This is a genomic window from Pseudomonas sp. YNh (genome assembly GCF_037993085.1).
Classification (GTDB): Bacteria; Pseudomonadota; Gammaproteobacteria; order Pseudomonadales; family Pseudomonadaceae; genus Aquipseudomonas; species Aquipseudomonas putida.
In genome coordinates this window covers 56085-111806 of the sequence record NZ_JBBMRJ010000013.1, presented here as the reverse complement: position 1 = coordinate 111806, position 55722 = coordinate 56085, and the positions used below count along the sequence as shown (strand labels likewise).

Here is a 55722-nt window from a genome sequence, read left to right as displayed (position 1 = left end):
GTTCGGTTACCCGCGAAGCCGAGCTGGGCGATGACTTCGACCCGAGCGAGCTGGACCTGGACAACGCCGTCCAGCGCGTGTTGAACCATCCGGCGGTGGCCAGCAAGAGCTTCCTGATCACCATCGGCGACCGCACCATCACCGGCCTGGTTGCCCGCGACCAGATGGTCGGCCCGTGGCAGGTACCGGTCGCCGACTGCGCCGTCACCGCCACCAGCTTCGACGTCTACACCGGTGAAGCCATGGCCATGGGCGAGCGCACCCCGCTGGCGCTGCTGGATGCCCCGGCGTCCGGCCGCATGGCCATCGGTGAAACCCTGACCAACCTGGCGGCCTCGCGCATCGACAAGCTGTCCGACATCAAACTGTCGGCCAACTGGATGTCCGCTGCCGGCCACCCGGGTGAAGATGCCCGCCTGTACGACACCGTCAAGGCTGTCGGCATGGAGCTGTGCCCGGAGCTGGGCATTACCATTCCGGTCGGCAAAGACTCGATGTCGATGAAGACCAAGTGGAGCGATGAGGGCGGCGAGAAGAGCGTCACCTCGCCAATGTCGCTGATCATCACCGGCTTTGCCCCGGTCACCGACATCCGCAAGACCTTGACCCCTGAGCTGCGCATGGACAAGGGCGAAACCGACCTGATCCTGATCGACCTGGGCCGTGGCAAAAACCGCATGGGCGCCTCGATCCTGGCCCAGACCTACGGCAAGATCGCTGCCCAGGCACCGGACGTCGACGACGCCGAAGACCTCAAGGCCTTCTTCGCCGTGATCCAGGGCCTGAACGCCGACGGCCACCTGCTGGCCTACCACGACCGCTCCGACGGCGGCCTGGTCACCACCGTGCTGGAAATGGCCTTCGCCGGCCACTGCGGCCTCGACCTGCAACTCGACCCACTGACCGACAACCGCAAGGACGTCCCGGCCATCCTCTTCAACGAAGAGCTGGGTGCGGTCATCCAGGTTCGCCAGGATGCCACCCCGGACGTGCTGGCACAGTTCAGCGCCGCTGGCCTGGGCGAAGAGTGCGTCGCAGTGATCGGCAAGCCGGTCAACAACGCCGAAGTGTCCATCAGCCTGAACGGCGAAGTGCTGTTCGACGACGACCGTCGCATGCTGCAGCGCCAGTGGGCCGAGACCAGCTACCAGATCCAGCGCCTGCGCGACAACGCTGATTGTGCCGACCAGGAATTCGACCTGCTGCTCGAGGAAGACAACCCGGGCCTGTCGGTCAAGCTGGGCTTCGACGTCAACGACGACATCGCCGCGCCGTACATCAAGAAGGGCGTGCGCCCGCAAGTGGCCATCCTGCGTGAGCAGGGCGTCAACGGCCAGGTCGAGATGGCAGCCGCCTTCGACCGCGCCGGTTTCGCCGCCATCGACGTGCACATGAGCGACATCCTCGCGGGCCGAGTCGACTTCGAGGCCTTCAAGGGCCTGGTCGCCTGCGGTGGCTTCTCCTACGGTGACGTGCTGGGTGCCGGTGAAGGCTGGGCCAAGTCGGCGCTGTTCAACGCCCGTGCCCGTGACGCCTTCCAGGCCTTCTTCGAGCGTACCGACAGCTTCGCCCTGGGCGTGTGCAACGGTTGCCAGATGATGTCCAACCTGCACGAGCTGATCCCGGGCACCGAGTACTGGCCGCACTTCGTGCGTAACCGCTCGGAGCAGTTCGAGGCACGCGTGGCCATGGTCGAGGTGCAGAAGTCCAACTCGATCTTCCTGCAGGGCATGGCCGGTTCGCGCATGCCAATCGCCATCGCCCACGGTGAAGGCCATGCCGAGTTCGCCAACGAAGCGGCACTGCTGGAAGCCGACCTGTCCGGTTGCGTGGCCCTGCGCTACGTCGACAACCACGGCAAGGTCACCGAAGCCTACCCGGCCAACCCGAACGGCTCGCCGCGTGGTATCACCGGCCTGACCAGCCGCGACGGCCGTGTGACCATCATGATGCCGCACCCGGAGCGTGTGTTCCGCGCCGTGCAGAACTCCTGGCGCCCGGATGAGTGGCAGGAAGATGCCGCGCTGATGCGTATGTTCCGCAACGCGCGGGTGTGGGTGAACTAAGGCGTGTACAAGCTCGCCTTCTTCGTCCCCGCCAGCCACGTCGAAGTGGTCAAGGCCGCTGTGTTCGCTGCGGGTGGCGGGCGCATCGGTGACTATGACCACTGTGCCTGGCAAACCCTGGGCCAGGGCCAGTTCCGCCCGTTGGACGGCAGCCAGCCGTACCTCGGGCAAACCGGCCAGGTCGAGGTGGTGGAGGAGTGGAAGGTGGAGCTGGTGGTGGCTGACGACCTGATTACCCAGGTCGTCGCAGCGCTCAGGCAAAGCCACCCGTACGAGACGCCAGCCTATGAGGTCTGGCGGCTCGCCGAGTTCTAGACCGCATCAAGGCCATCGCCGGCAAGCCAGCTCCCACAGGGATAACACCCATATCAGACACTGTGATATCCCTGTGGGAGCTGGCTTGCCGGCGATAGGGCACTGTCAGCCAGCCACAATCTCCTTGCCTTGCTCAGGCTGCTTCAACATTCCACAAGCCAGCAACCCCACCTCGAACAGCACCCACATCGGCACCGCCAGCATCGTCTGCGAAAACACATCCGGCGGCGTCAGGATCATCCCCACCACAAAGCACCCGACGATCACGTAGGGCCTGCTGCGCCTCAGTGTGGCTACATCTGCCAACCCCACCCAGACCACGATGAACGTCGCCACCGGGATCTCGAACGCCAGCCCGAACGCCAGGAACAGCGCCAGGATGAAGTCCAGGTACTGGCTGATATCGGTCATCATCGCCACGCCGTCCGGCGTTACGCTGGCAAAAAAGCCGAACATCATCGGGAACACCAGAAAGAACGCGAACGCCATGCCGGCATAGAACAACACGATGCTCGACACCAGCAGCGGCAAGGCCATGCGCCGCTCTCGGCGGTACAGCCCCGGCGCCAGAAAACCCCAGGCCTGGTGCAGCAGTAGCGGCATGGCCACGAACAGTGCGCACATTGCGGTCAGCTTGAAGGGTGTCAAGAACGGCGAGGTGACGCTGGTGGCGATCATGCTTGCGCCTTCCGGCAAAAAGCGCCGCAGCGGCTCGGATATGAGCGTGTACAGCTTCTGGGCGAAAGGGAACAGGCCGGCGAACACCACTGCTACCAGCGCCAGGCAACGCACCAGGCGTTTGCGCAGGTCGCGCAGGTGTTCGGTCAGCGGCATGCCGGCCGCCGGGTCCATGGCAATACTCATGAGGCGTTTTCCTTGGGCAGCGTGACGGTGGCCGCGTCATTGGCCGGCTCCGTGTTCAGGCTGATGCCTTGGCGGATCTCCTGTTCCAGGCGCTGCAAGGGGGCGCTGTCGAGGTCGGGCAACTCGATCTCGCGCTCTACCTGCGTGCGCAAGGCATGCATGGCCCGGCGCGCCTGGCCCAGGCCGCGGCCAAGGGTGCGCGCTGCCACCGGCAGGCGCTCCGGGCCCAACACCAGCAGCGCGACGACGCCAACCAGCAGCAGCTCGCTGAAGCCTACCTCGAACATCAGGCCTGACGGTCCGCTTGAGGCTGCTGCGTGGCCTGGCCGGTCAGTGGGGCCTGTTGCTGAACCTGCGCCTGGCCAGGTGCGTTGGCGTCAGCGTCGCCGCCCATGGACTTGCGAAAACCCTGGATCGCCTCGCCCACATCGCTACCAAGGCCCTTGAGGCGCTTGGTACCAAACAGCAGAAATACGATCAGCAGTACGATCACCAGTTGCCAGATTCCAATGCCACCCATTGCGACCACTCCTGTAAGGTCATGAAAAGGAACGGCAATCCTGCCTCGTGTAGATGACGTGCACATGACGAGCGGGCATTGCCATCTACCTGCAACACGCCGCGTGTTCACTGGCGTCTTTCTTCCACGAGCGAGGCACGCACGGATGGGTGGCAGGCAACAGCAGGGTGCGGCCCTGCTGATGGTGATGGTGGTGTTGGCAATGCTGGCGGCGGGCATGGCCTGGCTGGTGGAAGATGGCCGGCGCCAGGTGGATGAAGTGCGCCTGCTGCACCAGCGGGTGCAGGCGCGGGCCATGGAGCAGGCTGGCCTGGCCTATGCCGGGCAGGCCCTGCGCGACCCCGCCTGGCGGCTTAGCCCGCTGTTTTGGCAGGCCTTGCGTGGGCAGCCGCTGAACTACGATTTTGGCGCCGGTCACGCGCAACTGCGGGTGCGCGACCAGCACACCTGCTTCAACGTCAATGCACTGCTGGGCGCCGATGGCGAGCGTGCCGAACGCCAGTTGCGCTACCTGCTGGGCGACGACATGGCTGCCGAGCGCCTGGTCGATGCGCTGGCCGACTGGCTCGACGCCGACAGCGACACCCGCCTGCAGGGCGCCGAAAGCGCCCAGTACCTGCGCCAACAGCCGCCGCGCCTGGCGGCCAACCAGCCGATGCTCGACACCAGCGAGCTGAACCTGCTGCTGGAGCCGGACGCCGCTCGCCAGGCTCGTTACCCGATGCTCTGCGCCTTGCCCCAGGTCACCGGCTGGCGCCTGAACGCCAATGCGCTTGGGCTGGAGCATCTTCCGTTACTGGAGGCGCTGTACGAAGGGCGCTATTCGCGGTCGTTGCTCAGCCGCATCATCAGCGGGCGGCCGGCGTCGGGGTACGTGGATGCGGCCGCGTTGCGCCAGGCGCTGGGGGCGGTGGATGACGAAACGTTCGAACGGCTGAGCGAAGGGTTGCTGCTGAACAGCGGGTATTTCCTGTTGCAGTTGTCGTTCGAGGAAGAGGGGCGGGCGATACGCAGCGAATTCCAGGTGGAAGCGCTGGGGGTGGTGCAATGGCATGCCCGGGTGCCGGCGCAGCAAGTGCGGGTGCGTAGCCGGGAGCCCATGGCCTGGTAGGGCTTGAGATTGTCGGGGCTGCTGTGCAGCCCTTTCGCCGGCAAGCCAGCTCCCACAGGAAACCACGATATTCAGAGGCTGTGTATCCGCTGGCTCCCGCAGGAAACCAAGGCATTCATGGCCTGTGATATCCCTGTGGGAGCTGGCTTGCCGGCGAAAGGGCCGCAAAGCGGCCCCCGGAAACAGCTCGATCAGGCAGTCCCGATTTCCCCGCCATCATTGCGTTGAATCACCACCGTCGAAGCCCGCGGCCTTACCTTGGCCCCAGCTGGAGTAGCATCGGTCGCCTTGTCGGTATACGGCCAGTTCCCGGGGTGCTGAATGTTGACGAACAAGGTCTTGTTGTCCGGGGTAAAGGCAATCCCGGTCACTTCGCACTCATTCGGCCCAACAAAGAAGCGGCGCAGGTCCACTTGGTTCTGTGCGTTCACCGGCACTTGCTTTCCGGTAGCGTCCACAAGGTCGGTAGGGATCACTGCCAGCAACTGGTCGTTGGTGTAATCGGTGAGGGTACTCTCGCCGTTGTCGGTCTCGAACCACAGCACGCCACGGCTATCGAAGCTCATGCCGTCGGGGCTTGCGAACTGGTTCAGTTCGGTCAGGCCGGAACGGTTGATGTCGGCAGTACCGGCGGCGTTTGCGCCGAACACGAAGATGTCCCAGTTGAAGCTCAACTGGTCGTCGCTGTCGTGCCAGCGAATGATGTGGCCGTGGCGGTTCGGGCCGCGCGGGTTGGCCGCGTCGACCTTTTCCGGGGTGCGCGCGCTGTTGTTGGTCAGGGTCAGGTACACGTCGCCGTTCAGCGGGTTGACCGTCGTCCATTCCGGGCGGTCCATCGGCGTTGCGCCCACGGCATCGCCAGCCCCACGGGTGTTGAGGATGATGCCTGGCAGGTCACCATACAGCGCACCCAGGGTGCTGCCAGCTGTGGTGGCGGTGGCCATGTCCAGCAGCAGCCATACGCCGGTGCCATCGGCATTGAAGCGCGCCACATAGAGCTTGCCCTGGTCCAGGTACTTGGCGCCGGTGGCCAGGCGGTCGGCCGGGTTGGCATCGGCGGCATCCCACACAGCGGTGGACACCCACTTGTACAGGTACTCGTTGTTCGAGTCGTCACCCATGTACCACACCAGCGGCTTGCCGGGGACTGGCAGGCCTGGGGCGCAGCCCTCGTGGCGGAAGCGGCCCAGCGCGGTGCGCTTGGTGGCCAGGGTGCTGCTGTTGTACGGGTCGATCTCGACGATGTAACCGTAGGTGCTGGCTTCGTTGCGGTAGTCGTCGGTCGCGCTGGCGCCCTTGATGGTGACGTCGAAACGGGCGAACTCGTCGGCCACTTCGGTGCTGTCACCGGCAGCGCTTTCCCACTTGTACTGGCCGCTGGAGGTGCCCACGCCAATACGGCGCTGGTCTTCGGGGCGGGTGCCCTTGTTGACGAAGATGCCCGGCCAGTTCTCTTCACAGGTCAGGTAGGTGCCCCACGGGGTGTAACCGTTGCCGCAGTTGTTGTTGGTGCCACGGCAGTGGGTACCGGCGGTGGAGTATTTGGTCTTGACGTGGTCGGTGCCGCGCAGCGGGCCGGTGATTTCCATGCGCGACGCTGTGGTGAAGCGGCGGTTCAGCGGGTCGTTGTCGACCACCTGCCAGCGGCCGCTGACTTTCTTCAGGCGCACCACGCCAGCCCCGTGGGCGTTGATTTCCTTGCGCACTTCCTCGACCGGGCGCTTGCCGTTGACATCGGTGGTCGGGCCGGCCGGGTGCAGGGCGGCGGTGTCGATGTATTCGAAGTTGATCGCCAGCAGGCCGTCTTCCGAACTGCCGTTGATAGGGAAGAAGTGCATGCCGTCATGGTGCATGCCCATGGCGTTGGCCTGGTCGGTCGAGGTGTTGCTGCCGTCGGACTTCCATGGGTTGGCGTTGCTGTTCAGCGGCGTGCCCCACGGCGCCAGCACGTAGGCGCTGTAACCGGCGGCAACGACACAGGCGTCGGTGCGCGAGCCCGGGATGGACTGGAAGCCCAGTGCCAGTTTTGGCACCTCCGGCTCAGTCACAGGCGGTTCGGTCACCGGTGGCTCGGTGACCGGATCATCGTGATCGGAACCACCACCGTCGAAGCAGCCTGTCAGGCCGGTACCGGCAATCATGGCGATGGCGGCGCCCAGGCTGCCGCGCATCACGCTGCGGCGGCTGAGGTAGGCGTCCATGACGTTGGCCATCGGCATGTTGGCGCTGTGGTTCCGGTCCAGGTTGTCGCCGGTATCTCGACTCATCAGGGTGTCCTTGTAATGGCTGAGTTAGAGGAACCCGCGACTTTAGTGAGGAAATATGATGATTGATTGGCAGAAATGTTAAGGGGTTTTTAAAACGACTCGCTCTTAGAAGGTCCTCTGACAGATCAATTTGGAATGTCTGTCGGATTTCTGCCATCAAACTGTAATGCCAACGCCGCAACATCCGGGGCCCTGAATGAATGTGGAAAAGGACGGCGGGTGCGATGGCGAGCAGTGTGCACAGGCGCGAAGTGATCGGCTGGATGGGTGTCGGGGCATTGGCACCGCTGCTCGGCGCCTGTTCTGCCTTCCCTGGGCAGCAGGGCGGCAACGCCCGGCTCGACCTGTTGTACGTGGCCGATACGCTCGATGCCCGCCAACCCGGCCAGGCCGTGGTGCCAGCGACCCGCCTGGGGCCGGTCAGCCACTTGGGCCGCGCGCCGTGGATGACCGGCAGCAGCGCCAGCCTTGCCTACCCGCAACTGGCACCGCTGCTCGATGCCAGGCAGCCGCCGCGCAGCTGGGCGGCTATGCGGTGCTGGCGGCGCTGCTGGAGCAACTGCGCGGCGAGGCCGGCGCAGGCAATAGCCTGACCCTGGAGAATGGCCAAGGCTGGAACGGCAGTGGCCTGGCCTACCTGACCCAAGGCGAAAGCGGGGTGCAGGGCAGTCAACTGCTGGGCACCGAAGCGCGGGTCAGCAGTGACGAACGTGTGCTGTGGCCACAACGCAGTACCGGGCTGTATCGCCAGGCTGGCGCCGTTACCCTCGGCGCAGGCCTGGCGGACGCGCAACGCAAAGCCCTGGGCCTTGAAGCCTTGCACGTCTTCGAGCGCGGCGGCGCACGGATTGCCGTGGTCGGCGTGACCGACCCCTATGCCCAGGACCAGAAAGCTTCCCTCAAACTGTGGTACCAGTCGCTGCAGCCGGTGTTCGAGCAGGCCCGGCGCGAGGCCGACCTGGTGGTGGCCATGGCCGATGTCGGCACCGGCCCCGGGCTGTGGCTTGCCGAGAGGGTTCCGCAAATCGATGTGCTGTTGTGCGCCCGTGGCCAGGACCTGTGGCCGGCGCCCGTCGAGGTAACCCAGGCCAGTGGTCGGCTTGTGCCGGTGCTGTTTGCCGGTTGCCGGGGCAGCGGTGCCTTCCGCCTGCGCTGCCAGCGCGTGGCCGGGCTGTGGCAGTTCGACGGGCGTTTCTTCCCGGCCTTTGCACAGCAACTGGCGCCAGCCGCGCAGCTGCGTGTCGGGGCATTGCAGGCACAGCTGCACCAGCAACGTGCCGGCCACGCGGCGTGGCTCGACCAGCCGCTGGCCCGCGCGCCACAGGCCTTGTGGCGCCGTGATACCCGTGGCGGCAGCTGGGACCGCCTGCTGCATCAGGCCTTGGCCGATGACAACGGCATGCCCGTGCTGTTGCCGGGCCTGCGTTACGACTACCCGCTGCCCACAGGTGCTTCGATCACACGTGAACACCTGATCAGCCTCACCGGTGGCTACCCGGCACCGGTGGTCGAAGCGCCGGCCCGGCAGGTGGAACAAGTGCTGGAGAACGCTGCAGAGCAGCTGTTCGGCGATCCGCTGCTGCTGGACAACAGCCAGGACCTGCCGCGCTGGCAGGGCCAGGCCTGGGGTGTCAGCTACAGTCCGCAAGGCAAGCGCATCACTGGGCTGGAGCCGATGCAGGGCCTGTGCCGCACCTTCGGCCTGCAGTTTGAAAGCCAGGCTGGCGAACCCCTGTGGCAACGGGTCGAAGCCTGGCTCGCCCGCCAACCTGGCGACTGGCAACTGGCGCCGCTGCAACTGCCCGAAGTGCGTTACGTGCAGGGGCACCCGGGGTGGCACCCACGGCAGTTGGCCTCGTGACACTCGCCTCGCGCTTGTTCACCGGCGCTGGCCTGACGCTGGCCGGCTGGCTGGCCGCCCAGTGCGTGCTGCAACTGAGCCGCCAGCCGCAACCGGCCATGGTGCCGGCGACGGTCGCCAACCCGCTGCCGGGGCTGATGGTCGGCCACTGGCAAGCGCCCATCGACGACGGTGCCATCGCCATTACCCGCCTGCCATTGCACTACCTCGGCGGCCTCAGGGCGCAGCCGCTGTCTTCCAGTGTGGTGGTGCTGCGCTACGGCGAGCAGGTGCGCACCCTGGCCCGCGGTCAGCGCCTGGCGCCGGGGATCGTGCTGCAGGACATCGACACCGATGGCCTGATTTTCAACAACCAGGGGCGGCGTGAACGCCTGCCCTGGCCGCCACGCCCCGCCGTGACCGGCTTCAAGCGGCAAGGATGAACGATGCCTGTTAGATACTGCGTGGCCGCCGTGCTGAGCCTGGCCCTGGCCATAGGCCTACCTGAGGCCCGCGCCGAAGAGCCGGTGTTCGATGAAAATGGTACGCCGATGTACGAGGTGAACTTCGTCGACACCGAACTGGGCGAGTTCATCGACAGCGTGTCGCGCATCACCGGCACCACCTTCATCGTCGACCCCCGGGTCAAGGGCAAGGTCACCGTGCGCACCGTCGACCTGCACGACGCCGATGCCATCTACGACATCTTCCTGGCGCAGTTGCGCGCCCAGGGTTACGCCACTGTCGACCTGCCCAATGGCAGCGTGAAGATCGTCCCCGACCAGGCCGCGCGCCTGGAGCCGGTGCCGGTCGAGGCGGGTGGGCAGCAGGGCGAAGGCAGTGACAGCGTGGCGACGCGGGTATTCAACGTGCGCAACGCCGCCAGCGAGCAGGTGCTGGGCATCCTCAAACCGCTGATCGACCCACGGGTCGGGGTAATCACACCGTACCCGGCGGCGCACCAGTTGGTAGTGACCGACTGGCGCAGCAACCTGGACCGAATCGCCAGCCTGCTGCGCCAGCTCGACCGCCCCCAGGAAGCACCTGGCAACGGCAGTACCCAGGTCATCTACCTTCGGCACGCCAATGCAGGTGAAGTGGTCAAGGTGCTGCGCGGGCTGAGCCAGGAAGGCATGGCGCCGGCTGAAGGCACGGGCGAAGGCGAGGGCAAGGACAGGCCGGTAATGGCCGCCGCCGGTGGCCCGGGCATTCGCCTGGAGTACGAAGAAGGCACCAACGCCGTGGTCATGGTCGGCCCCGACAGCGAGCTGGCCGCCTACCGCGCCATCGTCGAACAGCTGGACATCCGTCGTGCCCAGGTGGTGGTGGAAGCCATCATCGCCGAGGTGTCCGACAGCAGCGCCCAGGAGCTGGGTGTGCAATGGCTGTTTGCCGACGAAAAATTCGGCGCCGGCATCGTCAATTTTGGCAGCAACGGGGTGAACATCGCCAATATCGCCGGGGCTGCTGCCAGTGGTGACAACGAGGCGCTTGGCGACCTGTTGTCCGCGACCACCGGCGCCACGGCGGGCATCGGCCATTTCGGCGGCGGGTTCAACTTTGCCATGCTGGTCAATGCACTGAAGGGCAAGAGCGGCTTCAACTTGCTGTCCACGCCCACCCTGTTGACCCTGGATAACGCCGAAGCGTCGATCCTGGTCGGCCAGGAAGTGCCCTTCGTTACCGGCTCGGTCACGCAAAACAATGCCAACCCGTACCAGACCATCGAGCGCAAAGAGGTCGGGGTGAAGCTGCGTATCAAGCCGCAGATCAACATCGACAACAGCGTGCGCCTGGACATTGTCCAGGAGGTGTCGTCGATTGCCGAGTCCAGCGCGGCCAGCGACGTGATCACCAACAAGCGCGAGATCAAGACCAAGGTCATGGTCGAAGACAATGGCCTGGTCATTCTCGGCGGCCTGATCAGCGACGAGTTGAGCACCAGCAACCAGCGCGTGCCGCTGCTCGGTGATATCCCTTACCTGGGCCGGCTGTTCCGCTCCGATGCCACCAGGAACACCAAGCAGAACCTGATGGTGTTCATCCGCCCGCGCATCCTGCGGGACGGGCCGAGCCTGGCCGGGCTCAGCGAAGACAAATACCGCACCCTGCAGCAGACCACACCGCTGCAACTGCCGGACCTTGCAGAGGGCACGCCGTTGTTGCAGGTGTTCCCCTCCAGCCGCGCACGCCTCGAAGGCGGTGCCTGGTGATGTTGCCGTATCGCCAGGCACGCCAGAGCGGGGTGGCCATGACCACGACGGAACAGGGCTGGCAGCTGTGGCTGCGGCCCGACGCCGACAGTGCCCAGCTGCAGGAACTGCTGCGGGTACATGGCCAGCCCTGCATGCTCGAATACCTGGAGCCTGCCGTGTTCGACGAGCGCCTCGGCCAGCTGTACCAGGCCGGCGATGGCGCCAATCAAGCGCTGATCGAAGGCATCGGCGACCAGGTCGACCTGGACAGCCTGATGAGCGAGATGCCGCAGGTCGAAGACCTGCTGGAAAGCGATGACGAAGCCCCGGTAATTCGCCTGATCAACGGCCTGTTCGGCCAGGCGCTGCGCCTGCGCGCCTCGGACATCCATATCGAAACCTTCGAGCAAAGCCTGGTGGTGCGCCTGCGCGTCGATGGCCACCTGCGCGAAGTGCTACGCCCGCCGCGTGCGCTGTCGGCCATGCTGGTGTCCCGGATCAAGGTCATGGCACGGCTGGATATTGCCGAGAAGCGCCAGCCCCAGGACGGCCGTATTACCCTGCGCGCGGCAGGGCGCGAGGTGGATGTGCGGGTTTCGACCCTGCCCGGCATCCATGGCGAGCGCGTGGTCATGCGTGTGCTCGACAAGCAGGCCAGCTTGCTCGCGCTGGGCAACCTGGGCATGCCGCCCGCGGTGTTGCAGGGCCTGCGCAGTTGCCTGGCGCGGCCCAACGGTATCGTGCTGTCCACCGGCCCGACCGGTTCGGGCAAGACCACCACCCTGTACGCCAGCCTCAACAGCCTCAACGATGGCAGCCGCAACATTCTCACCGTCGAGGATCCGGTGGAATACGCCATCGCCGGCATCGGCCAGACCGCCATCAACCCGCGTGCGGGGCTGACGTTCGCCAGTGGCTTGCGCGCCATCCTGCGTCAGGACCCGGACGTGATCATGCTCGGCGAAATCCGTGACCAGGAAACCGCGCAGATAGCCGTGCAGGCCAGCCTGACCGGCCACCTGGTGCTGTCCACCCTGCACACCAACAGTGCCGTGGGTGCGGTGACCCGCCTGCGCGACATGGGTATCGAGCCGTTCCTGATTGCCTCGTGCCTGCGCGGTGTGCTGGCCCAGCGGCTGGTGCGGCGTTTGTGCAGTTGCGCCGTGGCGCACCCGCTGCAAGCTGCCGAGCGTGACCTGTGGCCAGAACTGACGTCGCTGGGCAGCAGCTACCACGCGGTGGGCTGCGAGCAGTGCCAGGGCAGCGGCTATGTCGGGCGCCTGGGCCTGTACGAATTCATCGAACTGGATGCCGGGCTGATCGGCCTGCTGTATGACGGCGCCAGTGAACTGGCCATGCAGGAGTACCTGGCCGGGCGCCGGCAGAGCCTGGTCGCAATGGCCAGCGACTGCCTGGCCCGTGGCGAGACCAGCCTGGCCGAAGTACTGCGTGTGGTGCAGGGCTAAACCATGCCGACCTATCGCTACTTGGCCGTCGACCTCGCCGGCAAGACCCGCAAGGCCAGCGTGCAGGCTGACAGTGAACGCCATGCGCGTCAGTTGCTGCGCGATCAGGGGCTTTTTGCCCGCCAGTTGCAGCGCCAGGACAGCAGTAATCGGCAACCCCGGCGCCAGCGTTTGAGCCGTGCCCAGCTGTGTGAACTGACCCGTCAGCTGGCCACATTGACCGGTGCCGGCATCCCCTTGGTCGATGCCTTGGGCACCCTTGAGCGTCAGTTGCGTCAACCTGCCCTGCACAGTGTGATGGTGGCCCTGCGTGGCTCCCTTGCCGAAGGCCTGGGCCTGGCCCGCAGCCTGGCGCGCCAGGGGGCGCCATTCACTGGCTTGTACTGCGCGCTGGTCGAGGCCGGCGAACGCTCCGGGCGCCTGGCACAGGTGCTGACCCGGCTGGCCGATCACCTTGAACAGGTGCAACGGCAACAGCACAAGGCGCGTACTGCGCTGATCTATCCCACCGTACTGATGGGCGTATCGCTTGCCGTGATCGTAGGCCTGATGACTTTTGTCGTGCCCAAGCTCACCGAACAGTTTGCCCACGCGGGGCAAAGCCTGCCGCTGATCACCGCGTTGCTGATCGGCCTGAGCGAGGGGCTGGTGCAGGCCGGGCCCTGGTTGCTGGGCCTGGCGCTATTGATGGGCGTGCTCGGCACCTTGCTGTTGCGCAAGCCGCACTGGTGCCTGCGCCGCGACCAGATGCTGCTGTGCCTGCCTCGTATCGGCAGCCTGTTGCAGGTGCTGGAAAGCGCACGCCTGGCACGCAGCCTGGCGATTCTCAGCGGCAGTGGCGTAGCCCTGCTCGAAGCCTTGCAAGTAGCTACCGAAACGGTCGGCAACCGGCGCATCCGCCTGGCCATGGAGCAGGTCCGCCAGCAAGTGCAGGGCGGCACCAGCCTGCACCGTGCGCTGGATGCCAGCCAGCAATTCCCACCGCTGCTGGTGAACATGGTCGGCAGCGGCGAGGCCAGCGGCACCCTGGCCGACATGCTTGAGCGCGTGGCCGACGACCAGGAGCGTGGCTTTGCCCGCCAGGTGGATACCGCCATGGCGCTGTTCGAACCCCTGATGATCCTGGTGATGGGCGCTGTGGTGCTGTTCATCGTGCTGGCGGTGCTGCTGCCGATCATGCAACTCAACCAGGGCCTGCAACTGTGAATACAAGGAGTACTGCCATGCAGCATCAACGTAACCGCCAGCGCGGTTTCACCCTCATGGAAATCATGGTGGTGATCTTCATCATCGGCCTGCTGATCGCCGTGGTCGCGCCCAGCGTGCTGGGCAACCAGGACAAGGCCATGAAGCAGAAGGTGATGGCCGACCTGGCCACCCTGGAGCAGGCGCTGGACATGTACCGCCTGGACAACCTGCGCTTTCCCAGCACTGAACAGGGCCTGGCCGCGCTGGTGAAAAAGCCGAGCCAGGAACCGCTGCCGCGGGCCTGGCGCAGTGACGGCTATGTGCGCCGCCTGCCGGAAGACCCATGGGGCACCCCGTACCAGTACCGCATGCCCGGTGAGCATGGCCGGGTGGATGTGTATTCGCTGGGTGCCGATGGCCAGCCGGGCGGTGAAGGCCAGGATGCCGACCTGGGTAACTGGGCGCTGTAAGGGTGAGCCGTCAGCGGGGCTTCAGCCTGATCGAGTTGCTGGTGGTGCTGGCCATCGCCGGCCTGATGACGGGGCTGGCAGTGGCCGGGCTCGGCAGCGGCCAGGCGCCTGTCGATCAGGCCCTGCAACGCCTGGCCAGCGAAACCTGGGCCCAGGCGGCGCTGGCCCGGCATGCGGGGCAGCTGCGTGGGCTGCGCTGGAATGGGCAGCGCCCGGAGTTCGTGCGGCGTGAGGGGAATGCCTGGGTGGTCGAGGCGGCCGGGCTTGGCGACTGGCCCAAGGGCCTGCACCCGGACTGGCCCGCCAGCCCGCAGCCCCACTTGCTGTTCACCCCGCACGGCTGGGCACAGCCGGGCAGCGTGCGCTGGCGCTGGGCCGATGGCAGCCAGCAATGGGCGTGGGGCCGCGATGGGCGCTTGCAGGTGGCGGTCGCGCCATGAAGCAACGTCAGCGTGGCTTCACCTTGCTGGAGGTCACTGTGGCCTTGGCGATTGCCGCCGTGCTGGCGGTGATCACCAGCCAGGTGCTGCGCCAGCGCCTGGCCGTGCAGGACAACCTGCAACAACACCGCCTTGGCCTGTTGTGTGCCCGTGAACTGCAAACACGTTTCGCCGTCGAGCAATTCTGGCCTTCTGCCAATCAGGTGAAGGGTGAACTGAGCCAGGGTGGCCAGCCGTGTCATTGGCAACTGCAATTGCGCCGCACCGGTGTGCGCGACCTGCGCCGTGGCGAACTGCAATTGTACGCCGACCGCGACCAGCGCCTGCCGCTGGGCCAGTACACCGTGTTTCTGGAACGCCCATGATCTGGCTCACACCACTGATGGCTTGCACGACCTCTGTGGGAGCGGGCGTGCCCGCGAATCAGGCGACGCAGTGTATGGCACCGGCTATGCCGGTGTTCGCGGGCACGCCCGCTCCCACAGGTTGCCCATACAGCGGCCAGTACCGGGTTCGGCCTGTAAGGCACCGTCAGGCAGGCCTGACCCTGATTGAACTGATGGTTGCCCTGGCCCTGACTGTCCTGCTTGGCATCATGCTCGCTGCGTTGGTCAATGGCTGGATGAAAGTGCGCGAACGCCTGCAAGTGACCACCCAGGAAACCTCGGTGCTGGATTTCTGCCTGGCCCTTGAGCGGCGTTTCGACAGCCCGGTGCTGCGCCGCGTCTACGACCAGCGCCTACCCCTGGCCAGCCGCTGGCTGGACTGGCAACCGGCAAGCAACCAATTACAGTGGGTCGCCACCACCGGCCTGCCGGAAGCCGAAGGTGGCTCGCGGCTGCAACGCCAGCGGCTGCGCTTCGAGGCCCGTGAGCAGCGCCTGCTGCTGGAAAGCTCGGTCGACCTGTACGCCGCCGCCACGCCCCGCTGGGTCCAGCGCGAGCGGCTCGACCGGGTTGGCGCCATGAACGTCCTTTATTACCAGGGCGGCCAGTGGCTGGCCTGGCCTTCTGACCAACCTGCGCACCCCGGCCGTGGCGTGCGTCTGGAACTGCAGCGTGATGGAGCACCCTATGTCTGCACCTTCGCCCTCCCGTGGGGGCGCTCATGAAATTTGAATGGCGACGGGGCGCACCTGCTCAACCGTGGTTGTTGCTGCGCCCGGGTGTTGTCTGGCACTGGGCGCTGGCCGAGGGCGGCATCGTGCAAAGCCAGGGGCAGGGTGAGCCACCGGCAAACCTGCAAGCCCGGGTTGCCCTTGTTCTGCCTGCCGAGGCCTGTAGCGTCTTCCACGTGCCTGCCCCACCCGGGCTCAAGCGTGAGGAGTGGCCGTTGTTGCTCGAAGACCGCTTGCTGCAACCGCCGGACGAGGTGACCTGCGCCTGCCTGGCCCGTCAGCCCGGCCACCTTCGCTTGCTGGTGGTGGCGCGTCAGCAACTGGACGACTGGCGCGCGCAGTGTGGCGTATGGGGCTTGCAGGTAGAACGTTGCTGGGCGGAGTTGCAGTTGCTGCCCAGGCCTGAGGCAGGCAGTGCCTGGCATTGGCAGCGAACGCCCGGCATGTCCTTGTACAAAGGGCTGGCCGAGGACGAGCAGGAGCATTGGCTGGCATGGCCGCAAGCACTGGGTGAAGCGCCGCAGCAACCCTGGGCACACATGCAAAGCGTGCCACTGAGTGGCGACTGGCCAAGCGCGCTGGCACCGCTCGACGCGATGCCCGGCCTGTTCGAGCGCGATCGCAAGGTACCTTCGTTGCCCATCGTTTCACGCCCGCAGCAACGCCTGTTGGCCGCCTGCCTGGTACTGGCGGCAGTCTGGGGTGGGCTGTGGTTGAACCAGCAGTGGCGTCAGGCACAACTCTGGCGCGCCCAGGTGTTTGCCGTGACGGGTGAGCAGGCCAGCCCACGGCACGCCGCGCAGGCCCTAAAACGCCTGCGGGAAAGCGAGCTTCAGCAGCAAGTACGCACCCGCCAGCTCGAAGACCTGCAGGCAGCCTTGCAGGCCTGGCTGCGCGATCACCCCGGCTGGCGCCTGCAGGCGGTGCGCTTCGATGGCCAGCGCTGGCACCTGCGGCTAGAGGGCGACGGCGCCACGCCACCCTGGCAAGACATGGCCAACGCTGCCGGTGCTGCCGTACAGGTACAAGGTGGCGAAGTGGTGTTCGAATTGGGAGCCGCCGCATGAACCAGGACTGGATGCAGCGTCATCGGCTGAAATTCGCCTGGTTGCTGATTGCGTTGCTGCTGGCTGTTCTGGCCCTGCGCGAGGGCTTGGCGCAATGGCGCGAGGTCAGCCAGTGGCGGGGGCTGGCAGAACAAGCCGCAAGCCTGCATGGCGGCCCGGGCTTGAGCCTGGAGCGCCTGAAGCAGTCGGCCGAGGCGCGACGGGTCGTACTGGCCGAGGTCGATGTGCAAGGCAAGGCCTGGCAACTGCGTGGCCAGGTGGCCGATGAACGGGTGCTGCAAGGCTGGTTGCAGTCCCTGCATGAAGAGGGCGTAACGCCGCTGCAATGGGGGCTGGAACAGGATGGCAAGGCGTTGCGCTTCGACCTGGTGGTGCAGCCATGAGCCGTAAAGGTATGGCGTGGGTGCTGCTGGTTTTCGGCCTGACCCTGCTCGTTGAGTTACCCGCCGCCTGGGTGGCTCGCGGGGCAGGTGTGCCGCTGCGGGATGCCAGTGGCAGCCTGTGGCAGGGCCAGGCGCAACAGTTGGGGCCGGTGGGTCCTCTGCGCTGGTCGGTGCAGCCTTGGCGCTTGCAGGCAACTGCACAGTTGGGGTTTCAGGGGCAGGCCTGGCAATTGCGCGCCGAAGGCTGGCCGTGGCGCTGGCGGCTGGAGGCAACGGCGATGGGCGCCCAGGCGACGATGGCCACGGATTACCGCCTGGCCGGGCTGTGGCAGGGCGCAGTCCGCATGCAGGGGGCAGGGCGCCAATGCCTGGGCAGCGAGGGCCGTGTAACGGTGAGCGACCTGGCGCTCAGCGAACCGTGGTCACTGGGCCTGGGGCAGGGCTGGCTGGAAATGGACTGCCGCAGTGGCTGGCGCCTGCGGGGGCAACTGGCGCAACAGGGGCAACATGAGCTGTTCGTCGATGCTGACCTGCAAGGGCGGCGGGCCCAGGTGGTGTTCGAGCTGCAACCGGAGGCGGCGTTGGTGCCCTTGTTACGAGGTGCGCAGTGGCTGGGGCCGCAGGCGTTGGCAGGGCAACGCGACCTGCACTGGTAAGCGGTGGGAGCAACTGTCTTTCACCATCACTCCGGCTTCTCTTCAGGGCCGGATTTCGATCAACGTGCCATCGCGCACCAGTTCCCACACTTCCTGCATGTCACGGTTACGCATGGCAATGCAGCCATCGGTCCAGTCCAGGGTGTGGAAATACCACTCCGGGTACTCGTCGTTGATCGGCGTGCCGTGAATCATGATCATGCTGCCGGCACTCACCCCTTCGCGGGTGGCGCGGGCGGCATCGCTCACGTTCGGATAGTTGATGTGCATGGCCAGGTTGAAGCGGTCGCTCTGCTTGCGCCAGTCCAGCCAGTACAGGCCTTCAGGGGTTTTCTTGTCGCCTTCGCGTTCCTTGGCGCCCTTTGGTTGCTTGCCCAGGGAAATACGGTAGGTTTTCAGCGGCTCGCCGCGGCTGATCAGTTGCAGGCGACGCTCGGACTTGATCACCAGCACCTTGTCGATCAGCGGTTGCATCGCCTGCTGTGAAGGCGATGGCGTTTGCGCTGCCGGCACGGGCTTGCGAATGATGGTCTCGGTGAAAGCCGCCTGGGACACCGAGGTAACGCAAAGGCAGAAAAGGGCAAGCAACCAGCGCATGTAACGGTATCCCTGAAGGCTTCTTCTAAGTAGAGGTCGAGGTCGAGACGTTCATCGGCGGCAGGTACTCATGGCCTATGGGGTAGTGCTGCCCGATGCGGTCGCGATAGTAGCATTCTAGTGTGCGTGTGACGGTGCGGAAAGCCAGCTCGCCCCACGGTATCTCATGTTGCTCGAACAACCGCACTTCCAGGCTTTCGGCACCCACATCAAACGCCAGGTCTGCAAGCTCAGCGCGGAAGAACACATGCACCTGGTCGATGTGCGGCAAATCGAACAGCTGGTACAGGCTCATCGGCCCGACCCGGGCGCAGGCTTCCTCGACGGTTTCGCGACGGGCGGCCTGGTCGAGGGTTTCGCCGTTCTCCATGAAGCCGGCGGGCAGGGTCCAGAAGCCGCGGCGTGGTTCAATGGCACGCCGGCACAGCAGCACCTGGCTGCCCCAGGTCGGTAGCACGCCGGCGACGATGTTGGGGTTCTGGTAATGGATGGTCTGGCAAGACTCGCAGACATACCGCAGGCGGCTATCGCCCTCGGGAATCCGCTGAGTGACCGGCTGGCCGCACGCGCTGCAGAATTTCATGTGGGGTTCCCTTTTGTTCAAGGCTATCTTGGCGCGCCGGCAGGGCCGCCGCAAGCGCGGGGGCTTGGGTGCTTCGCGGCTTTGGTGCATCATGCAAGGCAGGCCTTGGATACGAGCGTGCGCAATGCTGGACGAGCTACTTCGCCGAATGAGCAATCACCAACCCGCATCACTGGAAACCGACCGGCGGTTCCCCGAAGCGGCGGTCCTTTTGCCCATTACCCGCAGCGAAGCGCCCGAACTGGTCCTGACCCTGCGCGCCAAGGGGCTGTCCACCCATGGTGGCGAAGTGGCCTTTCCCGGTGGCCGACGCGACCCGGAAGACCCGGACCTGGTGTTTACCGCCCTGCGTGAAGCCGAAGAAGAAATCGGCCTGCCCCCCGGGCTGGTGGAAGTGATAGGCCCGCTGAGCCCGCTGATTTCGCTGCATGGCCTTAAAGTGACGCCATTCGTCGGGCTTATTCCCGACTTCGTCGAATACCGCGCCAATGATGCCGAAATCGCGGCAGTATTCACCGTGCCGCTGGAATTCTTCCGCCAGGACCCGCGTGATCATACCCACCGTATCGATTATCAGGGGCGCAGCTGGTACGTGCCCAGCTACCGCTATGGCGAATACAAGATCTGGGGGTTGTCGGCGATCATGATCGTCGAGCTGGTCAACGTGCTGTTCGATGCTGGCATCAGCCTGCACCAGCCCCCTGAGCGTTACATCGAAAACTGAGCGGGGCCTACCCCGCCGTCTGCGTTCCAGCCTGAGGAGCATGCATGAAATACCGCCTGGGCGACCTGCGGGTCGAAAGCCACCCCACCAGTTGGGCCGCACCCAACGCCACGCTGATCGGCAACGTGCGCCTGCAGGCCAATGCCAGTGTGTGGTTTGGCGCGGTGCTGCGCGGGGATAACGAGCTGATCGATATCGGCGAAGGCAGCAACGTGCAGGATGGCACGGTGATGCACACCGACATGGGCTCGCCGCTGACCCTGGGCAAGGGCGTCACCGTTGGTCACAACGCCATGCTGCATGGCTGCACGGTGGGCGACTACAGCCTGGTCGGTATCAATGCCGTGATCCTCAACGGCGCGCGCATTGGCAAGCACTGCATCATCGGCGCCAATGCACTGATCGCCGAGGGCAAGGAAATCCCCGACGGTTCGCTGGTGGTCGGCTCGCCCGGCAAGGTCGTACGTGAACTGACCGAGCAGCAGAAGCGCATGCTTGAAGCCAGTGCCGCGCATTACGTGCACAATGCCCAGCGTTATGCCCAGGAGCTGGTGGTTGATGATGAGTAATGTGGTAGAGCGGCCGGTGGCCTCGCCGTGCGTAAGCATTTGTGCGCTGGACGAGCAGGATATCTGCACCGGCTGCCAGCGCACCGTGGCGGAGATTGGCCGCTGGGGGCGGATGGACAACGATGAGCGGCGGGCGGTGCTGAAGCTGTGCCATGAACGGGCAGTAGAGGCCGGCCTCATCCTGTAGGGACGGCGTTGCCTGTCGAGGGCACCAGCGGTAATCTGTACGGCTTGCCCACAGACTACCCGCCATGTTCTATCTGATTGCCTACATCAGCAGCGTAGTGCTGATCAACTACGCCTTTTCCAGCGCCCCGCACCTGGACATCATATGGTCTGCCTGGGGCGGCCTGGTGTTCATCCTGCGCGACATGGTGCAGACCCGCTTCGGCCATGGCGCCCTGGTTGCCATGCTGGTGGCCCTGGTGCTGTCCTATGTCACCTCGGAACCGGCCATCGCCCTGGCCAGCGCCACCGCGTTCTTCATTTCCGAGCTGATCGACTGGCTGGTGTTCAGCATCACCCGCCGGCCGCTGCGCGACCGCCTGTGGCTGAGCTCGGCGCTGAGCATCCCGGTGGATACCTTCATCTTTTTCGGCATGATCGGCGCCCTGACCCCGGCAGTGATCGGCACCGCCATGGCGTCGAAGTTCGCCGGTGTCACTGCCGTGTGGCTGGCCATGGCATTTCGCGCCCGACGGGCTGCCGTCGCCGGTTGATGGTGTAGAATAGCGGTCCTTTTTCAGCGGGCGGCGCTCAGCCTGGCGCGGCCCCGGACGCCTTCGAGGACCTGAAATGACCCGTATCGGAACCCCCTTGTCGCCCACCGCGACCCGTGTACTGCTGTGCGGCTGTGGCGAGTTGGGCAAGGAAGTGGTGATCGAGCTGCAGCGCCTGGGCGTCGAAGTGATCGCCGTCGACCGCTACGCCAATGCCCCGGCCATGCAAGTGGCGCACCGCAGCCACGTGGTCAACATGCTCGATGGCGTTGCCCTGCGCGCGGTGATCGAGGCCGAGAAGCCGCATTATATCGTCCCGGAAATCGAAGCCATCGCCACCGCCACCCTGGTCGAGCTGGAAAACGAAGGGTTCAACGTGGTGCCGACCGCCCGCGCCACGCAGCTGACCATGAACCGTGAAGGCATTCGCCGTCTGGCCGCCGAAGAGCTGGACCTGCCGACCTCGCCGTATCACTTCGCCGACACCTATGAAGACTACGCCAAGGCCGTGGCCGATGTCGGTTACCCATGCGTGGTCAAGCCGGTGATGAGTTCGTCGGGCAAAGGCCAGAGCCTGCTGCGCAGCGACGCCGACCTGCAGAAGTCGTGGGACTACGCCCAGGAAGGCGGCCGCGCCGGCAAGGGCCGAGTAATCGTCGAGGGCTTTATCGACTTTGATTACGAAATCACCCTGCTGACCGTGCGCCACGTCGGCGGTACCACCTTCCTGGAGCCGGTTGGCCACCGTCAGGAAAAGGGCGACTATCAGGAGTCGTGGCAGCCGCAGGCCATGAGCCCGAAAGCGCTTGCCGAGTCGCAGCGCGTGGCCAAGGCTGTTACCGATGCCCTTGGCGGTCGTGGCCTGTTTGGCGTGGAACTGTTCGTGAAGGGCGACCAGGTGTGGTTCAGCGAAGTGTCGCCGCGCCCGCATGACACCGGCCTGGTCACCCTGATTTCCCAGGACCTGTCGCAGTTCGCCCTGCATGCCCGTGCGATTCTCGGCCTGCCGATTCCGGTGGTACGCCAGTTTGGCCCGTCGGCCTCGGCGGTGATCCTGCCAGAAGGGCAGTCGCAGCAGACCAGCTTCGCCAACCTGGGCGCAGCGCTGAGCGAACCGGATACCGCCATTCGCCTGTTCGGCAAGCCGGAAATCAACGGCACCCGCCGCATGGGCGTGTGCCTGGCGCGTGATGAGTCGGTCGAGTTGGCGCGGGCCAAGGCGACCCGCGCTTCGCAGGCGGTAAAGGTCGAGTTCTGATTCGAAACCGCAGGGGGCCGCGTTGCGGCCCCCATTGCTTACAGCTCGGTATTACGGGTCTCTTTCAGGCACAGCACCGCAATCAGGCTGATCACCGCCGCAGCCGACACATAGCCCCCAACCCAGCTCAACCCGCCCATGCTGACCAGCTTCTGGGCAAAGAACGGTGCCGCCGAGGCCCCGACAATCCCGCCCAGGTTATACGCCGCCGAAGCCCCGGTATAACGCACGTGAGTCGGGAACAGCTCGGGCAGCAGTGCCCCCATCGGCGCAAAGGTCACACCCATCAGGAACAGCTCGATGGCCAGGAACAGCGCCACACCCGTCGTCGATCCCGAAGTCAGCAGTGGCTCCATGGCAAAGCCCGAAGCTACGGCCAGCAGGCCGCCGACGATCAGCACCGGCTTGCGCCCGTAACGGTCGCTGAGCCAGGCCGACAGCGGCGTGGCCAGGGCCATGAACACCACCGCGAAGCACAGCAGGCCCAGGAACGTCTCGCGGCTGTAGCCCAACGTGGTCACGCCGTAGCTCAGCGAGAACACCGTGGAGATATAGAACAGCGCGTAGCACACAACCATCGCCGCAGCGCCCAGCAGGGTGGGCAGCCAGTAGCTGGAAAACAGCTCGACCACTGGCATTTTCACCCGCTCGTGGCGGGCGACAGCCTTGGCGAAGACCGGGCTTTCTTCAAGTTTCAGGCGCACATACAGGCCCACCAGCACCAGCGCCGCACTGAGCAGGAACGGAATACGCCAGCCCCATTCACGGAACTGCTCGTCGCTGAGCGTCAGGGCCAGGGTCAGGAACAGGCCGTTGGCGGCCAAAAAGCCGATCGAAGGGCCCAACTGGGGGAACATGCCGAACCAGGCGCGCTTGCCTTCGGGGGCGTTCTCGGTGGCCAGCAGCGCCGCGCCACCCCATTCACCGCCCAGGCCCAGGCCTTGGCCAAAGCGCAGCAGGCACAGGATGATCGGCGCCCACACGCCAATGCTGTCATAGCCCGGCAATACGCCGATGGCGGTGGTGGAGACACCCATCAGCAGCAGCGAGGCAACCAGGGTCGATTTGCGGCCGATACGGTCGCCAAAGTGGCCGAACAACGCCGAACCCAGCGGGCGAGCGAGGAAGGCGATGCCGAAGGTGAGGAAGGCTGCCAGCATTTGCGCGGTGCCCGACCCGGATGGGAAGAATACCGGGCCGATCACCAGCGCAGCAGCAGTGGCGTACACGTAGAAGTCGTAGAACTCGATGGCGGTGCCGATGAAGCTGGCAGTGGCTACCCGCGCGGGCGAGTTGACCGGCGCGGCAGGCGCTTCGGCGTAGGTGCTGCTTGTCATTAAGTAGGTCCCTAACAGTCTGGTCCGGCTCCATGGGCATGGCCCGCGCGGTGTGCTGAGCGAAAGGGCAGGCACGGTTGCGCGGACGCCGGAGCGTTTGTTGTTGTGTGCGCTCGACTGACGATAGCCCAAGGGGGATAGGGGCGGGGCGGGCACTGTTCGGGGTGTTGAAGCAGGACCGCGGGGCGTGTCAGTGGAGCGGACTGGCCGTGGAACGCCGGGTGCGGGTAGCAGGCGTGACGGCGGGGCTGGGTAAGCGTGACCCGAGTATAGCTATCGGGTCACGGTCCACACCAGTACCTTACTGGCACAATTGTCCTCTGTTTCGAGGATTTCCAGGCGATAGCGGCCGATCTTCAGGCAAACGGCACTTTCCGGGATGCTTTCCAGTGCTTCGGTAACCAGCCCGTTGAGGGTTTTCGGCCCGCCGTCGCAGGGCAGGTGCCAGCCCAGGGTGCGGTTGATTTCGCGCAGCGAAGCGTTGCCGTCGATGACGAAGGTGCCATCGGGTTGCGGGTGTACGTGGGGGTTTTCCAGGCTCTGTTCGTCCTCGAACTCGCCAACGATCTCTTCGAGGATGTCTTCCAGGGTGACGATGCCCTGCACCTCGCCGTACTCGTCCACTACCACACCCAGCCGGCGCTGCTGCTTGTGGAAGTTCAGCAGCTGCATTTGCAGTGGCGTGCTTTCTGGTACGAAATAGGGTTCGTAGCAGGCGCTGTGCAGCGCCTCCAGGGTCAGGTCGGCCTTGGGCAGCAGGTGGCTGATCAGCTTGGTGTTGAGGATTGCTTCAACCTGGTTGATGTCGTTGTGGTAGACCGGCAGACGGGTGTGGCGGCTGATGATCAACTGCTCGATGATGCGCCCGATCGGCTCGTCGAGGTTGATGCCGTCCACTTCGTTGCGCGGTACCAGGATGTCGTTGACGGTGACCTTGTCCAGCGACTGCAGGCCGTCGAGCAGGCCGTGGCGGGGTGTTTCGTGCTCCTCGTCTTCGTCAAAGTCGTCGGCTTCCTGAGGGTGCAGGGCCACGGCCGTAGGTTGCACGCGGAACGGGCGCAGGAGCAGCTTGGCGAAACCGTCCAGCAGGCAGGCCAGCGGCTGCAGGAGGGCGAGGGGCACTTTAAGCAGGCTGCTACCGAGGCTGACGCAGGCCTGCGGGTTACGCCGGGCCAGGCGCCGCGGCACGTACTCGGCAAACACCAGCAAGGTGAGGGTGGCGGCCAGCCCTGCCAGCCAGAAACCGTGCTCGCCGCTATGGCGCTGGCCTATCAGGCAGGCGAGGCCCAGCACCAGCAGCTTGCCCAAACTGGCGCACAGCACCAGTGCCTGGGTCGGGAGCAAGGGCTGGCTGTCATCAAAGGTGCGCAGCGAGCCATTGAGCAGCAGGCGGGCGGCGTCCACCGTGGTGAACAGCGCCGACCACAGCAGCGCCAGTGCCAGGGTGCCGAGTAGCGGTGCGTACGGCAGTGTGTCCATGAGCGGCCGTCAGATATGCAGGATGAATTCGCGAACCAGCTTGCTGCCGAAATAGGCCAGCATCAGCAGGCAGAAACCGGCCAGCGTCCAGCGGATGGCCTTGTGACCACGCCAGCCCAGGCGGGTGCGGCCCCACAACAGTACGCTGAACACCACCCAGGCGACACAGGCCAGCAAGGTCTTGTGGACCAGGTGCTGGGCAAACAGGTTGTCGAGGAACAGCCAGCCGGAGATCAGCGACAGCGACAGCAGGCACCAGCCGGCCCAGAGGAAGCCGAACAGCAGGCTTTCCATGGTTTGCAGGGGCGGGAAGTTGCGGATCAGCCCGGAGGGGTGCTTGTTCTTCAGCTGGCGGTCCTGCAGCAGCAGCAGCAGCGACTGGAACACCGCGATGGTGAACAGCCCGTACGCCAGGATCGACAGCAGGATATGCGCGAGGATGCCCGGCTCTTCGTTGATCAGCGGCACGGTGCCAGGCGGCGCGAACTGCGCCAGCAGCGCCGTCACCGCGCCCAGCGGGAACAGCAGCACCAGCAGGTTTTCGACCGGTATGCGCAGGCAGGCCAGCAGGGTCAGGCCGATGACGGCCACGGCGATCAGGCTGGCGGCGCTGAAGAAGTCCAGGCTCAGGCCCAGCGGGGTGATCAGCTGGAAGTACAGCGCACCAGCCTGGGCGAGCACCGCGAAGGTACCCAGCAGGGCGAGCAGGCGCTTGTCGGACTTGCGGCCCTGGGCCAGGTGCGAGCCCTGGTAGATGGCCGCCGCTATATATAGGCCGGCAGCGATCAGGTTGGGGATGAGGCTGGGAGAGGAGACCATAAGTCCTGGTTGGCGAGCCTTAAAGAGACGGAGTTTGGCATAGATTCCGCCGCTCTAGGAAGACTGGCAGACCGCGTAACGGCATTCGCGGGTGAACCCGCTCCCACAGGTACCGTGCAAGCCTCCAGTGTAGTGAAGATCCTGTGGGAGCGGGCGTGCCCGCGAAGGGGGCAGTGCAGCCACCGAATATCTCCCAAGGTGTGCGCCGCCGCCGCACTTCGCTATAATCGCCGCCTTGCTGTGCCCGGCGGGTGTGTATTTCCCCCAGGGTGCCTGACAAACCTCGGCTTTTACTGGGCCTGAAAGGATCACCATGTTCGAAAACCTGACCGACCGCCTGTCACAGACGCTGCGCCATGTCACCGGCAAGGCCAAGCTGACCGAAGACAACATCAAGGACACGCTGCGCGAAGTGCGCATGGCCCTGCTTGAGGCCGACGTTGCCCTGCCGGTGGTCAAGGATTTCGTCAATAGCGTCAAGGAACGTGCGGTCGGCACCGAAGTGTCGCGCAGCCTGACCCCGGGCCAGGCGTTCGTGAAGATCGTCCAGGCCGAGCTGGAAAGCCTGATGGGCGCGGCCAACGAAGACCTCGCGCTCAATGCTGCACCGCCTGCCGTGGTACTGATGGCCGGCCTGCAGGGTGCGGGTAAGACCACCACCGCCGGCAAGCTGGCGCGCTTCCTTAAAGAGCGCAAGAAAAAGACCGTGATGGTGGTATCCGCCGACGTCTACCGCCCGGCGGCGATCAAGCAGCTGGAAACCCTGGCCAACGACATCGGCGTCACCTTCTTCCCGTCTGACATCAGCCAGAAGCCGGTGGCCATTGCCGAAGCGGCCATCCGCGAAGCCAAGCTGAAATTCATCGATGTGGTGATCGTCGACACCGCCGGCCGTCTGCACATCGACGCCGACATGATGGACGAGATCAAGGCGCTGCACGCTGCGGTCAAGCCGATCGAGACCCTGTTCGTGGTCGACGCCATGACCGGCCAGGACGCCGCCAACACTGCCAAGGCCTTTGGCGAGGCCCTGCCGCTGACCGGCGTGGTGCTCACCAAGGTTGACGGTGACGCCCGTGGCGGTGCTGCACTGTCGGTACGTGCCATCACCGGCAAGCCGATCAAGTTCATCGGTATGGGTGAGAAGACCGAGGCCCTTGAGCCGTTCCACCCCGACCGCGTCGCTTCGCGCATCCTCGGCATGGGTGACGTGCTCAGCCTGATCGAGCAGGCCGAGCAGACCATCGACAAGGCCAAGGCCGACAAGCTGGCCAAGAAGCTGAAGAAGGGCAAGGGCTTCGACCTCGAAGACTTCCGCGACCAGCTGCAACAGATGAAGAACATGGGCGGCCTGGGCGGCCTGATGGACAAGCTGCCGAGCATCGGCGGGGTCAACCTGTCGCAGATGGGCAATGCCCAGGGCGCGGCCGAGAAGCAGTTCAAGCAGATGGAGGCGATCATCAACTCCATGACCCCGGCCGAGCGCCGCGACCCTGACCTGATCAGCGGTTCGCGCAAGCGCCGTATCGCCCTTGGCTCCGGCACCCAGGTGCAGGACATCGGCCGGCTGATCAAGCAGCACAAGCAAATGCAGAAGATGATGAAGAAATTTTCTGCCAAAGGCGGCATGGCCAAGATGATGCGCGGCCTTGGCGGCATGATGCCCGGCGGCGGCATGCCCAAGCTGTAAACAGATTCAGGCCAGTGGCGGCAACCCCGCCACTGACCGGAACCCGCTTCGGCGGGAACACCGCCGCCCCTATGTTGAGGCGGCTTAATAGCAGATCAGCAGGCTGGCCGTTTTATTTGAAGTAAAAAGGCATTTGCAAATGTCCGTATATTCCTTGAGAATGTGCGGCCTTTCGGGCACCCGTGTGCCCGCTGTGCATCATGATTTGCAGCACCGACTACAGGAACGATGTTCAATGCTTACCATTCGTCTTGCCCGTGGCGGCTCCAAAAAGCGCCCGTTTTACCAACTGACCGTAACCGACTCGCGTAACCCGCGTGACGGCTCCCACATCGAACAGGTTGGCTTCTTCAACCCTATCGCTCGTGGTCAGGAAGTTCGTCTGTCCGTTAAACAAGACCGCGTTGCTCACTGGCTGAGCATCGGCGCACAGCCGTCTGAGCGTGTTGCTCAGCTGCTGAAGGAAGCGGCCAAGGCTGCTGCCTGAACCGTATGAACGCGACGCCAGAAAAGGCTGACGACCTCATCGTCGTTGGCAAGATTTTTTCGGTTCACGGCGTTCGCGGCGAGGTGAAGGTGTATTCCTTTACCGATCCGATTGAAAACCTGTTGGATTACCGTAACTGGACGCTTCGGCGCGAAGGGTCGGTCAAGCAGGTTGAGCTGGTCAGTGGCCGTTCCAATAAAAAGGAGCTGGTCGCCAAGCTCAAAGGGCTCGACGATCGTGACGAAGCGCGTCTTCTGAGCGGTTACGAGATTTGCATCTCGCGCAGCCTTTTGCCCAACCTGACGGACGACGAGTACTACTGGTACCAGTTGGTCGGTCTGAAAGTCATCAACCAGGACGAACAGCTGTTCGGCACGGTTGATCACCTGTTGGAGACCGGCGCGAACGATGTAATGGTGGTCAAGCCTTGCGCAGGCAGCCTGGATGACCGTGAGCGCTTGTTGCCCTATACGGCGCAATGTGTGCTGGCAGTCGACCTTGAAGCCGGTGTGATGCGGGTCGAATGGGACGCGGATTTCTAACTGATGGGTAACCTTCGCGTAGAAGTCATCACGTTGTTCCCCGAGATGTTCTCGGCCATTACGGAGTACGGCATTACCAGCCGCGCGGTGAAGCAGGGCTTGTTGCAAGTCACTTGCTGGAATCCGCGGGATTACACCAGTGATCGCCACCACACGGTGGATGATCGGCCTTTTGGCGGTGGTCCGGGGATGGTGATGAAGATCAAGCCTCTGGAAGATGCGCTGGCCAGTGCCAGGCAAGCGACCGGAGCAACGGCAAAGGTAATCTACCTTTCGCCACAAGGCCGCAAGCTGGATCAGCAAGCGGTCAAAGGCTTGGCCGAACAGGAATCTTTGATCCTGATCGCCGGCCGTTATGAAGGCATTGACGAGCGTTTTATTGATGCTTATGTCGATGAAGAGTGGTCGATTGGCGACTATGTGCTTTCCGGTGGTGAGCTACCGGCCATGGTACTGATCGATGCGGTTACGCGGCTGCTGCCCGGAGCTTTAGGGCATGTAGGCTCGGCGGAGGAAGATTCCTTCACCGATGGCTTGCTGGATTGCCCGCACTACACCCGACCTGAGGTGTATGCGGATCAGCGTGTTCCCGACGTGTTGCTAAGTGGCAACCATGCACATATCCGGCGATGGCGGATGAAGCAGTCCCTTGGTAGGACCTTCGAACGACGCGCCGATCTTCTGGAAAGTCGCTCACTTTCTGGAGAAGAGAAAAAGCTGCTCGAGGAATACCTCCGCGAGCGGAACGATAGTTAACGTATCGATGGTGGATCAAGTTTGTCCACCTTAGGAGCACAGCATGACTAACAAAATCATCCAGCAGCTCGAAGCAGAGCAGATGAGCAAGGAAATCCCGACCTTCGCACCAGGCGACACCGTTGTCGTTCAGGTTAAAGTGAAGGAAGGTGAGCGTTCCCGTCTGCAGGCGTTCGAAGGCGTTGTTATCGCCAAGCGTAACCGTGGTCTGAACAGCGCCTTCACCGTGCGCAAGATCTCGAGCGGCGTTGGTGTTGAGCGTACCTTCCAGACCTACAGCCCGCAAATCGACAGCCTGGCCGTGAAACGTCGTGGTGACGTGCGTAAAGCCAAGCTGTACTACCTGCGCGACCTGTCCGGCAAAGCCGCTCGCATCAAGGAAAAACTGTCCTGAGGACAGTTTGCCCGGTGGCCAAGGCCGCCTAGCGAGAAAAAAGCAGCCTTCGGGCTGCTTTTTTGCGTTTTGAACCCCGAAGATGTGATTGCCATGACTACCCGAGACCAGGAAATCCAGCGCCGCACCGAGTTGTCGGTGACCCGCGTGACCAAGGCGGTGTTCCCCAACACCACCAACCACCACAACACCCTGTTCGGCGGCACCGCCCTGGCCTGGATGGACGAAGTGTCGTTCATTGCCGCCACGCGCTTCTGTCGCCTGCCGCTGGTGACCGTGTCCACTGACCGCATCGACTTCAAGCACCCGATCCCGGCGGGCTCGATCGTCGAATTGGTGGGCTCGGTAATCAAGGTCGGCAATACCAGCCTGCAGGTGCAGGTGGACGTGTTTGTCGAGAACATGTACCTGGACGGCCGCGAGCGGGCGATTCACGGTGTCTTCAGCTTCGTCGCCATTGATGAGGACAAGCGCCCGGTGCCGGTGCTGCCAGGCGCCTGAGTATCATGCTTGCGGCGCTGGTTCGATCAGTGCCACCAAGGTCCACCCCGGTTGCGGCTGCAACGGGTTGTCGGGGCTGGCTACATGCACCCAGCCATGCCCGTCGCGAGCAAACAGCAGGTGTGCACGCTCGCCGTGCAGGGCCTGGTAGGCGTCCCAATCAAAGCCTTCGGTCAGGTTGGTGCTGTACAGCTCGGCGCCCTGGTGCAAGCGGTTGGCCAGTTGCAGATACGTCATCGAACTGGCCCCCAGCAAGTGCCCGCGGTGCTCCTCGGCCGCTCGATGCTTGTCGCTGCGTTGTTTCTCCAGGCCGCTTGCCAGCACGAACAGCCGGCCGTGGCCGAAATCATGGCGGAACCTGGCGCAGGCCAGGGCATTGATTTCGCCGGCGGGGGAGAGGCCAAGCAAGTGCCCTAGCCCGACCAGGTCCAGGTGGGCGTCGGCATGCTGCGAGGCGGGGTTGCCGAAATAAGTCGGTAGCCCGTCCATGCGCGCGGCGCGAATGTTTTCCCAGCTGGAATCCGTCAGTAAAATCCGGCAGCCCAATTGTTGCAGGGCTTTGGCGATGGCTCGGGCCGGCCCGTTGGCACCGACGATGAGAAACCCGCTGGGTGCCGGTTCGGCGACCTTCAGCAGGCGCGCCAGCGGCCTGGCCGTGGCGCTTTGCAGTACCACCGTGCCGATGATCACGGCGAAGGTGAGCGGTACCAGCAGCAAGGCGTCCTCGTGGCCAGCCTGGTGCAGGCGGATGGCGAAAATCGCCGAAACGGCTGCAGCAACGATACCGCGTGGCGCGATCCACGCCAGCAGCGTGCGCTCCCGCCAGCTGAGTGACGAGCCCAGTGTGGCCATCCATACGTTGAGCGGGCGTGCCAGCAACTGGATCACCAGCAGCAATGCCAATACTGCCGGGCCGAGCCCCAGCAGGGCATGCAGGTCAAGGCGCGCAGCCAGCAGGATGAACAGACCGGAAATCAGCAGCACGCTGAGGTTTTCCTTGAAGTGCAGGATTTGCCGCACATCGACCCCGCGCATGTTGGCCAGCCACATCCCCATCACGGTCACCGCCAGCAACCCGGACTCGTGCATTATCTGGTTGGCGGCGATGAAAATACCCAGCACAGCCGCCAGCGAGGCCAAATTGTGCAGATACTCTGGTAGCCACTGCTCGCGCATGATCTGCCCCAGTAGCCACCCACCGGCCGCGCCCAGGGCACTGCCGCAAAAAATCACCCCGGCAAAGGTGGTCAGGCTCTGGCTCAGGCCGTTGCCGTCGGCGCTGGCGATGATGAAGCTGTACACCACCACGGCGAGCAGCGCGCCGATCGGGTCGATCATGATCCCTTCCCAGCGCAGGATATTGGCGATGGTCGACTTTGGCCGCACTACACGCAGCATGGGCACGATTACCGTGGGGCCGGTCACCAGGGTCAAGGTGCCGAACAGGATAGACAGCGGCCAGTCGAACCCGAGCAACCAGTGGGTCGCCAGGGCGATCACCAGCCAGGTGACCAATGCGCCGACGGTGACCAGGCGATGCACCACGCTGCCGATCTCGCGCCACTGCGACAGGTGCAGGGTCAGGCTGCCTTCGAACAGGATCAGCGCCACGGCCAGCGACACCAGCGGCATCAGCAATGGGCCGAACAGCGCCTCGGGGTCGAGCCAGCCCAGTGCCGGCCCTGCGATGATCCCGGCCAGCAGCAGAAATAGAATCGCCGGTAGTTTCAGGCGCCAGGCCAGCCATTGGCAGGCAAGCGCAGCGGCACCGATACCACCGACGCTGAGAAGAATCTGCTGTTCGTTCATACGGGCTCCCTATGCCTGCAGTGTTATGAAAGACTAAGCGCCAATTCGCCGTTTGCCACCGAGTCTTCATGCCCGCCCTCGACCACCCCCTGATCGACCAGTTTCTCGACGCCCTGTGGCTTGAAAAAGGCCTGTCCGACAACACCCGCGTGTCCTACCGCAGCGATCTGGCGCTGTTCAACGGCTGGTTGCAGGAACATTCGGTTTCCCTGCCCGACGCCGGCCGTGACCTGATCCTCGACCACCTGGCCTGGCGCCTCGATCAGGGCTACAAGCCACGCTCCACGGCGCGCTTCCTGTCCGGCCTGCGCGGTTTCTTCCGCTATCTGCTGCGGGAAAAGCTGGTGGCGGTAGACCCGACCCTGCAGGTCGACATGCCGCAACTGGGCAAGCCGCTGCCCAAGTCGTTGTCCGAAGCCGACGTTGAAGCCTTGCTGCAGGCCCCGGACCTGGGCGAAGCCATCGGCCAGCGCGACCGCGCCATGCTCGAAGTGCTCTATGCGTGCGGCCTGCGCGTCACCGAGCTGGTCAGCCTGACCCTCGACCAGGTCAACCTGCGCCAGGGTGTGCTGCGGGTGATGGGCAAGGGCAGCAAGGAGCGCCTGGTGCCCATGGGCGAGGAGGCAGTGGTGTGGCTGGAGCGCTACCAGCGCAATGGCCGTGCCGAGTTGCTCAATGGCCGCCCCAGCGATGTGCTGTTCCCCAGCCAGCGCGGCGAGCAGATGACCCGCCAGACTTTCTGGCACCGCATCAAGCACCATGCCCGGGTGGCAGGTATCGACAAATCGCTGTCGCCGCACACGCTGCGCCACGCGTTCGCCACCCACCTGCTCAACCATGGCGCCGACCTGCGCGTGGTGCAGATGCTGCTTGGTCACAGCGACCTTTCGACCACCCAGATCTACACCCACGTCGCCAAGGCCCGCCTGCAGCAGTTGCACGCGCAGCACCACCCGCGTGGATGAATGTTTTTCATGTTCCGCCGACTGGTCCTTGCAAGGCCCTTCACCGGTGGTGTGATGTGGTAGGCTTGGGCGGTTTGCACCAAGGGCCGCACGGCCACCGCGTCTTTTCCGCAGGTGGCGCCCTCCGGTCCCTGTCCGCCTTCAGGAGTTCCCATGCGCGTGACCCAGTTTTTCGCCGCCGCCGCGTTGGCGCTGGCCAGTACCTTCGCTGTTGCCGCGGCAACCGATAGCAACGCCGTCGCCGAGCAGGCCATCCGCAAATCGCTGCAAAACCTCGAGCTGGAAGTGCCCGTCGAAAGCGTGGCCAGCAGCCCGCTGAACGGCCTGTATGAAGTCAAGCTGCAGGGCGGCCGCGTGCTGTACGCCAGCGCCGACGGCCAGTTCGTGATGCAGGGCTACCTGTTCCAGATCCAGGACGGCAAGCCGGTCAACCTCACCGAGAAAACCGAGCGTATGGGCGTCGCCAAGCTCATCAACGGCATTCCAGCGGCCGAGATGGTGGTTTATCCTGCCAAGGGCGAGACCAAGTCGCACATCACCGTGTTCACCGACACCACCTGCCCGTATTGCCACAAGCTGCACGCCGAAGTGCCCGAGCTGAACCGTCGCGGTATCGAAGTGCGCTATGTCGCCTTCCCGCGCCAGGGGCTGGGCTCGCCGGGTGACCAGCAGTTGCAGGCTGTGTGGTGCTCCAGCGATCGCCGTGGGGCGATGGACAAGATGGTCGAAGGTGAAGAGATCAAGGCCGCCAAGTGCGCCAACCCGGTCGGCAAGCAGTTCCAGTTGGGGCAGTCGATCGGCGTAAATGGCACGCCGGCCATCGTCCTTGAAAGCGGCCAGGTCATTCCGGGCTACCAGCCGGCACCGCAAGTCGCCAAGCTGGCACTTGCCAAGTAATCCAATTCAGTACGCCGTCGTCATGGGGTGACGGCATGTTTCACGGTCGGCGAAGGTGTCGGCCGTTCAATGGGGAGTTCACAGTGAAACCGGTCAAAGTAGGCATCTGTGGGTTGGGGACCGTCGGTGGCGGAACCTTCAATGTACTTCAGCGCAACGCCGAGGAGATTGCCCGCCGTGCCGGGCGCGGTATTGAAGTGGCACAGATCGCCATGCGCTCGCAGAACCCGAACTGCCAGATTACCGGTACCCCCATTACCGCTGACGTGTTCGAAGTTGCGAGCAACCCGGAGATCGACATTGTCATCGAGCTGATCGGTGGCTACACCATCGCCCGCGACCTGGTGCTCAAGGCCATCGAAAACGGCAAGCACGTGGTCACCGCCAACAAGGCGCTGATTGCCGTGCACGGTAACGAAATCTTTGCCAAGGCCCGCGAGAAGGGCGTGATCGTCGCCTTCGAAGCGGCCGTGGCGGGCGGCATCCCGGTGATCAAGGCCATCCGCGAAGGCCTGTCGGCCAACCGCATCAACTGGCTGGCCGGCATCATCAACGGCACCGGCAACTTCATCCTCACCGAAATGCGTGAGAAGGGCCGTGCCTTCCCGGACGTGCTGGCCGAAGCCCAGGCGCTGGGTTACGCCGAAGCCGACCCGACCTTCGACGTCGAGGGCATCGACGCCGCGCACAAGCTGACCATCCTGGCGTCGATCGCTTTTGGCATTCCGCTGCAGTTCGACAAGGCCTACACCGAAGGCATTACCCAGCTGACCACTGCTGACGTGAACTATGCCGAGGCCCTGGGCTACCGCATCAAGCACCTGGGCGTGGCGCGTCGCACCGCCGAAGGCATCGAGCTGCGCGTGCACCCGACGCTGATCCCGGCCGACCGCCTGATCGCCAACGTCAACGGCGTGATGAACGCTGTCATGGTCAACGGTGACGCCGCCGGTTCCACCCTGTACTACGGTGCGGGCGCCGGCATGGAGCCTACTGCTTCGTCGGTGGTGGGCGACCTGGTCGACGTGGTCCGTGCCATGACCTCCGACCCGGAAAACCGCGTACCGCACCTGGCCTTCCAGCCAGACTCGCTGTCGGCCCACCCGATCCTGCCGATCGAAGCCTGCGAAAGCGCCTACTACCTGCGCATCCAGGCCAAGGATCACCCGGGCGTACTGGCCCAGGTGGCCAGCATCCTGTCGGAGCGTGGCATCAACATCGAGTCGATCATGCAGAAGGAAGCCGAGGAGCAGGACGGCCTGGTGCCGATGATCCTCCTGACCCATGGTGTGGTCGAACAGAGCATCAACGACGCCATCGTCGCCCTGGAAGCCCTGCAGGACGTGATCGGCAAGGTCGTGCGTATCCGCGTCGAACAGCTCAACTGACAAAATTATTGCCGTCGGGCCGCCAGCGCGGCCCCGGCCCCAGCATCGAAGGTTTGCACCCATGCGCTATATCAGTACCCGCGGCCAGGCACCGGCCCTGAATTTCGAAGACGTGCTGCTGGCTGGCCTGGCCAGTGACGGCGGCCTGTACGTGCCAGAAAACCTGCCACGCTTCACCCAGGAAGAAATCGCTTCCTGGGCTGGCCTGCCATACCACGAGCTGGCTTTCCGCGTGATGCGCCCGTTCGTTGAAGGCAGCATCGCCGATGCCGATTTCAAGAAGATCCTCGAAGAAACCTACGGCGAGTTCGCCCACGCTGCGGTCGCACCGCTGCGTCAGCTGAACAGCAACGAGTGGGTGCTGGAGCTTTTCCACGGCCCGACCTTGGCGTTCAAGGACTTCGCCCTGCAACTGCTCGGCCGTCTGCTCGACCACGTGCTGGCCAAGCGCAACGAGCGCGTGGTGATCATTGGCGCCACCAGTGGTGACACCGGTTCCGCCGCCATCGAAGGCTGCCGCCGTTGCGACAACGTCGACATCTTCATCCTGCACCCGCACCAGCGCGTGTCGGAAGTGCAGCGCCGCCAGATGACCACCATCTTCGGGGACAACATCCACAACATCGCCATCGAAGGCAACTTCGACGACTGCCAGGAAATGGTCAAGGCCAGCTTCGCCGACCAGTCGTTCCTCAAGGGCACCCGCCTGGTGGCAGTCAACTCGATCAACTGGGCGCGCATCATGGCCCAGATCGTCTACTACTTCCACGCAGCCCTCCAGCTGGGCGGCCCGGCACGTTCGGTGGCGTTCTCGGTACCAACCGGCAACTTCGGCGACATCTTCGCCGGTTACCTGGCGCGCAACATGGGCCTGCCGATCAGCCAGCTGATCGTCGCCACCAACCGCAACGACATCCTGCACCGCTTCATGAGCGGCAACCAGTACGTCAAGGACACCCTGCACGCGACCCTGTCGCCGTCGATGGACATCATGGTCTCGTCCAACTTCGAGCGCCTGCTGTTCGACCTGCACGGCCGCAACGGCGCCTCCATTGCCGAGCTGATGGACAACTTCAAGCAAGGTGGCGGCTTCAGCGTCGAGCAAGGCCGCTGGACCGAAGCCCGCAAACTGTTCGACTCGCTGGCCGTCAGCGACGAGCAGACCTGCGAGACCATTGCCGAAGTCTTCGCTGCCACCGGTGAAGTGCTGGACCCGCACACCGCGATTGGCGTCAAGGCTGCCCGCGAGTGCCGTCGTAGCCTGGACACGCCAATGGTGGTGTTGGGTACCGCGCACCCGGTCAAGTTCCCGGAAGCGGTGGAAAAGGCGGGTGTAGGCAAGGCGCTGGAGCTGCCGGCGCACCTCAGTGACCTGTTCAGCCGTGAAGAGCGTTGCACGGTGCTGGCCAATGACCTGAAAGCAGTGCAGGGCTTTGTCAGCCAGCACGGCAACCGCGGCAAACCGTTGTAAGCGCGTTGCCATGTGGGGCCGCAAAGCGGCCCCACATGGCAACCTTTTCCTTTGATCCTTCAGAAATTTCCTCTTCGACCCGTCCAGCGCCAAGCCTAAATTAGCCGGTCCTCCCACCAGGAGCGGCATATGCACCAGCCCTACGTGTTGATCCACCAGGCTCGCCCGTCCCATCAGATCCTCCTGCACCAGGCCCTCAACGCCCAAGGCATGTTCAACGTGCGCATCAGCGCAAACGCCACCGACCTGGACGCTTGCCTGGCTGCTGAACGTCGCCCCGACCTGCTGATTCTCGACCACGCCATGCCAACCCGGGCCGGCCTTTCTTTGCTCGCACGGCAGCATCGATCACGAGCGTTGCTGTTCGTCGGCCAGGCTACCCCCAAGCACCAGAACCTTGCCCAGGAGGCAAGAAAGCGGGGCCTCTGGGTACTCGCCGAACTCCCTTGGCCGCTTTCGACGACACGCCTGCAGCGTGCCCTGCAAGCGCTGCAGGAGCGTCCGTGGCGGCGTATTCAAACTGTCATGTCTGCCCCGCATGCTCAATGAAACAGCTGCGGCATACGAACTTTGCGCTGCGCCTGTTGGTCAGTTCCTTTATATCCCACCACGCAGCGAGTGAACCGGATGGAAAGAATCTGCAAACTGCTCAACGAAGCCCTGACTCCCTATCAGGCCCAGCTTGGCATCGCCGACGCCAGCGGCAATCGTCAGTTGACCGTTCACGACCGCGTTGCCGGCATTACCTTGCGACGCATGGTCAGCGAGCGTCAGTTGCAGGAGCAACGCCTGTTGATCGATCTGGTGGATGGCCTGCACCGTGACTTGCAGATTGCCGAAGGGCGGTTGCAGCCTTGTGTGATCGCGGCGCTGCAGCAGCGTCAGCAACCCCAGGGAACCTTTGCCTGAGTGGTGTATCAGACAGTGTAAGGGTAGCCAGCCAGTGCTTTGCTCCGGTGCTGGCAAGGCTGCCTCGGTAAGTCCCCAAGGACTTTCGCTTGGCCCCGGGCGTCCTCCCCAGCGTCCGGGGTTTCTTTTTTCTGCGCAGGCTCATTTCCCTGTAGGAGCAGCCTTGTGCTGCGAAATGGCCAGTGCAGCTTGAGAATGTCGTTTGTCATGAGGGCCTCTTCGCAGCACAAGGCTGCTCCTACAGCGACCGTGTATGTCGGTTGGCTTATTGGCCTTCAAAGAAGCGTTTGCTGTCTTCCAGATAGTCTTCCTGTAACGCCGGATCCAGCCAACGCGCATACAACGCCGGCAAAACATCCCGGCGCAGTGCAGGTAACAGCCGATCAATATGCGCGATCGCTTCGCGGCCCAGGGGGCTGTCCGTGCAACCCACATGCAGAAACTGGTAGCGCTCGACCCCCTGCACCGGATGAAACTGGTAATCCGCCAGTGCCCCCCCTTGCTGCTGAATCAGATAGCGAACTTCCGGCCAGTAGCCGAGCACCATGCGCAGGCGCCCCAGCTGTTGCATCTGTAGCAGGTTGGCGGTGGCATCGTTGCCGTAGTGGCGGCTGAGCACGCTGTCGGGCAACTGGCGCAGGATGGCGTCGATCTGGGTGCCGTAGCTGCGTTCTGCAACAATCCCCAGCTTCAGCGAGCCGTTGCTCAGCAGGCCATGCAGGTCTACCTGCTGACCGTCGAGGTAGGGAACCGCCAGCGCCTGGTTTTCCTTGCGCAGCACCAGGCCACCGCTGAGCACGCCCAGCGATGGCATGGAAAAGCGCACATATTCGGCCCGTTCCGGGGTCCATAGCAGGGTAGGGTCGCAGGTGAAGCTGTTGCGGTCTTGCAGCATCTGGATGCCACGGGCGCGGTTGACCCGCACAATGCTGTGGTCGTATTCGGGCATCTGCCCAATCAGCAGCGGCAACAACTGGTCGATCACCCCTTGGCCTTTTTCCGGGCCTGCAAAAATGGTGAACGGCGGCAGGTCACGCACCAGCCAGAAGATGCGTTCCTTGGCACTGACAGGCTGTAGCAGCAATGCGGGCAGTAGCCCGCACAGCAGGATCAGGTGGCGTAGCCCGCGGGTAGCGCGCATGGGCGAGGGCGGCGCCAGGCGTCAGACCGCGCCGGCTTCGCGCAGGCCGGCAATGGCCGCTGCGTCGTAGCCCAGGCGGGTGAGCAATGCCTCGGTGTGTTCGCCCAGCGCCGGGCCGACCCATTCGGTGGAGCCAGGCGTATCCGACAGCTTCGGCACGATGCCCGGCATGCGGAACGGCTTGCCGTCCGGCAGCTTGGCCTGCAGGAACATTTCCCGCGCCAGGTACTGCGGGTCATTGAACATGTCTTCGGCCGAATAGATACGGCTGGCCGGTACTTCGGCCGTGGTCAGCACCTGCATCAGTTGCTCAAGAGGCAGGCTGTTGGCCCAGCGGTCGATCACCCCGTACAGCTCGTCACGGCGCAGGTCGCGGCCATCGTTGCTGGCCAGGGTCGGGTCATCTGCCAGGTCGGCACGGCCGATGGCCTGCATGAAGCGCTTGAAGATCGCATCGCCGTTGGCGCCGATCTGCACGTGCTTGCCGTCGGCGCTGGTATGGATGGAGGAGGGGGTGATACCCGGCATGATGTTGCCGGTGCGCTCGCGGATAAAACCGAACACATCGAACTCCGGGACCATGCTTTCCATCATGGCGAAGATCGCCTCGTACAGCGCCACGTCCACCACCTGGCCCTGGCCGCCATTGACCTCGCGGTGGCGCAGCGCCATCAACGCACCGATCACCCCCCACAGGGCGGCGATCGAGTCGCCGATGGAAATGCCCGTGCGTACTGGCGGGCGGTCGTCGAAGCCGGTGATGTAGCGCAAACCGCCCATCGACTCGCCCACCGCGCCGAAGCCCGGTTGGTCTTTCATCGGCCCGGTCTGGCCAAAGCCCGAGAGGCGCACCATCACCAGGCGCGGGTTAAGGGCATGCAGCACATCCCAACCCAGGCCGAATTTTTCCAGCACGCCGGGGCGGAAGTTCTCGATCAGGATGTCGGCGTCGGCCAGCAGGCGCTTCAGAATCTCGATGCCTTCGGGGTGCTTGAGGTTGAGGGTGAGCGATTGCTTGTTGCGCGCCTGCACGAACCACCACAGCGAAGTGCCCTCGTACAGCTTGCGCCACTTGCGCAACGGGTCGCCGCCATCGGGGGATTCGACCTTGATCACCTCGGCGCCGAATTCGGCACAGATGCGCGAGGCGAACGGCCCGGCAATCAGGGTGCCAAGTTCGACAACTTTGAGGCCGGCGAGGGGTTTGCTGGGCGTCGACATGGGGCATCCGTGGCAGCTGGGCAGAGCCGTGGTTTTATCACACGTCGGTTTCGCCGGGTACTGCTGCGGCGCATGGAAGGTGCGGATGGGTTAGACTGTGCCACTTTTCTTTTGCACGAAGCCCGTCGACCATGGCCCAGCCGTCCACCACCTACAAGTTCGAATTGAATCTGACCGACCTTGATCGCAATGTCTACGAAAGCGTCAAGCAGACCATCGCTCGCCACCCTTCGGAAACCGAAGAGCGTATGGCGGTTCGTCTGTTGGCGTATGCGCTCTGGTACAACGAGAACTTGTCGTTTGGCCGCGGTCTGTCGGATGTCGATGAGCCGGCACTGTGGGAAAAGAGCCTGGATGATCGCGTGCTGCACTGGATCGAAGTGGGCCAGCCAGACGCCGACCGCCTGACCTGGTGCTCGCGCCGTACCGAACGCACCAGCCTGCTGGCCTATGGCAGCCTGCGTGTGTGGGAAGGCAAGGTGGTGGGCGCGGTCAAGAACCTGAAAAACCTGAACATCGCTGCCGTGCCTCAGGAGGTGCTGGAGACGCTGGCCACCGACATGCCGCGCAGCATCAAGTGGGACGTGATGATCAGCGAAGGCACGGTGTTCGTGACGGATGACCGTGGCCAGCACGAAGTGCAACTGCAGTGGCTGCTCGGTGAGCGTGGCTGAAGCGACCCATGCGCATCGAACCTCGCCCCCTGCCGCCGACCCTGCCATTTCTGGGTAACTTGCCACCCTTGCTGACCCGCCTGTACGCCGCGCGCGGCGTGCAGTCCGAGGCCGAACTGGACAAAAGCCTGGCGCGCCTGCTGCCGTACCAGCAGCTCAAGGGCATCGAGGCCGGTGTCGACCTGCTTGTCGAGGCGCTGGACCAGCGCCAGCGCATCCTTATCGTTGGCGACTTCGATGCCGATGGCGCCACCGCCAGCACCGTCGGGGTGCTGGGCCTGCGCCTGATGGGTGCAGCCCACGTCGATTACCTGGTGCCCAACCGCTTCGAATACGGCTATGGCCTCACCCCGGAAATCGTCGAGGTGGCGCTGCAGCGTCAGCCGCAACTGCTGATCACCGTGGACAACGGCATTTCCAGCGTCGAGGGTGTGGCGGCAGCCAAGGCCGCCGGGCTCAAGGTGCTGGTGACTGACCACCACCTGCCGGGCCAGCAGCTGCCCGAGGCCGACGCCATCATCAACCCTAACCAGCCGGGCTGTACGTTCCCGAGCAAGGCGCTGGCCGGGGTAGGGGTGATCTTCTATGTGCTGATGGCCCTGCGCGCGCGCTTGCGCACCCTGGGGCGCTACGAGACGCAACCACAGCCGAACATCGGCGAACTGCTCGACCTGGTCGCGTTGGGCAGCGTCGCCGACGTGGTGCCGCTGGATGCCAACAACCGCATCCTGGTGCACCAGGGCCTCGAGCGCATCCGCGCCGGCCGCGCCCGGCCAGGGCTGAAAGCGATTCTCGAAGTGGCCCGCCGCGATCACCGGCGCATCACCTCGACTGACCTGGGTTTCATCCTCGGCCCACGGCTGAACGCCGCCGGTCGCCTGGACGACATGAGCCTGGGCATTGAATGCCTGCTGTGCGAGGACGCGGCACTGGCCCAGGACATGGCCCAGCAGCTGGACGACCTGAACCAGGACCGCAAGTCCATCGAGCAGGGCATGCAGCGCGAGGCCCTGGCCCAGCTCAAGGACCTGCCGGTCGAGTCGATGCCGTATGGACTGTGCCTGTTCGATGCCGACTGGCACCAGGGTGTGATCGGTATTCTGGCTTCGCGCCTTAAAGAGCGTTATCACCGGCCAACCATCGCGTTCGCGGATGCCGGCGAGGGCATGCTCAAAGGTTCGGCGCGCTCGGTACCAGGCTTCCACATCCGCGATGCACTGGATGCCGTGGCGGCGCGTCACCCGCAGCTGATCAGCAAGTTCGGTGGCCACGCCATGGCTGCGGGCTTATCGTTGCCTGAGGATAATTTCCCGGCCTTTGCCGAGGCGTTCGACGAAGAAGTGCGGCGCCAGCTGCGTGAGGAAGACCTGACAGGCCGGCTGTTGTCAGATGGCAGCCTGGCCGTGGAGGAATTTCACCTCGACCTGGCCAAGGCCCTGCGCCATGCCGGGCCTTGGGGCCAGCATTTCCCCGAGCCGCTGTTCCACGGCGTGTTCCAGCTGGTGGAGCAGCGCGTGGTGGGCGAGCGGCACCTGAAGGTGGTGCTCAAGAGCGAGTGTGGTTCGGTGCGCCTGGATGGTATTGCATTTGGCGTCGACCGAGAAGTGTGGCCGAACCCGACCGTGCGCTGGGTCGAACTGGCGTACAAGCTGGACGTGAACGAGTTTCGTGGCAACGAAAGTGTGCAGTTGATGATTGCCCACATGGAGCCGCGCTGACGGGTTCGCTGGGCTTGCCTTGAGTTGTTTGGTGTGGCGGAAATCGAGCGCCGCGCGGGCGGCGCTCGATCTCACCGGCGACATCACTTTCGAGCCTGACACCCGCATCCCACCCAAAATCCCATGGAACCTCCCCCCCACCCATTCTGGTCTAGTCTGAAGTTATGACCGGACCTGGGCCAGGGACGTGCAATTGAGTGTCCGGGCCGGATCACCATTGGAGTCCTTGGGAGGTGCCCTCATGAGCCTGCTGCTCGAGCCTTACACCCTGCGTCAGCTGACCCTGCCCAACCGCATCGCCGTATCGCCGATGTGCCAGTATTCCGCCGTCGATGGTCTGGCCAACGACTGGCACCTTGTCCATTTGGGCAGCCGTGCTGTGGGTGGTGCCGGTCTGGTGATCACGGAAGCAGTGGCAGTTACCGCCGATGGCCGCATCACCGCCGAAGACCTCGGCCTGTGGGACGACGCCCAGATCGCGCCGCTGCAACGCATCACCCGTTTCATCACCGCCCAGGGCGCCGTGCCGGGCATACAGTTGGCGCACGCCGGGCGCAAGGCCAGTACCTATCGCCCATGGCTGGGCAAACAGGGCAGTGTGAAGCTTGAAGAGGGAGGCTGGCAACCAGTAGGCCCATCGAAGATCGCGTTCGACCCGCAACACACACCGCCACACGAGCTGACCCCGGATGAGATCCAGGGCGTGATCGCGGCCTTTGTCGCCGCGACCGAACGCGCCTTGAAGGCCGGTTTCAAGGTAGTCGAAATACACGCTGCCCATGGCTACCTGCTGCACCAGTTCCTGTCACCGCTGAGCAACCAGCGCCGCGACGAGTACGGCAGTTGTTTCGAAAACCGCATCCGCCTGACCCTGCAGGTGGTCGAGGCTGTGCGCACGGCCTGGCCTACCGAATTGCCGCTGTTGGTGCGGGTATCGGCAACCGATTGGGTGGAGGATGGCTGGAACCCGGATGAAACCGTCGAACTGGCCCGTCGACTGCGAGGGTTGGGTGTGGACCTGATCGATGTATCCTCTGGCGGTACCTCGGTAAACGCCGAGATCCCCACCGGCCCCGGCTACCAGACCCGCTTCGCCGAACGCGTGCGCAAGGAATCGGAAATTGCCACCGGCACCGTGGGCATGATCACCGAACCGGCCCAGGCCGAGCACATCCTGCGCACCGGCCAGGCCGACCTCATCTTCCTCGCCCGCGAACTGCTGCGCGACCCGTACTGGCCACTGCACGCCGACGACGACCTGGGCGGCAACAAGGCCACCTGGCCTGCGCAATACCAACGCGCGACCAGCCGCGCCAACCCGATTCACGAGTCCGACCTGCGCGATTAGGTTCTACCTGTGCCGGCCTCTTCGCGGGCGAGCCCGCGAAGAGGCCAGTGGCTAGAACCTCGGGCTAGTGCTTGATCATCACATGCCGCACACAGGTGTAGTCCTCCAGCCCATACATCGACATATCCTTCCCATACCCCGAATGCTTCTGCCCGCCATGAGGCATTTCGCTGACCAGCATGAAGTGGGTATTCACCCAGGTGCAGCCATACTGCAAGCGCGCCGCCAGGCGGTGGGCGCGGCCGGTGTCGCGGGTCCAGACCGATGAGGCCAGGCCGTAGTTGGAGTCGTTGGCCCATTCCAGCGCCTGGGCTTCGTCATTGAAGCGGGTGACGGATACCACCGGGCCGAACACTTCGTTGCGCACGATCTCGTCGTCCTGCAGGGCGTCGGCCAGCACGGTCGGTTCGAAGAAGAAGCCATCGCCATCAATCGCCTTGCCACCGATCACCAGGCGAATGTGCGGTTGGTCGATGGCCCGCTGCACCAGCCCGGCGACCTTGTCGCGATGCTGGGCACTGATCAACGGCCCCAGCTCGGTGTCCTCGGCGTCCTGCAGGCCCGGTTTGAGGCTGGCTACTGCTTCACCCAGGCGCTCGACGAAGCGCTCGTAGATGCCGTCCTGCACGTACAGGCGGCAGGCTGCGGTGCAGTCCTGGCCGGCGTTGTAGAAGCCGAAAGTGCGGATGCCGTCGATGGCAGCGTCGATGTCGGCGTCGTCGAACACCAGCACCGGGGCCTTGCCACCCAACTCCATGTGCATGCGTTTAACGCTGTCGGCGGTGGCGCTGATGATGTGCGCGCCAGTGGGTATGGAGCCTGTCAGCGACACCATGCGCACCTTGGGATGGTTGACCAGCGGGTTGCCGACGGTCTGGCCGCGGCCAAAGAGAATGTTGAGGACGCCCGGTGGCAGCAGATCCTGGGCCAGTTCACCCAGGCGCAAGGCGGTCAGCGGGGTCAGTTCGGAGGGTTTGATCACCACCGTGTTGCCGGCTGCCAGGGCCGGGGCGATCTTCCACGCCAACATCATCAACGGATAGTTCCACGGTGCGATGGAAGCAACTACGCCCAATGGGTCGCGGCGGATCATCGAGGTGTGGCCGGGCAGGTACTCGCCCGCCGCCAAACCGCCCAGGCAGCGTGCCGCGCCGGCAAAATAGCGGAACACGTCGGCAATCGCCGGGATTTCATCGTTCAACGCGGCGCTCAGGGGCTTGCCGCAGTTCTGCGATTCCAGCCGGGCCAGTTCATCGCCATGGGCTTCGATGGCATCCGCCAGCGCCAGCAAGGTTTGCGAGCGGTCCTTGGGGCTGGTTTGCGACCAGCTGTCGAAGGCCTGGTCGGCGGCGCGCACGGCGCTGTCCACTTGGGCCTCGGTGGCTTCGTTGATCTGTGCCAGCGCGGTTCCCAGCGCCGGGTTGAGCACGGTCCAGGCCGGGCCTTGGCCAGCGACCAGTTGGCCATTGATCAGCATCTGCGTTTGCATCGGGGACTCCTCCAGGGTCATTTGCCACTGCCCGCGACGCTCTCGCCGCCACGGGTCAGGTAGTAGGCGCCAAGGATTGGCAGCATGGTCACCAACATCACCAGCATGGCGACCACGTTGGTCACCGGCACGTCGCGCGGGCGGCTGAGCTGGTTCAACAGCCAGATCGGCAGGGTGCGTTCGTGGCCGGCGGTGAAGGTGGTGACGATGATTTCATCGAACGACAGGGCAAAAGCCAGCATGCCACCGGCCAGCAGTGCCGAGCCAAGGTTGGGCAGGATGATGTAGCGGAAGGTCTGCCAGCCATCGGCGCCCAAATCCATCGACGCTTCAATCAGGCTCTGCGAGGTGCGCCGCAGGCGGGCGATCACGTTGTTGTAGACGATCACCACGCAGAACGTGGCGTGACCGACCACGATGGTGAACACCCCGGGCTCTATCCCCAGGGACTTGAAGGCCGAGAGCAGGGCGATGCCGGTGATGATGCCGGGCAGGGCGATAGGCAGGATCAGCATCAGCGAAATGCTCTCTTTGCCGAAGAAGCTGCGCCGATACAACGCGACCGACGCCAGTGTGCCCAGCACCAGGGCAATCAGCGTGGCCAGGCAGGCCACCTGCAGCGACAGCTTGATCGCCTCCAGTACATCGGGCCGGGCGAAAGCCACACCGATCCACTTCAGGGTAAAGCCCTTGGGCGGGAAGCTGAACGCCGCGTCTTCGGTGTTGAAGGCGTACAGGAAGATGATCAGGATCGGGAAGTGCAGGAATAGCAGCCCGCCCCAAGCCGCCAGTCGCAGCCCTGTTGAAGCATTTTCAGAGTGCATCGAAGGCCCCCAGGCGCTTGACGATGGACAGGTACAAGGCAATAAGCACGATGGGCACCAGGGTGAACGCGGCGGCCATCGGCATGTTGCCGATCGCCCCTTGCTGGGCATAGACCATGCTGCCGATGAAGTAACCGGGTGGGCCGACCAGCTGCGGCACGATGAAGTCACCCAGGGTGAGCGAGAAGGTGAAGATCGAGCCGGCGGCGATGCCTGGGATCGAAAGCGGCAGGATCACCTGCACGAAGGTTTGCCCGGGCCGTGCGCCAAGGTCTGCCGAGGCTTGCAGCAGCGAAGGCGGCAGGCGCTCCAGCGAGGCCTGGATCGGCAGGATCATGAATGGCAGCCAGATGTACACGAACACCATGAAGCGCCCCAGGTGGGAAGTCGACAGCGTGCTGCCGCCCACGCCCGGCACGGCCAGCACCGCCTGCAGCAGGCCATCCAGGTGCAACTGCTGGACGAACCACTGAGCGACGCCGCCCTTTGCCAGCAGCAGGGTCCAGGCATAGGTCTTGACGATGTAACTGGCCCACATCGGCATCATCACCGCGATGTAGAAAAACGCCTTGGTCTTGCCGCTGGTGAAGCGCGCCATGTAGTAGGCGATGGGGAAGGCCAGTACCGCGCTGGCCAATGACACGGCCACCGCCATGCCCAAGGTGCGCAGGATGATGTCGAAGTTCGACGGGTTGAACAGCGCGGCGAAGTTGCCCAGGGTCAGGTCCGGGGTCACCGCCATGGTGAAGTCGTCGAAAGTGTAGAAACCTTGCCACAGCAGGTTCAGCAACGAGCCCAGGTAGATTGCGCCGAACCACGTCAGCGGGGGTGCCAGCAGCAGTGCCAGGTACAGGTTCGGGCGCCGGTACAGCAGGTTGGACAGGTTGCGCAGAGTGCTCATGTCAGCGGGCCTCGGTTTCCTGCAGCACCGTCATGGCCTCGCGGGGCCAATGTGCCAGCACCCGTTGCCCGGGCTGCCACACTTGGGGCTGCGCTTGCCAGCGGTCGTTGGCCTGGCTCACCGCCAACAGCTGGCCGCTTTCCAGTTGCAGCTCGAAGCGTGTGGCGCTGCCCTGATACTGGACATCGCGCAACAAGCCGCTGACCTGCACTTCATGGCTGGTCACCACCGGCTCGCCCAGGCGGATGTGCTCGGGGCGGATGGAGAAGGGCGCCGGGCTGCCGTTGAGCTGCATGGCCAGCTCGCCACGCACCACGTTGGAGGTGCCGACGAATTCGGCGACGAAGGTGGTAGCGGGCTTCATGTACAGGTTGCGCGGGGTGTCGACCTGTTCGATACGGCCGCGGTTGAACACCGCGACCCGGTCGGACATCGACAGGGCCTCGGTCTGGTCGTGGGTGACGAAGATGAAGGTGATGCCCAGTTGGCGCTGCAGTTTTTTCAGCTCGCCCTGCATCTGTTCGCGCAACTTCAGGTCCAGCGCGCCCAAGGGTTCATCCAGCAGCAATACCCGTGGCCGGTTGACCAAGGCGCGGGCCAGGGCCACGCGCTGGCGCTGGCCGCCGGACAGCTGCGCCGGCTTGCGCGCGCCATATCCGGCCAGGGCCACCATGGCCAGGGCTTCTTCGGCGCGGCCGTGGCGCTCGGCCTTGGCCACACCTTTCACTTTCAGGCCATAAGCGATGTTGTCCAGCACGTTCATGTGCGGGAACAGCGCGTAGTCCTGGAACACGGTGTTGACGTCGCGCTGGTAGGGCGGCACGCCAGTGGCTTCGATACCGTGGATACGGATTGAACCGCTGGTGGGTTGTTCGAAGCCGGCGATCAGGCGCAGGCAGGTGGTCTTGCCCGAGCCGGAAGGGCCGAGCATCGAGAAGAATTCGCCATCGATGATGTCGATGCTGACCTGATCGACAGCCTTGACCTCGCCGAAGGTGCGGGAAACCTGGGTGAACTGGACGGCTAGGGGCATAGGCTGTACTCAGTTGTCTATGTATTGCCTGCCCTGGCCCTGTCGCCGGCAAGCCAGCTCCCACCAGTCCTGCACAAGGCTGGGGCCTTTGCAGACACTGTGGGAGCTGGCTTGCCGGCGATAGGGCCAATGCAGGCCAAGTAACTTTTAGCGCCCACCCATGATCGCAATGTAGTCCTGGGTCCAGCGGCTATACGGCACGAACTTGCCCCCCTGGGCCTGCGGGGTTTTCCAGAAGGCGATCTTGTCGAAATTGTCGAACCCGTTGGTCTTGCAGCCCTCGGCGCCCAGCAGTTCGCTGCCGGTGCACGCTGCCGGCACCGCCGGCAACGAACCGAACCAGGCCGCTACGTCACCCTGCACCTTAGGTTGCAGCGACCAGTCCATCCACTTGTAGGCGCAGTTGGGGTGCTTGGCCTCGCTGTGCAGCATGGTGGTGTCGGCCCAGCCGGTTGCGCCTTCCTTGGGAATGGTCGAGGCCACCGGCTGGTTCTCGGCCTTCAGGCCATTGACCATGTAGCCCCAGGAACTGGAGGCGACCACGCCTTCGTTCTTCACGTCGCTCATCTGCACGGTGGCGTCATGCCAGTAACGGTGGATCAGCGGTTGCTGCTGGCGCAGCAGTTCCAGCACGGCCTGGTATTGCTCCTCGTTCAGCTCGTAAGGGTCCTTGATGCCCAGTTCTGGCTTGGTCGACTTCAGGTACAGCGCCGCGTCGGCGATGTAGATCGGCCCGTCGTAGGCCTGGACGCGGCCTTTGTTCGGCTTGCCGTCGGGCAGGTTCTGCGGCTCGAACACCACGCCCCAGCTGGTAGGGGCCTGCTTGAATGTGTTGGTGTTGTACAGCAGCACGTTCGGCCCCCACTGATAGGGGGTGCCGTACACCTGCTTGTCGACTACGTACCAGCCACCGTTCTGCAGGCGCGGGTCGATGTTCTTCCAGTTGGGGATCAGGGCGGTGTTGATCGGCTGCACGCGCTTGCCCACGATCAGCCGCAGCGAGGCATCGCCCGAGGCGGTGACCAGGTCATAACCGCCCTTGGTCATCAGGCTGACCATCTCGTCCGAGGTGGCGGCGGTCTTCACACTGACCTTGCAGCCGGTTTCCTTCTCGAAGCCGGTCACCCAGTCGTAGGCCTTGTCGCTTTCACCGCGCTCGATGTAGCCGGGCCAGGCAACGATATCCAGGCGCCCCTCGCCGGGCCCCAGGGCCTTGGGCGGTTCGGCAGCCTGCAGGCTGGCGCTGGCCAGCACGGCACCGGTCATGGCGCCGAGCAATGCGGTCTTGTGCACTGACATGGTGTTCCCTCTTTTTGGAGATCTTGTTCGGGGCAGTCATCAAGCAAGCCGTGAAGCAATTGTTATAAGCGTAGTGCGATCGCGCGAGGTATTGGCGATATCGAGTCTAGTTGGCTTTTTGCCAGCCAATGCAACATCCGGAAGCAAATCCGCGATGGCGTGCGTTCTGCCAAGCCTTACTCTGGCGGTTGAATCTTCTTGCGTGGAGACACATGAATGAACACTCGGGGCTTGCTTGATCAACTCCTCAAATCCGGCCAGCAGATGCTCGAAAAACAGGGGGGCGCCAACAAGTCCGGCAGCGCTGGCGGTGGGCTTGGCGGGCTGTTGTCCGGTGCCGGTGGCGGCCTGTTGGGTGGGGGCGCCCTGGGCCTGCTGCTCGGTAGCAAGAAAGCCCGCAAGTACGGCGGCAAGGCCCTGACCTACGGCGGCCTGGCTGCGCTGGGTGTGCTGGCCTACAAAGCCTACGGCAACTGGCAGGCCAATCAGCAGGGGGCCGCAGCCGAACCGCAAACCGTCGACCGCCTGCCGCCTGCCCAGGTCGAGCAGCACAGCCAGGCGGTGCTGCGGGCACTGGTAGCGGCGGCCAAGTCCGATGGCCATATCGACGAGCGCGAACGGGCGCTGATCGAGGGCGAATTTACCCGCCTGGACAGCGACCGTGAACTGCAGCACTGGCTGCATGCCGAGCTGAACAAACCGCTTGACCCGGCCGAAGTGGCCCGCGCCGCGCAAACACCAGAAATGGCCGCCGAGATGTACCTGGCCAGCGTGATGATGGTCGACCAGGAAAACTTCATGGAGCGTGCCTACCTGGACGAACTGGCCCGCCAGCTGCGTTTGGACCCAGCCCTGCGCCGAGAGCTGGAAAGCCAGGTACGGATAGCCGCAGACCAGTGATTGAGCGCAGTGGGGCCGCTGTGCGGCCCTTCGCGGGCACGCCCGCTCCCAAGGGTCAGCGCAACCTTCAGTCTTTTGGTGAAACCTGTGGGAGCGGGCGTGCCCGCGAAGGGCTGCAAGCAGCCCCAGTGGCATGTCCATCAGCAGGGATGCCTGTTTACCCCTCACTTCACCCGAAAATGTGTAAGGCCTCTGGGCTATACTTCAGCGATTTTTCCCGCTCGTTGAGAATTCCTGAGGGCTGAATGTGAAGAACTGGACCTTGCGCCAACGGATCCTGGCAAGTTTCGCCGTGATCATCGCCATCATGCTGCTGATGATCGTGGCCGCCTACTCGCGGTTGGTGGCCATCGAAACCGCCGAGGAGGCAGTGGGGACCGACAGCATTCCCGGGGTCTACTACAGCTCGATGATCCGCAGCGCCTGGGTCGACAGCTACGTCACCAGCCAGCAACTGGTGGGCCTGTCCAACCACCGTGAAATCACTTCGGCCGACATGGAGCTGTTCAAAAGCTTCGAAGACAGGCTGAAACAGCACATGGCCAGCTACCAGGCCACCATCCAGGACAAAGACGACCAGACCCGCTTCGAGAGCTTCGTGCAACTGGAGGAGAACTACCTCAGGATCGTCAATCAGGTGCTGGATGCGTACCGCCAGCGCAACTACGCCGAAGCCGAACGGCTGATCATGGAGGTGCTGACGCCGGCCTGGGTGGAAGGGCGCAAGCACCTGAATGAAGTGATCGAATTCAATCGGGCGTCTGCCGATTCCGCGACCAGCGAGATCGTCAGCGCCGTCAGCACGGCCAAAGGCAGCATGGTGGTTTCGCTGCTGCTGGCAATTGTCGCGGCCGCCATTTGTGGCCTGCTGCTGATGCGTGCCATCACCGCCCCCATGCAGCGTATCGTGCATGCCCTCGACAGGCTGCGCTCCGGCGACCTGAGCATGCGCCTGAGCCTGGACCGCAAGGACGAGTTCGGCGCCATCGAAAGTGGCTTCAACGAAATGGCCGAGGCGCTGGCCAACCTGGTGGCCCAGGCCCAGCGTTCGTCGGTGCAGGTCACCACGTCGGTGACCGAGATCGCCGCCACGTCCAAGCAACAGCAGGCCACCGCCACCGAAACCGCCGCCACCACCACGGAAATCGGCGCCACCTCACGGGAAATTGCCGCCACCTCGCGTGATCTGGTGCGCACCATGACCGAAGTCACCTCCGCCGCTGATCAGGCTTCCAGCCTCGCCGGCTCTGGCCAGCAGGGGCTGGCGCGGATGGAAGAGACCATGCACCAGGTGATGGGCGCTGCGGATCTGGTCAACGCCAAACTCGGCATCCTCAACGAAAAGGCCAGCAACATCACCCAGATGGTGGTGACCATCGTCAAGGTTGCCGACCAGACCAACCTGCTGTCGCTCAACGCCGCCATCGAAGCGGAAAAGGCCGGTGAGTACGGGCGTGGCTTTGCCGTGGTAGCCACCGAAGTGCGCCGCCTGGCTGACCAGACCGCCGTGGCCACCTACGACATCGAGCAGATGGTGCGTGAAATCCAGTCGGCGGTGTCTGCCGGGGTCATGGGCATGGACAAGTTTTCCGAAGAAGTGCGCCGCGGCATGTTCGAGGTGCAGCAGGTGGGCGAGCAGCTCAGCCAGATCATTCACCAGGTGCAGGCCCTGGCGCCGCGTGTGCTGATGGTCAACGAAGGCATGCAGGCCCAGGCCACCGGTGCCGAGCAGATCAACCAGGCGCTGGCGCAGCTCAGCGATGCCAGTACCCAGACCGTCGAGTCGCTGCGACAGGCCAGCTTTGCCATCGATGAATTGAGCCAGGTGGCCGCCGGCCTGCGTGGCGGCGTGTCGCGTTTCAAAGTCTGAACGCGATGAACGACTTGCCACCGCACGCCGCATCCGCGCACAACGCCAAGGGCGCGTTGTACCTGCAGTTTCGCCTCAGGGAACAGCGCTTTGCCCTGAGCGTGCACGAGGTGATCGAGGTGCTGCCGCGCCAGCCGCTCAAGCCGATTGCCCAGGCACCTGCCTGGGTCGCGGGCATCCTCGCCCATCGTGGCCATCTGGTTCCTGTGATCGACCTTGCCGCGCTGAGTTTCGGTCAGCCGGCGGCGCAGCGCACCAGTACGCGACTGGTGCTGGTGCATTATCGTGGCAGCCTGCAACTCGGCCTGATCCTGGAGCAGGCCACCGAGACCCTGCGTTGCCACCCGGACGAGTTCCAGCCTTATGGCGTGGACAGCGGCGAAGCCCCGTATCTGGGCCCGGTACGCCAGGATGAGCAGGGCCTGCTGCAGCGCATCGAAGTCAACGATCTGCTGCCTGATGCCGTGCACCACCTGCTGTACAGGGATGAGCCGACAGGGATGCCGACATGAACGAACAGCGTTTCTTCCGCTTCTTGCGCGAGCGCATCGGCCTGGACGTTGAGTCGGTAGGTGCGCCCATGGTCGAGCGCGCGCTGCGTCAGCGTTGCGTGGCCGTGGGCGCCGTCGACCTGGACCATTACTGGCTGCGCCTGCAGCAGTCGGCGGATGAGCAACAGGCGTTGATCGAGGCGGTGATCGTCCCGGAAACCTGGTTTTTCCGTTACCCGGAGTCTTTTACCGCCCTGGCCAGCCTGGCACACAAGCGCCTGGCCGAACTGGCCGGGGCCCGCCCACTGCGCCTGCTCAGCCTGCCATGCTCGACCGGCGAGGAACCCTATTCGCTGGCCATGGCCTTGCTCGACGCGGGCATTGCGCCTGGGACGTTTCTGATCGATGGCATGGATATCAGCCCCAGCTCGGTGACCAAGGCCGGGCAGGCCGTGTATGGGCGCAATGCGTTTCGCGGCAGCGACCTGGGCTTTCGCGAGCGCTACTTCGATGCCCTCGATGAAGGCCACCGCCTGCACGGTCGGGTGCAGCAGCAAGTCAGCCTGCAGGTGGGCAATGTGCTCGACCCCGCGCTGGCCAGCCGCGACGGCCTGTACGACTTCGTGTTCTGTCGCAACCTGTTGATCTATTTTGACGTGCCGACCCAGCAGCGTGTATTCGAGGTGCTCAAGCGCCTGCTGCATCCGCAGGGTGTGCTGTTCATCGGCCCGGCCGAAGGCAGCTTGCTGGCGCGGCTGGGCATGCGCCCGCTAGGGATCGCCCAGTCGTTTGCCTATGTGCGCCAGGAGGGTGGCAATGCCCCGTTGGCAGTGCCACCCGTGCAACCCGCGCGGCGCACCCTACCGCCGCTGGCCACGGCGAGTTATCCGCCACCCGGCGCGCCGCTGCCGCGCCCGCTGCGTGTATTGCCGATGGCGCCCAAGCCAGCGCCGGCCCGCGAGCATGCGCGTGAGGGCGCGAGCGAGCTGCTGGCCAGCATCGCCCGGCTTGCCAACGCTGGCGCCAGCGAGCAGGCGCGTGCCGAATGCCAGCGCTACCTGGGCCAGTTCGCGCCGTCGGCGCAGGTGTACTACTGGCTGGGGCTGCTCAGTGATACCGAAGGCGATGCGCAGCAGGCGCTGACCCATTATCGCAAAGCCCTGTACCTGGAGCCGCAGCACCCCGAGGCGCTGGTACACCTGGCGGCCTTGTTGGCGTCCCAAGGTGACCTGGCCGGTGCCCGGCGCCTGCAGGACCGCGCTGCACGGGTTGGCAGGGAGCCTGAACGATGAAGGGTGAAATGGCGATGCAGCTGCTGGCCGAAGATGACGCGCACATCGACGACTGCTGGAACCGCATTGGCGTGCACGGCGACAAGCAGTGCCCGCTGCTGGAGCGGCATGTCCACTGCCGAAACTGCGACGTGTATGCGGCTTCGGCCACCCGGCTGCTTGACCGCTACGCGCTGATGCAGGACCACCAGGCTGCCCCGGCGCAGCCAGTGGAGGAAAACACCGGCCGCTCCATGCTGCTGTTCCGCCTGGGCGAAGAGTGGCTGGCGCTGGCCACCGCCAGCCTGGCCGAGATCGCCCCGATGCAGGCCGTGCATTCGCTGCCGCATCAGCGCTCGCGGCTGCTGCAGGGGGTTGCCAATGTGCGCGGTGCGTTGGTGCCGTGCCTGTCACTGGCTGACTTGCTGGGTGTGCAGGCCGACACCGCCGAGCAACGCAGCGGTCGGGCCATGCCACGCATGCTGATTCTGGCGGCCGAGGGAGGGCCGGTAGTGATGGCCGTTGAGGAAATCGACGGTATTCACCGGCTAGACCCACTGCTGCTGGGCAGCGGCCAGGACGCCACGCGCTTTACCGCCGCAGTCCTGCAGTGGCGCGGCCGCAGCGTGCGGGTGCTGGACGATCAACACTTACTGTCTGCCGTGCAGCGGAGCCTGTCATGACCCCAGAGCAAATGCGCGACGCATCGTTGCTCGAACTGTTCAGCCTGGAGGCAGAGGCGCAGACCCAGGTCCTCAGCGCCGGCCTGATGGCGCTGGAACGCAACCCTACCCAGGCTGACCAGCTTGAGGCTTGCATGCGCGCCGCCCACTCGCTGAAGGGCGCGGCGCGCATCGTTGGGGTGGATGCCGGCGTCAGCGTCGCCCACGTCATGGAAGACTGCCTGGTGGCGGCACAGGAGGGCCGCTTGCGCCTGAGTGCCGAGCACATCGACGCGCTGTTGCAAGGCACCGACCTGCTGATGCGTATCGCCACACCGGGCGACGTCGGGGCGCAGGCGACCCTGCCCGTCTTCCTGGCGCAAATGGCCAGCCTGCTCGACCCAGGGGCTGTGGCCATGCCTGCCGTGCCGCCGCCAGTGCCCGTGCTGCCAGACTTGCCGCTGGCAACCTTGCCAGCCGAGCCTGTGGCGTTGCCACTTGATGCTTTGGAGTCCGACCCCGAACCTGCCCCGCGCCGCAAGGCCGGCAAACGCGGCGGCGAAGGTGCCGAGCGGGTGCTGCGGGTCACCGCCGACCGCCTCAACAGCCTGCTCGACCTGTCCAGCAAGTCGCTGGTGGAAACCCAGCGGCTCAAACCTTACCTGGCCACCTTGCAGCGGCTCAAGCGCATGCATGGCCAGGGTATGCAGGCGCTTGATGGCCTGCGCATGCAGTTGGAGGACAGTGGCCAGGGCAGCGAGGTGCTCGAAGCCCTGGCACAAACCCAGCGTCTGCTGGCCGAAACCCAGCAGATCCTGCAGCAGCAGGCCGCCGATCTGGACGAATTCGGCTGGCAGGCCAGCCAGCGTGCACAGTTGTTGTACGACACCGCGCTGGCCTGCCGAATGCGGCCGTTCGCCGATGTGCTGACCGGCCAGAGCCGTATGGTCCGAGACCTTGGCCGCTCGCTCGGCAAACCGGTACAGCTGGCGGTAGAGGGGGAAAAGACCCAGGTCGACCG

57 protein-coding genes and 1 pseudogene (2 of these 58 running past the window's edge) are annotated in these 55722 nt (G+C 64.4%); 41 read left to right on the top strand and 17 right to left on the bottom strand.

Annotation, left to right across the window (positions count from 1 at the left end):
• Together purL and WF331_RS15560 are read left to right on the top strand one after the other, a co-directional pair.
• A protein-coding gene (purL, locus tag WF331_RS15565; RefSeq protein WP_340623066.1) for a phosphoribosylformylglycinamidine synthase crosses the window boundary here: on the top strand, positions 1-2066 show its 3' portion. Its footprint begins 1834 nt before the window's first position; 2066 of the gene's 3900 nt are visible here — the last part of the coding sequence; the start codon falls outside the window, past its left edge; it ends in the stop codon at positions 2064-2066.
• Between the two features lie 3 nt (positions 2067-2069).
• The gene (locus WF331_RS15560) at positions 2070-2381 is read left to right on the top strand and encodes a hypothetical protein (protein WP_016501260.1); all 312 of its coding nucleotides are present in this window, start codon (positions 2070-2072) and stop codon (positions 2379-2381) included.
• Positions 2382-2486: 105 nt separating this feature from the next.
• Here WF331_RS15560 and tatC read toward each other — a convergent pair whose 3' ends face one another.
• The 3 genes from tatC to tatA are packed head-to-tail and all read right to left on the bottom strand — an operon-like array spanning position 2487 to position 3765.
• Positions 2487-3245 carry a twin-arginine translocase subunit TatC gene (tatC, locus tag WF331_RS15555; RefSeq protein WP_340623065.1) on the bottom strand — a complete coding sequence of 253 codons (759 nt, stop codon included), beginning with the start codon at positions 3243-3245 and terminating at the stop codon, positions 2487-2489.
• A complete protein-coding gene (gene tatB / locus WF331_RS15550; RefSeq protein ID WP_016501258.1) occupies positions 3242-3532 on the bottom strand; it encodes a Sec-independent protein translocase protein TatB in 291 nt (96 codons plus the stop codon). The genes tatC and tatB overlap by 4 nt, the downstream gene beginning before the upstream one ends.
• Positions 3532-3765, bottom strand: coding sequence for a twin-arginine translocase TatA/TatE family subunit (gene tatA / locus WF331_RS15545; RefSeq protein ID WP_016501257.1), 234 nt, complete (start codon positions 3763-3765; stop codon positions 3532-3534). The genes tatB and tatA overlap by 1 nt, the downstream gene beginning before the upstream one ends.
• A gap of 145 nt (positions 3766-3910) precedes the next feature.
• On the opposite strand from tatA, the gene gspK reads away from it, so the two are divergent.
• On the top strand, positions 3911-4876 hold the full coding sequence (gene gspK, locus WF331_RS15540; protein ID WP_059394642.1) for a type II secretion system minor pseudopilin GspK: 966 nt from the start codon (positions 3911-3913) through the stop codon (positions 4874-4876).
• Between the two features lie 191 nt (positions 4877-5067).
• On the opposite strand, the gene WF331_RS15535 is transcribed toward gspK, so the two are convergent.
• Positions 5068-7143, bottom strand: a complete 2076-nt coding sequence (locus tag WF331_RS15535; protein ID WP_340623064.1) for a PhoX family protein — start codon at positions 7141-7143, stop codon at positions 5068-5070.
• Positions 7144-7367: 224 nt separating this feature from the next.
• On the opposite strand from WF331_RS15535, the pseudogene WF331_RS15530 reads away from it, so the two are divergent.
• The 12 genes and pseudogenes from WF331_RS15530 to gspN all read left to right on the top strand — a co-directional run bounded on the left by WF331_RS15530 (position 7368) and on the right by gspN (position 17965).
• Positions 7368-9004 (top strand): annotated as a pseudogene (locus WF331_RS15530) (lipoprotein UxpA).
• Complete coding sequence (locus tag WF331_RS15525) at positions 9001-9426, top strand: type II secretion system protein XcpP (protein ID WP_016501253.1); 426 nt, start codon at positions 9001-9003, stop codon at positions 9424-9426. The pseudogene WF331_RS15530 and the gene WF331_RS15525 overlap by 4 nt, the downstream one beginning before the upstream one ends.
• Before the next feature lie 3 nt (positions 9427-9429).
• Positions 9430-11196 carry a type II secretion system secretin GspD gene (gene gspD, locus WF331_RS15520; protein WP_172439603.1) on the top strand — a complete coding sequence of 589 codons (1767 nt, stop codon included), beginning with the start codon at positions 9430-9432 and terminating at the stop codon, positions 11194-11196.
• Positions 11196-12644 carry a GspE/PulE family protein gene (locus WF331_RS15515; protein ID WP_156858957.1) on the top strand — a complete coding sequence of 483 codons (1449 nt, stop codon included), beginning with the start codon at positions 11196-11198 and terminating at the stop codon, positions 12642-12644. The genes gspD and WF331_RS15515 overlap by 1 nt, the downstream gene beginning before the upstream one ends.
• Before the next feature lie 3 nt (positions 12645-12647).
• Complete coding sequence (gene gspF, locus WF331_RS15510) at positions 12648-13850, top strand: type II secretion system inner membrane protein GspF (RefSeq protein WP_340623063.1); 1203 nt, start codon at positions 12648-12650, stop codon at positions 13848-13850.
• Positions 13851-13867: 17 nt separating this feature from the next.
• A complete protein-coding gene (gene gspG, locus WF331_RS15505) occupies positions 13868-14302 on the top strand; it encodes a type II secretion system major pseudopilin GspG (protein WP_016501249.1) in 435 nt (144 codons plus the stop codon).
• A gap of 2 nt (positions 14303-14304) precedes the next feature.
• Complete coding sequence (gene gspH / locus WF331_RS15500) at positions 14305-14742, top strand: type II secretion system minor pseudopilin GspH (protein WP_340623062.1); 438 nt, start codon at positions 14305-14307, stop codon at positions 14740-14742.
• The gene (locus WF331_RS15495) at positions 14739-15107 is read left to right on the top strand and encodes a type II secretion system protein GspI (protein ID WP_043196789.1); all 369 of its coding nucleotides are present in this window, start codon (positions 14739-14741) and stop codon (positions 15105-15107) included. Before gspH ends, WF331_RS15495 begins: the two co-directional genes overlap by 4 nt.
• Before the next feature lie 74 nt (positions 15108-15181).
• Positions 15182-15853, top strand: coding sequence for a prepilin-type N-terminal cleavage/methylation domain-containing protein (locus tag WF331_RS15490; protein WP_080642812.1), 672 nt, complete (start codon positions 15182-15184; stop codon positions 15851-15853).
• Entirely contained in the window at positions 15850-16926 is a 1077-nt protein-coding gene (gene gspL / locus WF331_RS15485) for a type II secretion system protein GspL (RefSeq protein ID WP_340623061.1), read from the top strand. The genes WF331_RS15490 and gspL overlap by 4 nt, the downstream gene beginning before the upstream one ends.
• Entirely contained in the window at positions 16923-17309 is a 387-nt protein-coding gene (gene gspM / locus WF331_RS15480) for a type II secretion system protein GspM (RefSeq protein WP_016501244.1), read from the top strand. The genes gspL and gspM overlap by 4 nt, the downstream gene beginning before the upstream one ends.
• The gene (gene gspN / locus WF331_RS15475; RefSeq protein ID WP_284361744.1) at positions 17306-17965 is read left to right on the top strand and encodes a type II secretion system protein N; all 660 of its coding nucleotides are present in this window, start codon (positions 17306-17308) and stop codon (positions 17963-17965) included. Before gspM ends, gspN begins: the two co-directional genes overlap by 4 nt.
• A 42-nt stretch (positions 17966-18007) precedes the next feature.
• Here the strand turns inward: gspN and WF331_RS15470 are convergent, their stop codons facing one another.
• Both WF331_RS15470 and WF331_RS15465 read right to left on the bottom strand, forming a co-directional pair.
• A complete protein-coding gene (locus WF331_RS15470) occupies positions 18008-18562 on the bottom strand; it encodes a L,D-transpeptidase family protein (RefSeq protein ID WP_016501242.1) in 555 nt (184 codons plus the stop codon).
• 25 nt (positions 18563-18587) lie between these two features.
• Entirely contained in the window at positions 18588-19145 is a 558-nt protein-coding gene (locus tag WF331_RS15465; protein ID WP_284395622.1) for an NUDIX hydrolase, read from the bottom strand.
• Positions 19146-19269: 124 nt separating this feature from the next.
• Here WF331_RS15465 and WF331_RS15460 point away from each other — a divergent pair, with 124 nt between their 5' ends.
• The 5 genes from WF331_RS15460 (at position 19270) to purT (ending at position 22415) form a co-directional block, all read left to right on the top strand.
• Positions 19270-19869, top strand: a complete 600-nt coding sequence (locus WF331_RS15460; protein WP_016501240.1) for a CoA pyrophosphatase — start codon at positions 19270-19272, stop codon at positions 19867-19869.
• 44 nt (positions 19870-19913) lie between these two features.
• On the top strand, positions 19914-20438 hold the full coding sequence (locus WF331_RS15455) for a gamma carbonic anhydrase family protein (RefSeq protein WP_016501239.1): 525 nt from the start codon (positions 19914-19916) through the stop codon (positions 20436-20438).
• The gene (locus WF331_RS15450) at positions 20428-20625 is read left to right on the top strand and encodes a DUF1289 domain-containing protein (protein WP_016501238.1); all 198 of its coding nucleotides are present in this window, start codon (positions 20428-20430) and stop codon (positions 20623-20625) included. The genes WF331_RS15455 and WF331_RS15450 overlap by 11 nt, the downstream gene beginning before the upstream one ends.
• Positions 20626-20689: 64 nt before the next feature.
• Positions 20690-21157, top strand: coding sequence for a VUT family protein (locus WF331_RS15445; RefSeq protein ID WP_010952556.1), 468 nt, complete (start codon positions 20690-20692; stop codon positions 21155-21157).
• 76 nt (positions 21158-21233) lie between these two features.
• Positions 21234-22415 (top strand): formate-dependent phosphoribosylglycinamide formyltransferase, encoded by a 1182-nt coding sequence (gene purT / locus WF331_RS15440; protein ID WP_284361734.1) that lies wholly within the window; start codon positions 21234-21236, stop codon positions 22413-22415.
• Between the two features lie 38 nt (positions 22416-22453).
• On the opposite strand, the gene WF331_RS15435 is transcribed toward purT, so the two are convergent.
• The 3 genes from WF331_RS15435 to WF331_RS15425 all read right to left on the bottom strand — a co-directional run bounded on the left by WF331_RS15435 (position 22454) and on the right by WF331_RS15425 (position 26050).
• Complete coding sequence (locus tag WF331_RS15435; protein ID WP_016501236.1) at positions 22454-23752, bottom strand: MFS transporter; 1299 nt, start codon at positions 23750-23752, stop codon at positions 22454-22456.
• Between the two features lie 273 nt (positions 23753-24025).
• Positions 24026-25231 (bottom strand): transporter associated domain-containing protein, encoded by a 1206-nt coding sequence (locus WF331_RS15430; RefSeq protein ID WP_241799641.1) that lies wholly within the window; start codon positions 25229-25231, stop codon positions 24026-24028.
• A gap of 9 nt (positions 25232-25240) precedes the next feature.
• Entirely contained in the window at positions 25241-26050 is an 810-nt protein-coding gene (locus WF331_RS15425; protein ID WP_016501234.1) for a cytochrome C assembly family protein, read from the bottom strand.
• Positions 26051-26363: 313 nt separating this feature from the next.
• On the opposite strand from WF331_RS15425, the gene ffh reads away from it, so the two are divergent.
• The 6 genes from ffh (at position 26364) to WF331_RS15395 (ending at position 30420) form a co-directional block, all read left to right on the top strand.
• Positions 26364-27740: a signal recognition particle protein gene (gene ffh / locus WF331_RS15420; RefSeq protein WP_016501233.1), complete on the top strand. Its 1377-nt coding sequence runs from the start codon at positions 26364-26366 to the stop codon at positions 27738-27740.
• A gap of 235 nt (positions 27741-27975) precedes the next feature.
• The gene (rpsP, locus tag WF331_RS15415) at positions 27976-28227 is read left to right on the top strand and encodes a 30S ribosomal protein S16 (protein WP_016501232.1); all 252 of its coding nucleotides are present in this window, start codon (positions 27976-27978) and stop codon (positions 28225-28227) included.
• Positions 28228-28232: 5 nt separating this feature from the next.
• Positions 28233-28769, top strand: coding sequence for a ribosome maturation factor RimM (gene rimM / locus WF331_RS15410; RefSeq protein WP_016501231.1), 537 nt, complete (start codon positions 28233-28235; stop codon positions 28767-28769).
• A gap of 3 nt (positions 28770-28772) precedes the next feature.
• Positions 28773-29525, top strand: a complete 753-nt coding sequence (trmD, locus tag WF331_RS15405) for a tRNA (guanosine(37)-N1)-methyltransferase TrmD (RefSeq protein WP_049275611.1) — start codon at positions 28773-28775, stop codon at positions 29523-29525.
• Between the two features lie 43 nt (positions 29526-29568).
• Positions 29569-29919: a 50S ribosomal protein L19 gene (rplS, locus tag WF331_RS15400; RefSeq protein ID WP_003252148.1), complete on the top strand. Its 351-nt coding sequence runs from the start codon at positions 29569-29571 to the stop codon at positions 29917-29919.
• 93 nt (positions 29920-30012) lie between these two features.
• A complete protein-coding gene (locus WF331_RS15395; RefSeq protein ID WP_016501229.1) occupies positions 30013-30420 on the top strand; it encodes an acyl-CoA thioesterase in 408 nt (135 codons plus the stop codon).
• 3 nt (positions 30421-30423) lie between these two features.
• Here the strand turns inward: WF331_RS15395 and WF331_RS15390 are convergent, their stop codons facing one another.
• On the bottom strand, positions 30424-32229 hold the full coding sequence (locus WF331_RS15390) for a cation:proton antiporter (protein ID WP_340623060.1): 1806 nt from the start codon (positions 32227-32229) through the stop codon (positions 30424-30426).
• A gap of 68 nt (positions 32230-32297) precedes the next feature.
• On the opposite strand from WF331_RS15390, the gene xerD reads away from it, so the two are divergent.
• From xerD to WF331_RS15360, 6 genes are all read left to right on the top strand, one after another.
• Complete coding sequence (gene xerD / locus WF331_RS15385; RefSeq protein WP_016501227.1) at positions 32298-33194, top strand: site-specific tyrosine recombinase XerD; 897 nt, start codon at positions 32298-32300, stop codon at positions 33192-33194.
• Positions 33195-33347: 153 nt separating this feature from the next.
• On the top strand, positions 33348-34091 hold the full coding sequence (locus WF331_RS15380) for a thioredoxin fold domain-containing protein (RefSeq protein WP_016501226.1): 744 nt from the start codon (positions 33348-33350) through the stop codon (positions 34089-34091).
• A gap of 83 nt (positions 34092-34174) precedes the next feature.
• Positions 34175-35479, top strand: a complete 1305-nt coding sequence (locus WF331_RS15375) for a homoserine dehydrogenase (RefSeq protein WP_016501225.1) — start codon at positions 34175-34177, stop codon at positions 35477-35479.
• A 61-nt stretch (positions 35480-35540) separates the two neighbouring features.
• Positions 35541-36950 carry a threonine synthase gene (thrC, locus tag WF331_RS15370; RefSeq protein WP_016501224.1) on the top strand — a complete coding sequence of 470 codons (1410 nt, stop codon included), beginning with the start codon at positions 35541-35543 and terminating at the stop codon, positions 36948-36950.
• 129 nt (positions 36951-37079) lie between these two features.
• The gene (locus tag WF331_RS15365) at positions 37080-37499 is read left to right on the top strand and encodes a response regulator (protein WP_016501223.1); all 420 of its coding nucleotides are present in this window, start codon (positions 37080-37082) and stop codon (positions 37497-37499) included.
• 78 nt (positions 37500-37577) lie between these two features.
• Positions 37578-37859, top strand: a complete 282-nt coding sequence (locus WF331_RS15360) for a DUF3509 domain-containing protein (RefSeq protein WP_016501222.1) — start codon at positions 37578-37580, stop codon at positions 37857-37859.
• Between the two features lie 265 nt (positions 37860-38124).
• Here WF331_RS15360 and WF331_RS15355 read toward each other — a convergent pair whose 3' ends face one another.
• Together WF331_RS15355 and WF331_RS15350 are read right to left on the bottom strand one after the other, a co-directional pair.
• Positions 38125-39000 carry a TIGR02285 family protein gene (locus tag WF331_RS15355; RefSeq protein WP_016501220.1) on the bottom strand — a complete coding sequence of 292 codons (876 nt, stop codon included), beginning with the start codon at positions 38998-39000 and terminating at the stop codon, positions 38125-38127.
• Positions 39001-39021: 21 nt separating this feature from the next.
• Positions 39022-40221, bottom strand: coding sequence for a CaiB/BaiF CoA transferase family protein (locus tag WF331_RS15350; protein ID WP_016501219.1), 1200 nt, complete (start codon positions 40219-40221; stop codon positions 39022-39024).
• Between the two features lie 131 nt (positions 40222-40352).
• Between WF331_RS15350 and WF331_RS15345 the strand changes: the two genes are divergently transcribed.
• The 3 genes from WF331_RS15345 to WF331_RS15335 all read left to right on the top strand — a co-directional run bounded on the left by WF331_RS15345 (position 40353) and on the right by WF331_RS15335 (position 43961).
• Positions 40353-40895, top strand: a complete 543-nt coding sequence (locus WF331_RS15345) for a YaeQ family protein (protein ID WP_016485154.1) — start codon at positions 40353-40355, stop codon at positions 40893-40895.
• An 8-nt stretch (positions 40896-40903) separates the two neighbouring features.
• Positions 40904-42613: a single-stranded-DNA-specific exonuclease RecJ gene (gene recJ, locus WF331_RS15340; protein ID WP_016501218.1), complete on the top strand. Its 1710-nt coding sequence runs from the start codon at positions 40904-40906 to the stop codon at positions 42611-42613.
• Positions 42614-42854: 241 nt separating this feature from the next.
• A complete protein-coding gene (locus WF331_RS15335) occupies positions 42855-43961 on the top strand; it encodes an NADH:flavin oxidoreductase/NADH oxidase (RefSeq protein WP_241799646.1) in 1107 nt (368 codons plus the stop codon).
• A 64-nt stretch (positions 43962-44025) separates the two neighbouring features.
• Here WF331_RS15335 and WF331_RS15330 read toward each other — a convergent pair whose 3' ends face one another.
• The 5 genes from WF331_RS15330 to ydcS all read right to left on the bottom strand — a co-directional run bounded on the left by WF331_RS15330 (position 44026) and on the right by ydcS (position 49507).
• Positions 44026-45450 carry a gamma-aminobutyraldehyde dehydrogenase gene (locus WF331_RS15330; RefSeq protein WP_340623059.1) on the bottom strand — a complete coding sequence of 475 codons (1425 nt, stop codon included), beginning with the start codon at positions 45448-45450 and terminating at the stop codon, positions 44026-44028.
• Positions 45451-45467: 17 nt separating this feature from the next.
• On the bottom strand, positions 45468-46274 hold the full coding sequence (locus WF331_RS15325) for an ABC transporter permease (RefSeq protein ID WP_016501215.1): 807 nt from the start codon (positions 46272-46274) through the stop codon (positions 45468-45470).
• On the bottom strand, positions 46264-47175 hold the full coding sequence (locus WF331_RS15320) for an ABC transporter permease (RefSeq protein WP_016501214.1): 912 nt from the start codon (positions 47173-47175) through the stop codon (positions 46264-46266). Before WF331_RS15320 ends, WF331_RS15325 begins: the two co-directional genes overlap by 11 nt.
• 1 nt (position 47176) lies before the next feature.
• Positions 47177-48208 carry an ABC transporter ATP-binding protein gene (locus WF331_RS15315; RefSeq protein ID WP_016501213.1) on the bottom strand — a complete coding sequence of 344 codons (1032 nt, stop codon included), beginning with the start codon at positions 48206-48208 and terminating at the stop codon, positions 47177-47179.
• A gap of 147 nt (positions 48209-48355) precedes the next feature.
• Positions 48356-49507 carry a putative ABC transporter substrate-binding protein YdcS gene (ydcS, locus tag WF331_RS15310; RefSeq protein WP_016501212.1) on the bottom strand — a complete coding sequence of 384 codons (1152 nt, stop codon included), beginning with the start codon at positions 49505-49507 and terminating at the stop codon, positions 48356-48358.
• Between the two features lie 216 nt (positions 49508-49723).
• Between ydcS and WF331_RS15305 the strand changes: the two genes are divergently transcribed.
• From WF331_RS15305 to WF331_RS15280, 6 genes are all read left to right on the top strand, one after another.
• Positions 49724-50407 (top strand): tellurite resistance TerB family protein, encoded by a 684-nt coding sequence (locus WF331_RS15305; RefSeq protein WP_016501211.1) that lies wholly within the window; start codon positions 49724-49726, stop codon positions 50405-50407.
• Positions 50408-50654: 247 nt separating this feature from the next.
• On the top strand, positions 50655-52277 hold the full coding sequence (locus tag WF331_RS15300) for a methyl-accepting chemotaxis protein (protein ID WP_016501210.1): 1623 nt from the start codon (positions 50655-50657) through the stop codon (positions 52275-52277).
• 5 nt (positions 52278-52282) lie between these two features.
• Positions 52283-52789: a chemotaxis protein CheW gene (locus WF331_RS15295; RefSeq protein WP_016501209.1), complete on the top strand. Its 507-nt coding sequence runs from the start codon at positions 52283-52285 to the stop codon at positions 52787-52789.
• On the top strand, positions 52786-54060 hold the full coding sequence (locus tag WF331_RS15290; protein WP_016501208.1) for a CheR family methyltransferase: 1275 nt from the start codon (positions 52786-52788) through the stop codon (positions 54058-54060). The genes WF331_RS15295 and WF331_RS15290 overlap by 4 nt, the downstream gene beginning before the upstream one ends.
• Positions 54057-54722 carry a chemotaxis protein CheW gene (locus tag WF331_RS15285; protein ID WP_016501207.1) on the top strand — a complete coding sequence of 222 codons (666 nt, stop codon included), beginning with the start codon at positions 54057-54059 and terminating at the stop codon, positions 54720-54722. The genes WF331_RS15290 and WF331_RS15285 overlap by 4 nt, the downstream gene beginning before the upstream one ends.
• On the top strand, positions 54719-55722 hold the start of the coding sequence (locus tag WF331_RS15280; RefSeq protein WP_016501206.1) for a hybrid sensor histidine kinase/response regulator. Its footprint extends 1294 nt past the window's final position; the window shows 1004 of its 2298 coding nt (coding positions 1-1004); its start codon is at positions 54719-54721; its stop codon lies beyond the right edge, outside the window. Before WF331_RS15285 ends, WF331_RS15280 begins: the two co-directional genes overlap by 4 nt.

Coding starts and splice junctions, on each gene's coding strand:
- tatC (WP_340623065.1), bottom strand. CDS start 3,245: ATGAGTATTGCCATGGACCCGGCGGCCGGCATGCCGCTGACCGAACAC.
- tatB (WP_016501258.1), bottom strand. CDS start 3,532: ATGTTCGAGGTAGGCTTCAGCGAGCTGCTGCTGGTTGGCGTCGTCGCG.
- tatA (WP_016501257.1), bottom strand. CDS start 3,765: ATGGGTGGCATTGGAATCTGGCAACTGGTGATCGTACTGCTGATCGTA.
- gspK (WP_059394642.1), top strand. CDS start 3,911: ATGGGTGGCAGGCAACAGCAGGGTGCGGCCCTGCTGATGGTGATGGTG.
- WF331_RS15535 (WP_340623064.1), bottom strand. CDS start 7,143: ATGAGTCGAGATACCGGCGACAACCTGGACCGGAACCACAGCGCCAAC.
- gspD (WP_172439603.1), top strand. CDS start 9,430: ATGCCTGTTAGATACTGCGTGGCCGCCGTGCTGAGCCTGGCCCTGGCC.
- WF331_RS15515 (WP_156858957.1), top strand. CDS start 11,196: ATGTTGCCGTATCGCCAGGCACGCCAGAGCGGGGTGGCCATGACCACG.
- gspF (WP_340623063.1), top strand. CDS start 12,648: ATGCCGACCTATCGCTACTTGGCCGTCGACCTCGCCGGCAAGACCCGC.
- gspG (WP_016501249.1), top strand. CDS start 13,868: ATGCAGCATCAACGTAACCGCCAGCGCGGTTTCACCCTCATGGAAATC.
- WF331_RS15495 (WP_043196789.1), top strand. CDS start 14,739: ATGAAGCAACGTCAGCGTGGCTTCACCTTGCTGGAGGTCACTGTGGCC.
- WF331_RS15490 (WP_080642812.1), top strand. CDS start 15,182: ATGGCACCGGCTATGCCGGTGTTCGCGGGCACGCCCGCTCCCACAGGT.
- gspL (WP_340623061.1), top strand. CDS start 15,850: ATGAAATTTGAATGGCGACGGGGCGCACCTGCTCAACCGTGGTTGTTG.
- gspM (WP_016501244.1), top strand. CDS start 16,923: ATGAACCAGGACTGGATGCAGCGTCATCGGCTGAAATTCGCCTGGTTG.
- gspN (WP_284361744.1), top strand. CDS start 17,306: ATGAGCCGTAAAGGTATGGCGTGGGTGCTGCTGGTTTTCGGCCTGACC.
- WF331_RS15470 (WP_016501242.1), bottom strand. CDS start 18,562: ATGCGCTGGTTGCTTGCCCTTTTCTGCCTTTGCGTTACCTCGGTGTCC.
- WF331_RS15465 (WP_284395622.1), bottom strand. CDS start 19,145: ATGAAATTCTGCAGCGCGTGCGGCCAGCCGGTCACTCAGCGGATTCCC.
- WF331_RS15460 (WP_016501240.1), top strand. CDS start 19,270: ATGCTGGACGAGCTACTTCGCCGAATGAGCAATCACCAACCCGCATCA.
- WF331_RS15455 (WP_016501239.1), top strand. CDS start 19,914: ATGAAATACCGCCTGGGCGACCTGCGGGTCGAAAGCCACCCCACCAGT.
- WF331_RS15450 (WP_016501238.1), top strand. CDS start 20,428: ATGATGAGTAATGTGGTAGAGCGGCCGGTGGCCTCGCCGTGCGTAAGC.
- WF331_RS15445 (WP_010952556.1), top strand. CDS start 20,690: ATGTTCTATCTGATTGCCTACATCAGCAGCGTAGTGCTGATCAACTAC.
- purT (WP_284361734.1), top strand. CDS start 21,234: ATGACCCGTATCGGAACCCCCTTGTCGCCCACCGCGACCCGTGTACTG.
- WF331_RS15435 (WP_016501236.1), bottom strand. CDS start 23,752: ATGACAAGCAGCACCTACGCCGAAGCGCCTGCCGCGCCGGTCAACTCG.
- WF331_RS15430 (WP_241799641.1), bottom strand. CDS start 25,231: ATGGACACACTGCCGTACGCACCGCTACTCGGCACCCTGGCACTGGCG.
- WF331_RS15425 (WP_016501234.1), bottom strand. CDS start 26,050: ATGGTCTCCTCTCCCAGCCTCATCCCCAACCTGATCGCTGCCGGCCTA.
- ffh (WP_016501233.1), top strand. CDS start 26,364: ATGTTCGAAAACCTGACCGACCGCCTGTCACAGACGCTGCGCCATGTC.
- rpsP (WP_016501232.1), top strand. CDS start 27,976: ATGCTTACCATTCGTCTTGCCCGTGGCGGCTCCAAAAAGCGCCCGTTT.
- rimM (WP_016501231.1), top strand. CDS start 28,233: ATGAACGCGACGCCAGAAAAGGCTGACGACCTCATCGTCGTTGGCAAG.
- trmD (WP_049275611.1), top strand. CDS start 28,773: ATGGGTAACCTTCGCGTAGAAGTCATCACGTTGTTCCCCGAGATGTTC.
- rplS (WP_003252148.1), top strand. CDS start 29,569: ATGACTAACAAAATCATCCAGCAGCTCGAAGCAGAGCAGATGAGCAAG.
- WF331_RS15395 (WP_016501229.1), top strand. CDS start 30,013: ATGACTACCCGAGACCAGGAAATCCAGCGCCGCACCGAGTTGTCGGTG.
- WF331_RS15390 (WP_340623060.1), bottom strand. CDS start 32,229: ATGAACGAACAGCAGATTCTTCTCAGCGTCGGTGGTATCGGTGCCGCT.
- xerD (WP_016501227.1), top strand. CDS start 32,298: ATGCCCGCCCTCGACCACCCCCTGATCGACCAGTTTCTCGACGCCCTG.
- WF331_RS15380 (WP_016501226.1), top strand. CDS start 33,348: ATGCGCGTGACCCAGTTTTTCGCCGCCGCCGCGTTGGCGCTGGCCAGT.
- thrC (WP_016501224.1), top strand. CDS start 35,541: ATGCGCTATATCAGTACCCGCGGCCAGGCACCGGCCCTGAATTTCGAA.
- WF331_RS15365 (WP_016501223.1), top strand. CDS start 37,080: ATGCACCAGCCCTACGTGTTGATCCACCAGGCTCGCCCGTCCCATCAG.
- WF331_RS15360 (WP_016501222.1), top strand. CDS start 37,578: ATGGAAAGAATCTGCAAACTGCTCAACGAAGCCCTGACTCCCTATCAG.
- WF331_RS15355 (WP_016501220.1), bottom strand. CDS start 39,000: ATGCGCGCTACCCGCGGGCTACGCCACCTGATCCTGCTGTGCGGGCTA.
- WF331_RS15350 (WP_016501219.1), bottom strand. CDS start 40,221: ATGTCGACGCCCAGCAAACCCCTCGCCGGCCTCAAAGTTGTCGAACTT.
- WF331_RS15345 (WP_016485154.1), top strand. CDS start 40,353: ATGGCCCAGCCGTCCACCACCTACAAGTTCGAATTGAATCTGACCGAC.
- recJ (WP_016501218.1), top strand. CDS start 40,904: ATGCGCATCGAACCTCGCCCCCTGCCGCCGACCCTGCCATTTCTGGGT.
- WF331_RS15335 (WP_241799646.1), top strand. CDS start 42,855: ATGAGCCTGCTGCTCGAGCCTTACACCCTGCGTCAGCTGACCCTGCCC.
- WF331_RS15330 (WP_340623059.1), bottom strand. CDS start 45,450: ATGCAAACGCAGATGCTGATCAATGGCCAACTGGTCGCTGGCCAAGGC.
- WF331_RS15325 (WP_016501215.1), bottom strand. CDS start 46,274: ATGCACTCTGAAAATGCTTCAACAGGGCTGCGACTGGCGGCTTGGGGC.
- WF331_RS15320 (WP_016501214.1), bottom strand. CDS start 47,175: ATGAGCACTCTGCGCAACCTGTCCAACCTGCTGTACCGGCGCCCGAAC.
- WF331_RS15315 (WP_016501213.1), bottom strand. CDS start 48,208: ATGCCCCTAGCCGTCCAGTTCACCCAGGTTTCCCGCACCTTCGGCGAG.
- ydcS (WP_016501212.1), bottom strand. CDS start 49,507: ATGTCAGTGCACAAGACCGCATTGCTCGGCGCCATGACCGGTGCCGTG.
- WF331_RS15305 (WP_016501211.1), top strand. CDS start 49,724: ATGAACACTCGGGGCTTGCTTGATCAACTCCTCAAATCCGGCCAGCAG.
- WF331_RS15295 (WP_016501209.1), top strand. CDS start 52,283: ATGAACGACTTGCCACCGCACGCCGCATCCGCGCACAACGCCAAGGGC.
- WF331_RS15290 (WP_016501208.1), top strand. CDS start 52,786: ATGAACGAACAGCGTTTCTTCCGCTTCTTGCGCGAGCGCATCGGCCTG.
- WF331_RS15285 (WP_016501207.1), top strand. CDS start 54,057: ATGAAGGGTGAAATGGCGATGCAGCTGCTGGCCGAAGATGACGCGCAC.